Consider the following 57,671-nt stretch of genomic DNA (forward strand, 5'->3'; position numbering starts at 1 on the left):
TTTTTCGCTTTCAACATCTTCTTTTTTAGCACCCCGCAATCTTCATTGCGAGACGCTGAAGCTGTTTCAGCGGAGCCTGCTAGTCTAACACGACTTTTAAAGTCTCATCAAACTATTTTCGCTTTCTTCAACTTCTTCCAGCACCCCGCAACTTTCATCGCAAGACGCTGAAGCTGTTTCAGCGAAGCCTTCGATTATGCACTGCTTTTTCAAGCACCGTCAACTTTCGAGGACTTTTTTCTCAACCCGCATGCAGATCAATCCCTAGAGACCTCACCACCTGCACATCACATCGCTGCAATATCTGTCGAGCCCACGAGTATATGCCACTTTTCGGGCCGCGCAAGACTTCTCTCGACAGAATCGTCTTCAAGGCCTCCTTATATAGAAGCACGCGCCTGCCCCTTGCTTATCCCTGTCTTGTGCCCCCTCCGATAATCCGTGCCACATGGCACTCATCACACTCCTCGACGCACAACTCGCGTTCGGTCACGTCCCGCTGCTCGATCATGCGGACTTCTCTCTTCTCGAATCGGAACGCATCGGCCTGATCGGCCGCAACGGCGCTGGCAAGTCGTCCATGCTCAAGATCCTGGGCGGTCTTGAAAAGACGGACGACGGCATCCTCCAGCTGCAGCAGAACCTCCGCGTGGCCTACGTGGCCCAGGAGCCTGCACTGGATATGGATGCCGACGTCTTCACCGCAGCCAGCCAGGGCCTGGGCCCGGTCATTGCCATCCGTGATCTCTACTTGTCTGGTGCGGATGGCCTGGACCTCGACGCCCTCCAGTCCCAGATCGAAGCCTTCGACGCCTGGAACTGGGAGCAGCGCGTCGAAGAGACGCTGCATCGCCTCCACCTCGACCGCAACGCCCGCGTCGGCTCCCTCTCTGGCGGCACCCGCAAGCGGGTCGCCCTGGCCCAGGCCCTGGTGGCCGCCCCGGACGTCCTTCTATTGGACGAGCCCACCAACCACCTGGACCTGGACTCCATCGAGTGGCTCGAACAACTGCTGATCGACTTCAAGGGCAGCGTCGTCACCATCACCCATGACCGCAGCTTCCTGAACCGCGTCGCCACCCGCATCGTGGAGCTGGACCGGGGCAAGCTGAGTTCCTACCCCGGCAATTTCGAGCAGTACCTCGTACAGAAGGAAGAACAGCTCGCCCAGGAAGCCGTGATCAGCGCCAAGGCCGACAAGCTGCTGGCCCAGGAAGAAATCTGGATCCGCAAGGGCGTCGAGGCCCGCCGCACCCGCAGCCAGAGCCGCATCACCCGCCTGCAGGAACTGCGTGCCAGCCGCGCCTCCCGCCGGGAGGTGCAAGGCAGCGTCAACATGGACGTGGCTTCCGGCCAGTCCAGCGGCAAGATCGTGGCTGAACTCACCGAAGCCACCAAGTCCTTCGGCGAGAAGACCGTCATCCGCAACTTCACCGGCACCATCCTGCGCGGCGACAAGGTCGGCCTGCTCGGCCCCAATGGCGCGGGCAAGACCACCCTGCTCAAGCTGATCCTGGGCGAGCTCGAACCCGACAGCGGCAAGATCCGCCGCGGCACCAACCTGCAAGTGGCGTATTTCGACCAGATGCGCGACAAGCTCGACCTCGACGCCACGCTCGAAGACTTCATCAGCCCCGGCAGCGAGTGGATCGAGATCGGCAGCCAGCGCAAGCACGTCAAGAGCTACCTGTCCGACTTCCTGTTCTCCCCCGCGCGCGCCAACTCCCCCGTGCGCTCGCTCAGCGGCGGCGAGCGCAACCGGCTGCTGCTCGCCCGCCTGTTCGCCCGCCCCGCCAACGTGCTGGTGCTCGACGAGCCGACCAACGACCTGGACATCGACACCCTGGAACTGCTCGAAAACCTGCTGCAGGACTACGACGGCACCGTGTTCCTCGTGAGCCACGACCGGACCTTCCTCGACAACGTGGTCACCAGCACCATCGCGTTCGAGGGCAACGGCCACTGGCGAGAGTACGAAGGCAGCGTGCAGGACTGGCTGACCCAGTCCAAGCGGGCCCGCGAGATCGCCGAGCAGCGCCAGGCCGCCGCGCCCGTCGCAGTACCAGCCCCCGCGCCTGCAGCGCCCAGCGCCGAACCCGCCGCCCGCGCAAACGCGCCCCGCAAGAAGCTCTCATATAAAGAGCAGCGCGAACTCGACGGCCTCCCCGCCCAGATCGAAGCCCTCGAAACGGAGCAGAAGCGCATCACCGAGATGCTCGAACTCGACGGCGGCGCCATCTACGCCAGCGACGCCTCGCGCGCCACCGAGCTGGCCGAGCGCCACGCCAAGATCGACGACGAACTGCTCGCCGCCCTCGAACGGCAGGAAGAACTAAGCACCGCGCGTTAACGCCCGCCCCGGTCGTCCGCCCGTCCGACGCGCGGCGGGCGCCGACTAGGCTATACATGCGGCTCATCCCTTCAAGCTCCGGGAAAGCTGCATGCCCTCATTCCAAGCGTTCTTTCGCCGCACCGCCGCCCTTCTCGCGATCGCGCTCCTGGGCGCCTGCGCGCAACTGCCGCAGAACGTCGACCGCCCGGTATCCACCGCGCTGGCCTCGCCCGACGGCACGGCCCTCGCCACACTGGTCCAGGAGCGCCGACAGGCCGACAAGGCACGCTACGAATCCGGCTTCCTGCTGCTCGGCGGGCCTCAAGCCGCCTACGGAAGCCGGCTCGCATTGATCGAGAACGCGCAGAAAACGCTCGACCTGCAGTACTACGCCATCCACGCCGACGCCAGCACCGGCCGGCTGGTGCGCAGCCTTCGGACCGCCGCCGAGCGCGGCGTGCGCGTGCGTGTGCTGCTCGACGACTTCCACAGCACCGGCCGCGACGCGTTGGTGCTTGGCCTGGCGTTCATCCCGAACATCGAGATGCGGCTGTTCAACCCGCTGGCGGGTTCGCGCGACTCCACCTTCAGCCGCCTCTTCAATTCGATCGGCGACGCTTCGCGCATCCAGCAGCGCATGCACAACAAGCTGTTCCTGGCCGACAACGTGCTCGGCGTCGCCGGCGGCCGCAACCTGGGCGATGCCTACTTCGGCAACGCGACCACCGGCAACTTCATCGACGTGGACGTGCTGGCCGCCGGCCCGATCGTGCAGGACCTCTCGCGCAGCTTCGACAGCTACTGGAACAACGAACGCGCCTACCCCGTGCAGTCGCTGGTCACGCGCGAGGAGCTGCAAGAAATTCGCGAAGACGCGAAGAAGGCCGACCAGGAACTGGCTGACGAAGCTGCCCGACTGCAAGCATCTGAAGGAACACCCGCGCAGCCCGGCGGCGAGCCGCCGCCCGACGTGCCGCCCACCGCGGCGCAGCGCTCGCGCGCCTGGGACGAAAAGGCGCTCGACCTGCGCACCGCCCAGTTCGTCTGGGCGCCCGCCGTGATGCTGGCCGACAAGCCCGGCAAGATCGCGGCCGACTCGGGCCCCGAGGCGGCAAAAGCCCCCGGCCTCGTGGTCAGCCGCCCGGACGACAAGGCCGCCGCCTCACGCGGCGCCGCGGCGCTCACGGCGGCATCGACCCTCGCGGCCAACGGCGACACCGTGGTCGAAGGCCTGCTGCAGCTCATCGGCCAGGCGCGCTCCGACCTCTTGATCATCTCGCCCTACTTCGTGCCGGGCCGGGACATGACGCAGGCCTTTGCCGCCGCCCGCGCCAAGGGCGTGCGCATCCGGGTGCTGACCAACTCGCTGGCCTCGAACGACGCGCCGGCCGCCCACGTCGGCTACGCGCGCCACCGCGAGGAACTGCTGAAGATGGGCCTCGAGCTCTACGAACTGCGCAGCGAGCAGGCCAGCTTCGGCACGGTCTTCGGCGGATCGAGCGGCGGCGGCAGCAACGCCACGGGCGAATCGCGCGCGATGCTGCACTCCAAGGTGCTGGTGCTCGACAACCGGCTGCTGGTGGTCGGCTCGATGAACCTCGATCTGCGCTCGCAACTGCAGAACACCGAGATCGCGCTGCTCATCCGCAGCGACGAACTCTCGCAACTGGCCTCGGCGCAGATCGAACGCGGCCTGCGCGAGCGGACCTGGCACGTCGAGCTGGTGAACGGCTCACTGATCTGGCGCGCGCCCCAAGGCAGCGGCCTGAAGGACACGACCACCGAGCCCGACACCGGCGCCGGGCTGCGGCTGATGCTCAAGCTCTTCGGGCCGCTGGCACCAGACCAGTTGCTTTGACCGTGCTCAGTGCTTGTGCTGATGCATTGAGCCGGCCGCATCGGCGCCTTCGGGCGCACCCACCGGCAGCGTCACGTCGAGCGCGGTCTTCACGCCCTTGGCGTCTTCGAATTTGAGCGTCATCGGCACGGTCGCGCCCTTCGCCAGCGCGCCCTTCAGGTCCATCATCATCACGTGATAGCCGCCCGGCTTGAGCTCGACGGTCTGGCCCGCGGGCAGGTCGAGGCCGCCGGTCAGCTCGCGCATCTTCATGGTGTCGCCTTCCATCTTCATCTCGTGCACTTCGGCGATGCCGGCGGCCGGGGTGGAAATGCTCACCAGCTTCGTGCCGGTGGGCGCGGTCAGCTTCATGAAGGCGCCGGTGCCGCTCTGGCCCGGCACCGACTGGCGCACCCAGCCGTCGCGCACATCGACCGTGGCCACGCCCTGCGCCACCACCTCGACCTTGGCGGCCGGGCTCTTCAGGCCGGCGGTCGAGTTGCCCGATGCGGGCACCTCGGCCCAGTCGACGCTGCCCACATCGCAGGTCTGCAGCACCTTGAACCACAGCGGGCCCGGCGTGCCCGGCACCTTGCCGCGCAGCACGAACTCGGCGCGCTCGCTGCCGGGCAGCGCGTTCTGCGCCGTCTCGGCGGTCCAGCGCACTTCGCCGTCGCCCTTGCTCTTTTGCACGTCGAGCTTCCAGCCCTTGCGTTCCTGGGCGTCGCTCAGCACGAAGCCCTTGGGCAGGCGCACGGCCAGCCCGGTGGTGGCCTTGGCGCCTTCGCAGGCGTGGCCGACGCGGAAGGCCGCGTTGTAGTCGCTGCCGACCGTGGCACCGCCCGGCGGCAAGGTGACGTGAGCGGATGCGGCCGTGACGCCTGCCAGCATGGCGTATGCCGCTGCGGTTCTGAGAGCGATGCGCGGATGGATCATGGAAAGCTCCTTGAAGAATCGGGTGAGTGAAGAAGAAAAAAAGCAGGAAAAGCAGAAAGACGAGAAAAGCTCAAAGGTCGAACTTGAGTTCGGCCACGTAGGTGCGCTGCGGGTACGGGTGGAAGGCCCAGTACTTGTTGTTGTTCAGGTTGTCGATGCCCACGGCCGCGCTCCATTGCCGGTCGATCCGGTAGCGTATGCGCGCATCGACCACGAAGAACTTCGAGAAGCCCATGTACGCGGCGCCATTGGGGTCGCTGTTGTCGAGCGTGCCGTACTGCTTGCCGCTGTAGCGCGCGCCGACGGTGTAGCTCCAGTTGGCGTCGGGCCGGTAGGTGGCGAGCAGCGCGGCGCGCACCTTGGGCACGCGCGGCTGCTGCTGGCCGACGCTGGCCGGAAAGCCGCTGTTGGCGGTGATCTTCGAGTTGGCCAGCGTGAGGCTGCCGCTCAGGTCGAGCCCCTGGATGCCGACGTCGACCGCGTTCAGCGCCACCTCGAGCCCGCGCGTGCGGATCGCATCGACGTTCTGCACCGTGCTCACGAGGTTGGTCAGCGCCTGGGTGTAGAGCGCGTCCTTCGTGTTCTCGAAGAACAGCGTGGTGCGCAGCACGCCGTCGAGCCCCCAGCCCTTGAGGTCGCGCTCGGCGCTCAGCTCGGTGGTCCACGAACGCTCGGGGCGCAGGTTCGGGTTGGTGTTGACGATCTGGTTGCCGCTGATCGAGCCCTGGTACAGCTCGCTCACCGTCGGCATGCGCACCGCGCGGCCGGTCGATGCCTTGAAGAGCCAGGCCGGCGTGGCCTGCCACGCGATGGCGGCCTTGGGCGAGTCGTAGCTGTTCTTGCGCGGCGCGAAATTCAGCAGCGACGTCGCATTGCCGAGCTGGCCGCCGTAGGCTTCCCAGCGCTCGTGCCGCAAGCCCAGCGTGGTCTTCCAGTCGGGGGCAAAACGCCAGGTGTCCTGCACATAGAGCGACTGCAGCCGCGTGTTGCCGTTGAAGGCCGAGAACGGCGACACCATCGGGCCGCCGATCCAGTCGAGCGTGTTGCCGACGCTGGTGCGCAGGCGCGCCGTGTCCTGCTGGAAGCCGAAGTCGACCACGTGCGCGCCCACGCCTTCGGCCGAACCGGTGGGCCGCCAGGTGCCGGCCGCCTTGAAGGTGTTCCAGCCCGAGCCGCCCATGTCGGTGGTGCGGCCCGGGCCGCCGCTGAAGGCGCCGGGCAGCGGCGTGGTCGGCGTGCGCGAGGTGTCGCTCGAGTAGTCGAACAGGCTCGCGGCCACTTCCCAGTCGAACACGCCACCCGTGTGGCTCTTCACCGAAAGGCCGTGCATGTAGTGCGTGAGCGCGGTCTCGGTCGGCGCCAGTGCGGCGCTCGGCGTGTCGAGGTTGTAGCTGCGCCCGCCGATGTTCACCAGCCCGCCGTACACCGGCTGCCCGAGGGCGTTGCGCAGGTAGGTGTCGACGCTGCCGTGCGTGGTGTTGTTCCAGGCGCCCAGCGTGTAGGTGGCGCGCACGGTCGGCGAGAAGTCGTACGCCACCTTGAGCTTGGCCTGCTCCTGCGTGGTGTCGTAGATGGTGGCGCCGCCCACCAGCCACCACGGCTGGTTCGACGGATTCAGCCCGAGCACCGCGCCCGTCACCGGCGTGCCGGCGCTGCCGACCGTGCCGGCACTCACGAGGCGGTTGCCGAACACCAGCGCCTGCCCCTTGCTCTGGGTGCGCGAGGCACTGAGCCACCACGACCAGTCGCCGCTGCGGCTGCCCAGCGACAGGTCGAGCTGCTGGCCGGCCGGCGACGAGTGGCTGTTGTACAGGTCGAAGTTCGACGCAAAGCCGCTGAGCTTGACGTGCGCCTCGAACTGCGTGGGCATGCGCGTCACGTAGTCGACCACCGCGCCCACCGAGTTGCCCGGGTACGCGGCCGAGAACGGCCCGTAGAGCACGTCGACCCGTTCGATTTCTTCCGGCGACACCATGCCCCAGCGCGGCGCGTAGGTGGCGCCGTTGCCCAGCGGGTTCGACAGCATGATGCCGTCGGCATAGACCATCGAGCGCGCGCTGTTGCCCGTGCCCGAGGCGCGGGTGGCGAGCACCGCATGGTTGAAGTCGCCGATGTAGCGCTTGCGCACGACCAGGCTTGGCAGGTACTTGAGCGCGTCTTCGCTGTCGGTGGCGTTGACGGTCTCCACGATCTGCTCGTGCGTCACGCCTTCGATGGTGGTCGGGATCTGCGCCGGCAGCGAGGTCGGACGGCCGCCGCTCACGGTGACGGTGCTCAGGGCGCGGCCGCTGCCGCCGGCTTCAGGCGGATCGGCCGCCTGCTGCTGCTGCGCCAACGCGGGCGCGCCCAGGGGAAATGCCAAGGCGATCGCCAGGGCGCGGGAATGTTTTTTCACTGGAAACCTGCTCCACGAACTTCAAGCCAAACGGGCCGAAAGCGACCGTTGGCCGGCCGCCTGCAGCGATGGTTTTGAAAGTCAGGAGAAGGTCGGGGGCCCGCGCGCCGGCAGCGGTGCGGCGGTGGCCGCGGCAAGGCGCGCGGCGGGAATCGGCTGGACCACGCGGCCCAGCGGCAAGGGAAGATCGAAAGAAGCCACCGCCACGACCGGCGGCGGTGCGCCGGTCAACGCGCACAGCGGGCAGTCCATGTGCGAGGCGCCCATTTCGCGCGCGCCGTCGTCGGTGTGCACCACCACCTTGATGGAGCCTGCACCGGCGCACACCAGCTCCATGGCCTGCGGGTGCACCAGCGGCGACGCCACCGCCACGCCCAGCGACAGCACGAACCACAACAGCACCCAGCGGCCGATCTGGCCGAGGAGGCGGGTGGGGTGGCGCAGCGCGTGCATGGCGGTCGCGATTATCTGCGCACTTTGGTCTTGGCGGCCGTTGTGTGCGCGGCCGGGCGGGCGCTGGCAGCGCCGCGTGGCGCGGCCTTGGCCGGTGCTTTGGCCCCGCCCTTCTGGGCCGGGGCGGCCTTCGTCGACTTGGCGCCCTTGCCGCCCTTGGCAACCGCTGCGCCCTTCTGGCCCCGCTGGCCCTTGACGGCCTTGCCGCCGCGCGCGGACCTCGGGCCCGGCGACGGCGCCGCCAGCGCCGGCATCGGCTGCGCCGTCTGCGCCTGCGCGTCGGTCAGCACCGGCGTCACGGTGAAGCCGCGCGCCGCCATCAACGTGGGCAGGCCCTGCGGGCCGATCATGTGCAGCGCACCGACGGCGGCGAACACGCTCTTGCCGCCCGCATGCAGCCGCTCGATGCCGTCGGCCAGGCCGGGGTTGCGGTCGTCCAGCAGGCGCTTCATGAGGCGCTGCTCGGCCGGCGTGTTCAGGCAGTCGCACCACTCGGCGTAGCGGGTGAGCCTGGCCGCGTCGCTGCGCGCCCAGACGTCGGCCAGCTCCTTCATCTGCCCGCGCAGCTTGCCCGATTCGAGTTCGTCGAGCGCCGCATCGACCTGTTCGGCCTCTTCGACTTCGGTTCCGCCGGTCAGCACCTTCAACTGCTCGGCCGCGCTTTCGAGCGCGACGATGGGCTTGTTGCTGTTGCGCGCGGAAACCGCCAGCGTCTCGTCGACGCCGAATTCCGGGTACAGCCCGTCGGCGCGCGCCACCAGCCCGGCCAGCGCCGTCACCTGCAGGATCGGCGGCAACTTCGACAACGTGCCCGGCGGCACGCAGGCCTCGCTCGTCTGGCGTTCCAGCCGGCGTGCGCGCTCGCCGCTGAGCACGCGCGCGAGCAGGTCGGGGTCGGCCGGCTGCGACATGGTCTTTGCCGTGGCTTCGTCGCGCGAGTCCAGCTCCAGCGCGAGCGTGTCGCTCTGCGCCAGCGCCTTCTGGATGGTCGGGCCGGGGCGTACCCAGTCGCCACGGCCGATATGGATGGTTCCGTACAGCCAGGAGGTACGGCCGTCTTTTTCGATGCGCCACAGCATGCCGCGGTCGATGCCGTTGCGCAGGCCCATGCCGGGCTTTTCGAGGCTGGCGATGGCCGAGGGCGGGCAGGCGGCATGGGCCGCGAATGTAAAGACACAGCAGGCGCCGGCCAGCAACTGGCGTGGCAGGTGCGACAGACGCGGCGCGTTCTGCACGAGGCGCGTCGGGGCCGTGAAATCAAGGCCGCGCAACCACGCCTGCACGTCGATGCCGCGCATCCGCGCGGCGAGGCTTCGGAGTATCCGCAAGGCTTGCTCCAAGATGAAAGAAAGTCCGGCATTCTCACAGCACCGCTGCCCATAATCCGAAACCATGCAGAGCATCTTCCATCTTGCCTTCCACGTTCGCGATCTGGACGGCGCCCGCCGGTTCTATGGCGGCGTCCTCGGTTGCGCCGAGGGCCGCAGCACCGACACCTGGGTCGATTTCGACTTTTTCGGCCACCAGATCTCCCTCCACCTCGGCGAGCCCTTCGCCACCGCGCGCACCGGTCGCGTCGGCGACGTGATGGTGCCGATGCCGCACTTCGGCCTCGCGCTGGCCCTGCCCGACTGGCAGGCGCTGGCCGGGCGCCTCGAAGCCGCCCACACCGACTTCGTGCTGAAGCCCCAGGTGCGCTTCGAAGGCCAGCCCGGTGAGCAGTGGACGATGTTCTTCTGCGACCCCTTCGGCAACCCGATCGAGGTCAAGGGCTTCCGGTCGCTCGACACGCTCTACGACAAGTGAGCCAGCGCCAGGCCGCCCCAAGCAGGCTCGCGGCCCCGTCGAGGCGCCGCGATGGCACAAGACGCCGGGCACGGAGGCGCGCATGAGCTACACCTTCGCATCGGCCACGGTCTTGCTGCTGCTCATCACCGATCCGCTGGGCAACATCCCCATCTTTGCCAATGCCCTGAAAGGCGTGGCGCCCGAGCGCCGCACCCGCGTGATCGTGCGCGAAGTGCTGATCGCCTTCGCGCTGCTGCTGGGCTTCATGTTCGTGGGCGACGGCTTCCTGCGGGTGATGGGGCTGTCGGGCCTGTCGCTGCAGATCGCCGGCGGCGTGGTGATGTTCCTGATCGCGTTGCGCATGATCTTTCCGCCCGAGCACGGCGCCGCGCCTTCCGCCACGCCGGCCGAAGAACCGCTGATCGTGCCGCTCGCCGTGCCCGCCCTGGCCGGCCCCTCGGCGCTGGCCACCGTGATGCTGCTGGTGTCGCAGGCGCCCGAGCGGCGCCTCGAATGGGTCGCCGCGCTCAGCGTCACCATGGCGGTATGCGCCGTGGTGCTGGTGCTGGCCGAGCGCATCCAGCGGCTGGTGGGCGAACGGCTGGTACAGGCCTTCGAGCGGCTCATGGGCCTGATCCTGGTGGCCGTGTCGGTCGAGATGATGATCCGCGGCGTCAAGCTGCTGGCCGCCGAAATGGGAAGGTAGTTCGCGCCATGCCCGTCCTTGCTGCTTTTCCGCGCCTGCTCCGGATCGGCATGGCCGCACTCGTTCCCCTGCTCTGCGCCACGGCGGTCCATGCGCAGCAGGACTGCGAGTTCAACGGCCGCAGCGTCAACCCCGACAACGGCGCCAGCCTCGCGGGCAAGACCGGCCTGCTGCGCTGCAAGGACCGCGCAAGCGGCGAACTGCAGCGCGAAGCGCAGGTGCAGAACGGCGTGACCATGGGCCTCGTGCGCATCTACGAAAAGGGCCGGCTTGCGAAGGAGCACACGCTCAACGCCAAGGGCAACATGCAGGGCCGCGCCCGCGAGTTCTCGCCCACCGGCCGCGTGCTGCGCGACGCCACCTACGACGACGGCCAGGAGCGCGGGCTGGTGCGCAGCTACTACCCCACCGGCCAGTTGCGGCGCGCGATCTTCTACCCGGACACCGGCAGCGAGCGCGCCTCGGTCGAGTTCACCGAGCGCGGCCAGATCTCGGCCCTGCGCTGCGCCGATGCGCCAACACTGGCGCCCGTGGCCGACGACGCCAAGCTGTGCGGCTTCATGGGCACCCCGTCGCAGGTCGAGCTGTTCGACACGCGCGGCACGCTGCGCTCGCGGCTGTCGTTCCTGGCGGGCAAGCGGGTGCGCACGCAGAACCTCTACGACAACGGCAAGACCGCGCTGCTCGACGAAACCACCGGCAGCCAGCGCACCGAACAGAACTTCTCGTCCGAAGGCATCAAGCGCCGCGAGACGGTGTACCTGCTGGTCGAGCGCGCCACGATCCGCCAGCGCGAACAGGCCTTCTCCGAAAGAGGCACGCTGGTGCGCGACCAGCGCTGGAACACCTCGGGCGAGCCGATGGCCGACGACAGCTATTACCTGAACGGCCAGCCGAGCAGCAAGGCGGTGTACAGCGGCAGCGGCGACACGCGCACGGTCGAGGTCACGGAGTTCCACGACAACGGCCAGCGCGCCGCGCAGGGCAGCTACCAGGTCACCAGCCGCGGCCGGCAGATACCCGTCGGCACCCACCAGCGCTTCAGCGAAAAGGGCACGCTGCTGGCCGAGTCGAGCTTCGACGCCAAGGGCCGCGTGACGCGCGAGCGCGCCTGGGACGACAACGGCGACCTGCAGCGCGACGACGAGGTCTTCGAAGACGGCTCCCGAAAAGCGTTCACCCGGTAGGACGAACGCCACGCCGGGCCGCCGGGCGCATCAGTCCAGCTTGATGCCGGCCTGCTTGATGATCGGGCCCCAGCGCTTCGACTCGGCGCGCGACAGCGCGGCAAACTGCGCCGGCGTGCCGGGCATCGCTTCCATGCCGAAGTCTTCGAAGCGCTTTTGCACGGTCGGCGTGCCGAAGGCCTTGTTCAGGTCGCCGTTGAGCTTGTTGACCACGGCGGGCGACAGGCCGGCCGGGCCCAGCAGGCCCTGGAACGCGAACACCTCGGTGTTGGGCACGCCCACTTCGGCCAGCGTCGGCACGTTGGGCAGCAGCTTGCTGCGCGCGCCCGAGCCGATGGCCAGCACGCGCACCTTGTTGCTCTGCATGATCGACAGGCCCGAGGCCAGGTCCAGGAACATGCAGGGCACCTGGCCGCCCATCACGTCGGCCATGGCGGGCGCGGCGCCGCGGTACGGAATGTGGGTGATGAAGGTGCCGGTGCGGACCTTGAACATTTCCATCGCCAGGTGATGCGGCGAACCGTTGCCCGGCGAGGCGTAGTTGACCTTGCCCGGGTTGGCCTTCACGTAGGCCAGGAACTCCTTGAAGTTCTTCGCCGGAAACTCCGGATGCACCACCAGCGCGAGCGGGAACTTGCCGATGGCGCCGATGTAGGTGAAGTCTTTTTCGGGGTTGAAGGGCAGCTTGCTGAACAGGTACTCGTTGAAGGCCAGCACCGCGTTGTCGGCCGAAAGAATCGTGTAGCCGTCGGGCTTGCTCTTGGCCACGATGTCGGCGCCGATGTTGGTCGAGGCGCCGGGGCGGTTGTCGACCACGATCTGCTGGCCCAGCGTCTGGCGCATGGATTCGGCCAGCACGCGCGCGATCACGTCGGTGCCGCCGCCCGCGGGGTACGGCACGACCCAGCGGATGAGTTGCGCGGGGTAGTCCTGTGCCTGGGCGAAGGGCGTGGCGGCCACGGCGGCGCCGGATGCGAGCGTGGCGAGAAGGGTACGGCGATCCATGGATCAGTCTCCAGTCGTTTGTAGTTCGGAAAATCAGAAAACGGACAGCGATGGTACGGGCAGTGCGCGCAGTGCGTCGGCCAGCGCGTCGCGGCAGCGCGCCTCGTCGCCGACCTGCTCGAACAGCAGCAACGCGAGCCGCGCGAGGAACAGCGATTCGCGCTCGGCACCCGCCTCGCTGATGGCGCGCGCGCACTCGGCGTACAACCGGTCGCGGGCGTCGGGGTTGAGCGATGTAGGCGTCGTCATGCGGAAAGCTCCTGTGAAGCGGCGGCGGCGCGTGCCAGCGCAGATTGCAAGGCACCGGCCGGCAAGCGATGCCAGCGCGCGGCCACGTGGCCATCGGGGCGCAGCAGGTACACCGCGCCATCGCCCGCGCCCAGCGCATCGAAGACGGCGGGCGACGCCTGCGCATCGGCGCCATCGACGCCCAGGCCCGCGATGGTGCGAACCGCGAAGGGCAAGGCGCCTTGCTTCGCCTGCGCGATGTCGGCGGCGGGCGGCGAAGCCAGCTCGGGCCGCAGCACCAGCAGCGTGAAGACCGGCGCGATCCAGTCGGTGAGATGGCCTTGCGCGAGCTGCTGCTCCGCCATCACCTCGCCCGGCAGCGGGCCGGCCGGCAACGCATCGCCTTCGCTCGACAGGGCGGACTCCGCATAGCGCACCGCCTGCGTCTGGCGCGGGTTGATCAGTTGCGCAATGCCGCGGTGCGCTTCGGACAACGACAGCGCCGCCTCGCGCAGCAGGTCGAAGCCGCGCGACGGCGGCGACATGAACTCGGTGCTGCGCATCGCGTTCTCGGCGTTCACATGAAAGGCCGCGATGCGCTCCTGCGAGTACGAATCGAGCAGTGCCGCATCCGACACGCCGCGCGCCACCAGCGCCAGCTTCCACGCGAGGTTGTCCGCATCGTCGAAGCCCGAGTTGAGCCCGCGCACGCCGAAGATCGGCATCGCATGCGCCGCATTGCCCGCGAACACGACACGGCCGTGGCGGTAGCTGCCGAGCGTCATCGCGCCGGCGCGGTAGACCGAGGTCCACACCGTCTTCCACGGCAGATGGCCTTCGCCGATGGCGTCGAGGTGGCGCTGCACGAACTCGGCCACGGCCGGCGGCTGCAGCGCCTCTTCGGTGCTCTGGCCGGGGCGCAGCTGGTAGTCGATGCGCCAGATGTCGTCGGGCTGGCGGTGCATCAGCACGGTGGAGCCGGGGTTCCACGGCGGGTCGAACCACGCGCGGCGCTCGGTCGGATGGTCGCTGTGCAGCTCGATGTCGATGATCACGTAGCGGCCTTCGTAGCCCGTGCCTTCGAGCGCGAGCCCCAACGCTTTGCGCACGAAGCTCTGGCCGCCGTCGCAGGCCGCGAGCCATTGGCCGTGCAGGCGGTAGCTGCCTTCGGCATTGCGCACGTCGAGCGTCACGCCGTCGTCGCCTTGCGCAAGGCCGGTGAGCTCGGTGCCCCAGCGGATGTCGATGAGCCCCGGCGTCGCCTCGTTGCGGCGAAAGATTTCTTCGAGCAGGTAGTGCTCGGCGTAGTACTGCTCCAGGTTGATCATCGGCGGCAGCTTTTGCTGCGCGTCGTGCGGCATCTCGAAGCGGAACACCTCGGCCGTCTTGTAGAAGCTGCGCCCGCCGGTCCACGGCAGGCCCTTGGCCATGAAGGCCGGCAGCACGCCGAGCCGCGCCATGATCTCAAGGCTGCGCCGCGAGATGCAGGCCGCGCGGCTGCCCACGCACACCGTGTCGTCGGCCTCGAGGATCACGCAGCGCACGCCGTGGTTGGCCAGCCCCAGCGCGAGCGCCATGCCGACCGGCCCGCCGCCGGCGATCACGACCGGATGGCGGCCGGGCTCGATGCCGCCTTCTTCGAGCGGCGGTGTCCAGGGCCTGTAGCGCGTGTAGTGGAAGGCGCCGACCGAGGGCGGCAGTTCGGTCGTGTGCGCTGGCGGTGGCACGGGGCCGCTCGCGGCATCGGCGACAGCGGCAACGGTGGGGTTCGTCATGCAACGGGATTGTCCCGATGCGCCGCGGCCTTCATCGTCATAACTTCGTACGAGGTACTTACCCTTACCCTTCGCTTTTTTGACGCATGAGACGCTGGCGCATCCACCCCACCACCGACGCCGCGCTGGCCGCCGCCGTGGTCGGCGACGTGCTGGCCGGCATCGGCACGCCGCACCTGGCCACGAGCTACCTGGCGGCCATGCACCGCGTGATGGCCGCAACCTTCTGCACCGTGTTCGTGGTCGACGCCACCGGCCGCATCGAGGCGGTGTCGGCCGCCAGCAGCTACGGCAGCACGGCCGAGCGCACCACCGAGCGCTACGTGGCGCAGCGCTTCGACCTGCTCGACCCCAACATGATCTGGCTGGCGGCCCGCAAGCTGCCCCGGCGCGCGCAGCTGTGGATGGGCCACCAGCGCGCCGACGAGGTGGCCGACCCGGCCTACCGCGCCGCCTGCTACGGCGACGTCGGCATCCGCGAACGTGCCTCGGTGCTGCTGCTCACGCCCACCGGCCAGCGCGTGGCGGTGAGCTTCTACCGCAGCCTGGCGCAGCCCGAGTTCGGCGAGAGCGACTTCACGCTGATCGAGGCGCACGCCACGCTGCTGGCCGACGCCACGATGGCCCACGGCCGCAGCGCGGTCGTCGCGCGGGAAGCGAAAGCGCCGGCCCTGGCCTCGCGCCTTTTGACACTGAGCCTGCGCGAACGCGAAGTCATCGGCCACCTGATGGCCGGCAAGACGGCGAAAGAAGCGGCGCGCGAGATCGGCGTCGAGCTGACCACCGTGCGCACCCACCAGTACCGCGCGTTCAGGCGGCTCGGCATACGCACGCAGAAAGAGCTGCTGCGCGGCGCCCAGCCGGGCTGAAACGCCGCCGGGCTCAGTCTTCGGCGGCTTCCTCTGCCTCGGCGGCCGGCTTGACCAGCGACACGGGCGCCTCCTTCGGGCGGCCGCTGGTGGACACGATCTCCTGGTCGATCGCACCGAACAGCGAGCGGCCGTCCAGGCCCTTCATCTCGATGCGGATGGTGTCGCCGAACTTCATGAAGTCGGTGTAGGGCTGGCCGGTCTGGATGGTCTCGATGCAGCGCTTTTCGGCAATGCACGAGTAGCCCTTGGGCCAGTCCATCTGGCCGTCTTTCTTCTCGACGCCCTTGTTGCTCACGGTGCCGCTGCCGACGATGCTGCCGGCGCGCACGTTGCGCGTCTTGGCGATGTGGGCGATGAGCTGGCCGAAGTGGAAGGTCATTTCGGGGCCGGCGTCGCACAGGCCGACCTTGCGGCCGTTCCAGCTGCTTTGCAGCGCCAGGTGCACGCGGCCGTCCTGCCAGGCCTCGCCGATCTCGTCGAGCGTGACGGCCACGGGGCTGAAGGCGGTAGCGGGCTTGCTCTGGAAGAAGCCGAAGCCCTTGGCCAGCTCGGCCGGGATCAGGTTGCGCAGGCTCACGTCGTTGGCCAGCATCACGAGGCGGATGCCGTCCAGCGCCTGGTCGGGGGTGGCGCCCATCTTCACGTCGCCGGTGATGACGGCGATCTCGGCCTCGAAGTCGATGCCCATGGCTTCGCTGGGCACGATCACGTCGTCGGTCGGGCCGAGGAAGTCATCGCTGCCGCCCTGGTACATCAGCGGGTCGGTGTAGAAGCTCTCGGGCACCTCGGCATTGCGCGCCTTGCGCACCAGCTCGACGTGGTTGATGTAGGCCGAGCCATCGGCCCACTGGTAGGCGCGCGGCAGCGGGGCCATGCACAGCGAAGGGTCGAAGGGGAAGGCGTGGCGCGCGCGGCCGGTGTTGACGGCGTCGTACAGGTCCTGCAGCTGCGGGCTCATGAAGCCCCAGTCGTCCAGCACCTGCTGCATGCGGCTCGCGATGCCGGTGGCGTAGTGGGCGAGCGTGAGGTCGCGCGAGACAACGACGAGCTGGCCGTCGCGCGAGCCGTCCTTCAGGGTGGCGAGTTTCATGATGCGGAGCGTGAAGCGGTGCGTGGCGCGGAAGCGGCGCGAAGGCAGATCGCGATGCCGCTCCCACTTAAACTGGTTGAACGGGCGGCAGTGTACCGAGATGGTCTTCGTGAACCTCGGCACCCGGCCCCCACTCCACACACTGATGTCGACGCTCGTCGCCCCCACTTCGCTGCCTCCTGGCCTGCCCGGTCGTCCGTCCTGGCGGGTGCTGGCCGGGCTGACGCTGGCGGTGGCGCTGGTCCACGTGCTGGTGCTCGGGCTGGCGCCGACGGCCATGGGGCCGGAGCCGTCGCCGCTGGCGAACAAGTTCATCACGCGCACCATCGTGATTGCGCCGCCGACCTCGGACAAGCCCGCTGCGCCGGCCGCCACCGCGCCGGTCGAGGCCAAGCCGCCGGCGGCAGTGAAGCCGAGGCGGCCCCGCGCGCCGTCGGTGCCCCGGCCGAAGCCGGTGCCGCCGCCCGAGGCGACCACGCCGGAGCCGGATGCTCCGACGGCCCCGCCCCCGGAAACGCCCGACCTGACTGCGCAAGCCGCTACCGATTCAGGAGCAAAACCGCCGGAAGCCGCCGCCAGCGCCCCCGCTGGCGCAGCAGCAGCGGCTGCGGGCGACACCGGGGACAGCCCCCCGGGCGCCACGGCCGGTGCCGCCAACCCTGCGTCCGGCAACATCGTCGGCACCCAGTCGCTGCGCATACCGGGCTCGGTCACGCTCGATTTCACCGCCACCGGGCAGGACGGCGCCTCGCCGATGCAGGGCGTGTTCGGCGAGCTGGTCTGGCTGCAGGATGGCAGCCGCTACGACGCGCGGCTGACGCTCAAGCTGCTGTTCAGCACCATCCGCAGCCAGCACAGCACCGGCCGGATCGGCCCCTCGGGCATCGAGCCGGAGCGCTACTCCGAGAGCCGCAAGGCCGAGGTGGCCTCGCATTTCGTGCGCGACCAGGGACAGGTGATCTTCAGCAACAACGCGCCCCCCGTGCCGCTGCTGGCGGGCGCGCAAGACCGGCTGAGCGTGATGATGCAGCTGGGCGGCCTGCTGGCTGGCGACCCGGGCCGCTACCCGGCGGGCAGCAAGATTTCGGTCCAGACGGTGGGGCCGCGCGATGCCGGCGTGTGGGTCTTCGTGGTCGGCGAAGAAGAAAAGCTCAGCCTGCCGGCCGGTGAATACACGGCCCGCAAGCTCACCCGCAGCCCCCGGCAGGAATTCGACAGCAAGCTCGAGCTCTGGCTGGCCCCGGGGTACGGCTACCTGCCGGTGCGGATCAAGCAGACCGAGCCCAACGGCAACTTCGCTGACGCCCAATTGCGCAAATCCCTACCCGAAGGGCTGGCGAATTGAGGCAAAAAGCTCATAAACCAGTTCCCGGAAGAGGCCTTACGACAACTGTTCTTGAAACTGGCGCGTTGATTGCTATCTAACCCTCATGAACGCCATCGACATCCTCACAGGGCCCGCCATGAACATGCTTTACGACTCGGAGTCCTTCGTCGTCGTGCACGTGCAGCCAAATGAAGGCGACGAGCCCGCGAAGCCCAATGTGCCGGCCTTGGAGCGCCACGGCTTCGAGATCGTGGACAAGCGCTCGGGCAAGGAGGTCTACCTCGACGGCTCCTGGGCCGAACTGTTCCAGCAGCAGATCGCCGCCTGGCAGCTCAACACACCGACGCAGGAAGAAGTCGAGGACACGCTCGAAGGCTATGCCGAGCTGGCCCATACGCCGGTGCTGGTGCACTGAGCCGGCCCCGGCCGCTCGATCAGGTAAGCAACAAAGCGCCCCACGGGGCGCTTTTTCTTTGGGCGCCGGAAAACGCCAGGGCACGGACACCGAAAAGCGCGATTGGATGGCACGGCGAGCAGGCGCCGAGGGCATAGGATGGCGCGATGCCTTTCCTTCGACACTGGCCCGCGCGGGCCTCCCGACTCCTGTTTCCGATGCTTGCCGCCACCGCCTTCACGGGTTGCGCGGCGCTTTCCAGCGGCTCGACCGCGACACCCGGTGCCGACGCGCCCGTCGCGCGCCGCATCGCCGCCCTGCTGCCGGCCGACGCCCTCCTGCTGGGCGAGCAGCACGATGCCCCCGAGCACCATGCGATGGAACGCGAAGCCGTGCAGGCGCTGGCCGAGCGCGGCCAGCTCGCCGCGCTGGCGCTGGAGATGGCCGAGGAAGGCCGCGGCACCGCCCACGTGGCCGCCAGCGCGAGCGAGGCCCAGGTGCAGGCCGCCCTCGACTGGAACGACAAGGCCTGGCCCTGGGCCAGCTACGGCCCCGCCGTGATGGCCGCCGTGCGTGCCGGCGTGCCCGTGGTCGGCGCCAACCTGCAGCGCGCGCACATGAAAGACGCGATGGCCGACGTGTCGCTCGATGCGCAACTCAGCCGCGAGGCCTACGCCGCCCAGCAGAACGCCGTGCGCGAAGGCCACTGCAAGATGCTCCCCGAATCGCAGATCGTCCCGATGACGCGCATCCAGGTCGGCCGCGACCGCGCGATGGCGCAAGCCATCGTCAAGGCCCGGCAGCCGGGCAAGACGGTGCTGCTGATTGCCGGTGCCGGCCACGTGGTGCGCACGCTCGGCGTGCCGCAGCACCTGCCGGACGACGTGAAGACCGTCACGGTGCGCATGCTGGCCGCGCCTTCCCTTGCCAACGTGGTGGCGGGCGAATACGACAGCATCTGGCAGACGCCGCCGCTGCCTGAAAAAGACTACTGCGCCGAGCTCAAGCGGCCGAATCGACCGAGCTGAGCTGGCGCAGCAAAGAAGCAAGCAGACAGGAACACAAGAAAAAAACAAGCCGGCTGCGGGCCCACGCCCGGCAGCCGGCTCTTGCGCTTTCTTTCCTCAGCGGCTGGCGATCGACGAGACCGCCGAGTTGCCCGTCGCCGACGCGGTGATCTGGTTGCCCGTCGTGCGCAGCGTGCTGTTGCCCACGCCGCCCGACACACCCACGCCGAAGGTCACGTTGGTCACGCTCGCGGTGACCGCGCCGGTGTTGACCTGGTAGTTGCCGACCGCCGCGCTCGGCGCACCGGTGTTCAGCGCCGTCTGGGTCACGCGGTTGGTCGCGCTGTTGCCGTAGGCCTGCGCGGCCAGCGTGTTGCCCGTCACCCCGACCGTGCTGCCGGTGGTGCCCGGCAGGCTGGTCGCGTTCAGCGCCACCTGGTAGCTCGTACCGACGCTCGAAGCCGTCACCGCGCCCGCGTTGTTCTGGCTGTTCAGGATGGCGGCGCTGGCCCCCGCGTTGAGCGCCAGCGGCGATGCGACCAGGCTGGCCGAGCCGGTGGCGGCGGCCGGGCCGTAGCCACTGCCGGCGCTCGACGTCAACACGTTGGTGGCCGCATTGCCGCGTGCCAGCGCGGAGGTGGTGTTGCCGTCCAGGCTCACGCTGCTGCCGTTGAGCGGCGCCGCGCCCGACAGCCCCACGGTCGCGACCGTGCTGGCCGTCGCCGTCACGCCGGCCGTGCTGCCCTGCGTGTTGACGATGCCCACGCTGGCGCCCTGCACCGCATCGCTGGCCACCGACGCCGTGTTGGTGGCGCGGTTGGCCGCGGCCTCGGCCACGGTGCTGTTGCCCGAGATCGTGAGCGCGCCGCCGGCCAGGCCCGCAGTGCCCGGCACGAGGCGGTCGTCGTTGGACAGCGAGGTGCTGGCCGTGCTGCTGACGGTCGACGCGGCGCTCTGGCGGTTCGACAGCAGGTGGTCGCCGGTGGCCACCACGTTGTCGGCACTGCCGGTTTCGCTCAGCGAGACCGCACCCGTCGCGCCCGGCGGCGTGGTGTTGGTCGCGCCGACGGCCAGCGTGTTGGTCACGTCGTTCATCACGCCGAGCGCCGTGTTGCTGTTGCCCGAGAGCCGGATCGACGACCCGCTGGAGGCCACCGGCGCGAACAGCGTCGATGCCGACGAGGCCGTCACCGCAGCCGTGCCCGACTGCGTCGATTGCAGCGCCGTGCGTGCCGGCACGTTGGCGCCCGCCACGCTCACGCTGTTGAGCGCGGTGTTGCCCACGGCCCGTGCGCTCTGGCTGTTGTTCGAGACGCTCAGGGTCGCGTTCTCGATGGTCGACAGCGCCGCCGTGTGGATGCCCACGCTGCCCGTCACGGTGGACGACACGGCGCCGGTGCCCGTCTGCACGTTCGCCAGCGCATGGTCGGCCGTCACGAGCACGGCGGACGCCGGTCCGGTGGCCACCGTCGCCGGCGCGGGGATGCCGCTGCTGGCCGTGCTGCCCTTGACGTCGATGCTGTTCGTTGCCGCGTTGCCGGTGGCCGCGCCGCCGACGCTGTTGTTGTCCAGCGTGGCGCTGCCGTTCTTCAGCGCGGTGCTGCCCGTCAGCGTGAGCTCGGCCACGCTCTTGGCATTGCCGGTCACCGCCGCGCTGCTGTCCTGTGCGTTCAGCACCGCCGTCTTGGCCGCCTGCGTGGCACCGCCCGACAGCGACACCGCATTGGTCGCGCGGTTGGCCGTCGCCTCGGCGGCGGTGGCATTGCCCGTGATCGCGAACGAACTGTTGACCACGCCCGTGCTGTTGACCGGCGCCACCGCGCGGTCTTCGTTGTAGAGCGCGGTGTCGGCGGTGCTGGTGGCCGAGGTCGTGGCCGACTGGCGGTTCACGATCACCTGGTCGCCCACGGCGCCGGAAAGGCCGGGCACCAGCCCCTGCACCGCAACCGCCGGAATCGCCGAGCCCCCGCTCGTGCCGCCGACCACGGCGACCTTGTTGGCCACGTCGTTGACGACGCTCAGCGCCGAGTTGCTGTTGTTGGCGATGCGCACCGACGAATCCGACACCGACGCGGGCGCAAAAGCCTGCGTGAACGAGCGCGACTCCACCGCCGCCAGGCTCGCCTGCCCCGACTGCAGCGCGGAGCGCGCCGACACATCGGTGGCCGTCAGCGCGATGCTGTTGGTGGCTGTGTTGGCAACCGCCTTGGCGCTCTGCGTGTTGCCCGACACGCTCAGCGTCGCGCCCGAGATCACCGCGCCGGGTGCCGTGTCCACGCCGAAGGCCGCCGCGACCTTGGAAGAGATCGGCGCCGTGCCCGTCACCAGCTGGATGTTCGACAGCGCGTGGTCGGCCACCGTGAGGGCCGTGCCCGGGACGCTGCCCGCGCCGCCCACCGGCAGGCCGTCGCCCACGGCGATGACGTTGCCCTTGACGGCGATGCCGTTGGTGGCCGCATTGCTCGTGGCCGAGCCACCCACCGCGTTGCCGTCGACGGCAACCTGCGAGTTCGTGACGTTGCCGCCCAGCACCACCTGCACGCCGTCCTTGAGGCCGAGCGACGGGCCCTCCTGTCCGGTCAGCGAAGTGACCGACGCACTGGAAAGCTGCAGGTTCTGCACCGCGGTCGTGGTCGAGACGCCGACCGCGTCGATGCTCACGCCGTTGACCGCGCTGTTGCTGGTCGCGCCGGCCATGCTCGTGTTGTCGCTGGCCACCACCTTGGAGCCGCTGACGGCGCCGTCGATGCTCGTGCGCACCGTGGCCCCGCCACTGCGCTGCGCCGACACCGTGCCCTGGCCCGACTGCGCGTTCTGCACGCTGAATGCGGCATTGGTGCTCAGCACGCCGCCCACCAGCGTTGCGCCGGCAATCGTGGGGCCGGCGGTGTCGATGTTGTTGCCCGTCACCTTCACCGTGTTGCCGGTGGCGCGGCTGCCGTACGCGAGCGCTTCCGCCGTGTTGTCCGAACTCGACACCGAGGCCTTGTCCACCGCCCCCGTGATCGCGGTGCGCACCGCCGTGCCGCCGGCGGCAATCGCCGAGATGACCGTGTTCTTGCCCGCCACGGCCTGCGTGCTGGTGACGTTGGCCACCGAGGCGCCCGCACCGTTCACGTTGTTCACGGCCAGCGCCAGGCCGCTGGCTGCGTCGTTGCCGTAGGCGGCCGCAACGAAGGCGTTGCGGTCGTTCGCCACGCTGCCCGACGTGAGGCCGCCGTTGACGTTGACCGACAGCGTGTTGGGGCCGGTCGCGGAGGCATTGACGCCGGCCTGCACCGACTGGTCGTTCAGGATGCCGTAGGCCGCGCGCACGGTCGGCTGCGTTGCCGCCGCGTTGTCGAACGGCAGGCCGCTCGCGACATTCACCGTGACGGTCGAGGCCGCGCCAGCGCCGGGTGCCGCGGCCAGGTTGCCGGCATTCACGCCCAGCGTGTTCGAGGCCGAGTTGCCGTAGCCGATGGCGCGCTGCAGGTTGTCGGTGAGCGCCACCGAGCCGCCCGACACGTCGCCGTTCACCGTGACCCGCGCTTCCGGATTGAACAGGCCCGCGCCCACGAAGGAGGCGTTGTCGCCCATCTGCACGCTCGCGATGCCCGCGCCGGTGCCCACCGAGTTGCCGTTCAACGTGAGCGTGTTGGTGGCGCCGTTGCCGAGTGCCACGGCCTCCTGCCGGTTGCTGGCCAGCGCCAGGGTGCTGTTGGCAACGGGCGCGCCGCCACCGTTGGCCGTCAGCAGGATCTGCGAGCCGGGCGTGAGGCCGAAGGTGCCGTTGATGGCGCCGACCGAGCCGCCGTAGTTGCCCTGCAGGTTGGTCAGCGTGGCCGCGCCGGCGGCCGAGACACGCCCGTCGGAACTGGTGCCGCCGGTCAGCACGACGCCCGCGTTGCCGAGTGCCAGCGTGTTCGCATCGAGCGACAGGCTCTGGCTGATCTGGTTGCCCTGCGCGGTGGCGGCCGCACGGTTGTTCGAGACCGAGACCGAACTGCCATTGGTCTGGCCCGCGCCCGGCAGCGCCTCGCCGGTCTGCGCCGCGATGACGGACGGATTCAGGAAGGCCGTGGCGTTCGCGCCCACGTTCGCCTGCTGGTTGGCCACCGCGCTGGTGCCGCTGAACGACGCCGCGTTCTGGCCGCTGGCGATGGCGCTCGACGCCGTGTTGCCCGTGGCCGCCGCCGTGACGCTGTTGCCCGCGAGCGTGACGCTGCCGCCGTTGATCGACTGCACGCCGGCCCGGATCTGCGCACCCGTCGTCTCGCTGAGGGTATCGACGCCCAGGTTGCCCTGGCTGTTGGTGATGACCAGGTCGGCGTTGACGTTGCTGGCCACGCCGCCGCCGGCGTGGGTGCTGTTGTTGGCGGCCGTCGCGGGGGTGCCGTTGCCGGCCACGCTCACGCCGTCGATCGCGATGCGGTTGCCCGCCGTGCCTGCCGCGGCGCCGAGCGCCTCGTTGCCGGTGGCCGCGCTGGCGATCGAATTGCCCTGCACCGACAGCGAGCCCTGCAGCACGTTGGAGCCGCCCGGCGCGGCGCTGACGACGCCCGAGATCGTCGAGCCGGTGTTGGTCGCGCTGTGCGTCGCCGCAAGAATGCCGTTGCCGTTCACCTGCAGGTTCGACACCACCGCCGAGCCCGCGAACGACGGCGCGCCGCCCGCCAGGATCTCGGCCGCGTTCGATGCGCTGTTGCCCTTGAGCACCGCGGAGATCGAGTTGCGCTCCAGGGCTGCCGCCGTGGTCAGCGCGATGCCCGTGTTCGTCGTCAGCTGCAGGTCGATCATGTTGCCCTGCACCAGCGCGCTGGAACTCTTGCCGGTGGCCGACTGCAGCGTCGTCACCACCAGGTTGCCCTTCGCGTCGAACAGCGGTGCGCCCGCCGGGTAGGTCAGCACCGAGGTGCCGGTGACCGGCGCCGCGCTGGCCGAGGCCGTGCCCGACACCTTCGAGCTGCCGCTGTTGAGCGTGGTCGCGGCCGAGATCGTGTTGTCCGCGTTGACCACGCTGCCGGTCTGCAAGGTGCTGGATTCGAGCACCAGCTTGCTGTTGGAGACCGTGCTGGAGATCACGCCGGTGTTGGTCGACACGCCGAGCGAGGCCGCGTCGCTCACGGGCGTGGCCGGCAGCGTGCCGATGGTGTTCGAGAAGGCGTCGCCGGTGGCGGAGGCCCCGATCAGGTTGCCGGTGGTGCCGACGCTCACCGGGTTCGGATTGATCGGCGTGCCGGTGGCCGTGGTGCCGCCTGTGACGTTGTTGATCGTCGCGGTGACGTTGCCCGAATTCGGCTGGCCCGAGTTCTGCACCGCGGCCCCGTTGGCCGTGCCGTTGTAGGCCGGGCCGACCGCCGTGACCGAGGTCTCGGCCGCATGCGCCCCACCAGTGGCGATCAATGCCATCGCCACGGCCGCGCCGATGCTGCTGAGGCTGAACATGGGCGCGCTTGCGGCCCGGCTTTGGATCTTGCGTGCTTTCATGGCGTGACTCCTCGGATGTTGGAAACGGTCGGGTCGGGTCTGGGTCGAAAAACGGATGCGCGATCTGCGCGGAACAGGGGGCTCAGTCGCCCTTCACGGCGCTGTCGGAAGAAGAGGCCGGCACGGCCCCGCTGACCACCGGGCTGCCGACGCGCAGCTTGGCGATCTCCTGCAGGCCGGGGCCGTCGCGATGGATCGACGTGTCGGCCGCATCGGGCCGCCACGTGAGGCTGATGGCGCCCGGCGCCACGCCGCGGTTGGCCAGCGCCGAGGTGACGGCGGCGATGCGCTGGTCGGTCAGTTCGTCGCGCTTGCGGGCGTCCCAGTTCTCGGTGTCGCGCGCCACCAGCACGATGTCGGTCGCGCCCTTCTTCGCGGCGCCCGCGATCTGGTCGATCAGCGCGAGCGTGCTGCCGCCGAGCGTGGTCGCGCCGAAGTCGAAGGGCACCTGCGTGGCCGTGCCGGTCAGGCGCGCGCCGCCGGGGCCCGCGGCGTTGACGGCCACGCCGCCCTGCACCACCGGCGAGGTGACGGCCCCGCCGCCCACCGCGGCATCGCCCGGGTTGTCGACCTTGCGCAGGTCGGCGGCGGGCACCAGCGGGATCTGCTCGCCGCCGCCGGGGCGCATCGTCATGCAAGGCCGGTGGTCGACCTGCGTGACGGCGGCCATGAGCCGCACCACGCCTTCTTCGAGCGCGGCGCGCACACCCATCTGCACCGGCTCCTGGCCCTTGGCGCCGATGTCCACGTCGTACAGCTTGCTGCCGAAGAAGCGGAACACGTTCAGCCCCACCTCGTAGCCGTTGAACTGCTTGGTCAGGCTCACCGTGCGCACCACCATCAGCGACTTGGTGTCGACGATGCGCAGGTCCACGCTCACCGACTGGCTGAAGGTGCGCGCCTTTACGCCGACCTGGTTCACCGCGAACTCGGCGCCGCCGGAGTTGATGTTGTAGTTCAGCTCGGTGATGCCGCCGACGATGAAGTAGTCGGACTTGTTGATGGTGCCGCCGAAGTACGGCATCCACGGCACGGTCTGCCCGCCGTTGGGTCCGCCGAGCTGGTGCGTGCGCCCGTCGCCGAGCTGGCGGCGGTCGGCATAGGCCAGCTCGCGCTCGGCGATCACCGGGTCGAAGCGTTCGGCGATGCTCACCGCGCCGCCCAACTTGCCTAGCGCCGAATAGACCATCAGCGCGCCGCCCTGCGTGATGGCATTGCCTTCGTTGATGCTGTACTTGCCGGTGTAGTCCTTCACGTCGCCCACGCCGATGACGATGGGCGGGCGCCGCGTGGCCGCGATGTGGTCGGCGTAGCAGGCGAGCACCGCCTCCATCGGCGTCACGTTGTCGCGCACCGAGGGGCCGAGCACGACCGGTGCCTCGCTGGGTGCAAAGCGCTGCTGCGGCGCCGAAACGCAACCGGCCAGCGCGAGCGTTGCAGCGGCAACGAGCGAGAGGGTTTGTGTGATGTGCATGGCGCGTGCCTCGTTCAATTGAGCACGCCGAATGCGCACGCCGAGCTGCCGCCGACACTGGCGGTCTGCGCGCCGGTGTTGCCCTGGTTCGAGTTCAGTGCCTGCGTGGCCGCGCCCTGCACCTGCGTGCTGGTGCCGCCCACGATCGCCGAGCCCACTGCACCGGCGTTGGCCTGCGAAGTGCCCACCGTGGCGCCGCCGAGCGTGCCCACCGCCGTGCGGCTGTCGTTGCCCGAGGCATCCGAACGGGCACCGGCATTCGATGGCGAATTGGCGACCGTGCTGTTGTTGCCGTCATTGCCGGTGGAGCTGGCCGATACGCTGCAGTTGTACTGGCGGCCGATGGTCGTGTTGTAGACCGGCGCCGCGTAGTAGCCGCTCTTCTGCTTGCGGATCATGTCCTGGATGGCCGCCTGGTTGACCTTGTCGGTGCTCGACTGGAACTGCCATGCGGCGTTTTCGCCGACGTTGTTGGCCAGCGCCGGCGACGCGGCGCACGCGGCCGCCAGCAACAGGAAGACCATCGGCCGCGCATGGCGCAGGCGGAGGCGACCGGGCACACCGGTGCCGGTGGGATGAAGTACGCGTTGCATGACAGCTCCTCTCGGAAAGCGCACTCGCAGAATTCATGAGTGCTACGTTTCGCGAGGCGATGCTAGGCATTGCATGCATGCGCAGGTATCCCGAGAACCGGTAGAAATTTCCGGTGCCTGAAGGGAGGCGATGCGGTGCGCGGACCGGCGATGCGCGGTCCGCGCAGATGAAAGATGCGTGGGTCGCGAGCGTCTTGTGCGCAGCGGCGTTTCAGCCGCCGCGCATGCCGCTCGCCCGGCTCAGGCGTGCTTCTTGATCGAATCCGCCAGCGTGTTGACCAGCGTGTCGATGTGCGACTTCTCCACGATGTACGGCGGTGCGATCACCAGCACGTCGCCCGCGGGCCGCACCAGCGCGCCCTTGTGGAAGCAGTCCAGGAAGATGTCGTAGGCGCGCTTGCCCGGCGTGCCGGCGATGGGTGCCAGCTCGACCGCCGCGGCCAGGCCGAGGCTGCGGATGCTGACCACGTTGGGCAGGCCCTTGAAGGTGCTGTGGAAGGCATCGCCGAGCACCTTGCCCATTTCGCCCGCGCGGGCGAACAGGTTCTCTTGCTTGAAGAGGTCGAGCGTGGCGATGGCCGCCGCGCAGGCCACCGGATGGCCCGAGTAGGTGTAGCCGTGGAAAAACTCGACCACGTGCTCGGGCGCGTCGGTCTTCATCATCGCGTCATAGAGCTTGTCGCGGCAGATCACGCCACCGAGCGGAATCACGCCGTTGGTCACGCACTTGGCGAAGTTCAGCATGTCGGGCACCACGCCGAAATAGTCCGACGCGAAGTTGGTGCCCATGCGGCCGAAGCCGGTGATGACCTCGTCGAAGATCAAGAGGATGCCGTGCTTGTCGCAAATTTCGCGCAGGCGCTTGAGGTAGCCCTTGGGCGGCAGGTACCAGCCGGCCGAACCGGCGACGGGCTCCACGATGATCGCGGCCACGTTGCTCGGATCGTGCAGCGGCAGGATGCGCGTTTCGAGCTCGACCAGCGGGTCTTCGGCCCACACCGGTTCCTCGTTGTGGATGTAGGCGTGGTTCACCGGATCGTGGATGAAGCGCATGTGGTCCACGCGCGGCAGGAAGGCCGAGCCGAACACCTTGCGGTTGCCCGGAATGCCGCCCACCGACATGCCGCCGAAGCCCACGCCGTGGTAGCCCTTCTCGCGGCCGATGAACACGTTGCGATGGCCTTCGCCGCGCGCGCGGTGGTAGGCCAGCGCCACCTTCATCGAGGTGTCGGCGGCCTCGCTGCCCGAATTGCAGAACAGCACCTTGTTGAGGTCGCCGGGCGCGAGCGAGGCGATCATCTCGGCCGCCTTGAAGGCGCGGTCGTTGCTGACCTGGAAGGCGGTGGCGTAGTCGAGCGTGTCGAGCTGCTTCTTGATCGCCTCGTTGATGGGCTTGCGGTTGTGGCCCGCGCCGACGCACCACAGCGACGAGATGCCGTCGATCACCTTCTTGCCGTCATGGGTGGTGAACTCCATGCCGTCGGCCGCCACGAAGACGCGCGGGTCTTTCCTGAAATGGCGGTTGGGGGTGAAGGGCAACCACTGGTTGTCCATGTTGAAGTCCTGGAAGGCCATGTGCGTCTCCTGCGGTTATATCAACGAGGGAAAATCGCGATTCTGGCACCCCTGCCACAATTACGCCCCTGATGACGACCCAAACGCCCACCTCGCCCGCCTACATCCTGAACCTCTCCTGCCCCGACCGTACGGGCATCGTGCACGCCGTCTCGGGCTTCCTGCTCGAGCGGGGCGCCAACATCGAAGAGGCCGCCCAGTACAACGACCACGACACGGGTCTTTTCTTCATGCGGGTGCGCTTTGCCTGCGGCGACCACAGCGAGACCGCGCTGCGCGAGGAACTGAAGGGCTTTGCCGCCGGGTTCGGCATGAACCTGCAGCTGCACGCCGCTGCCCAGCCGATGAAGACGGTGATCCTGGTCAGCAAGGAAGGCCACTGCCTGAACGACCTGCTGTTCCGCTGGAAGAGCGGCCTGCTGTCGATCGACGTGCGCGCCATCATCTCGAACCACCGCGATTTCTACCAGTTGGCGGCGAGCTACAACGTGCCCTTCCACCACCTGCCGATGACCGCCGCGACCAAGCCGCAGGTCGAGGCCAGGCAGCTGGAAATCATCGAGGCCGAAGGCGCCGAACTGGTGGTGCTCGCACGCTACATGCAGATCCTGAGCAACGACCTGTGCCGCAACCTGGCCGGCCGCGCGATCAACATCCACCACTCGTTCCTGCCCAGCTTCAAGGGCGCCAAGCCCTACTACCAGGCGCATGACCGCGGCGTGAAGCTGATCGGCGCCACCGCCCACTACGTGACGGCCGACCTCGACGAAGGCCCGATCATCGAGCAGGACGTGGCCCGCGCCGACCACACCGACACCGTCGAAGACCTCACGGCCCGCGGCCGCGACACCGAGAGCCAGGTCTTGGCCCGCGCGGTGAAGTGGCACAGCGAACACCGCGTGCTGCTGAACGGCCACCGCACCGTCGTCTTCCGTTAATCCTGCTCAGTTCCGATAGGGGTTGTTGGGGCGGCGGTCGTAGCGGTCGGGCACGCCGTCGCCGTCACGGTCCCAACGGCCCGCGCTGTACACCCAGCGGCCGCCATCCTGGCGCCACACCGGCGGACGGTAGGCATAGCCCGGACGCGCACGCACCCAGACGCCGCCGACCCACACGTGGCGCCCACCGCGCCACTCGTAGTGGCCCGGCGCCCACACGAAGCCGCGTCGCGGCGGCGGCACGCGCTCGAAGCGCGGCGGTGGCGGCGCCACCTGGATGTTGATGATGGGCTGCGCCTGCGCGGCCGTGGGAACGGTCAATGCGCCCACGGACAGCAGCGAGGCAGCGCCGACGGAAAGAGCCAATGCGAGTTTTTTCATGAAGTACGCCCCATGAGTTGTTGGAGGAGCCTTCATGCTGACGGGGCCGTGTGAAGCGGCTGTAAGCGGCGCGCGAAATCTTGTGTAGAGCTGTGTCGCGCCTCAACCGTCGGATCGCACCAAGTTGCGCGACCTGCCGCTTCGGCAAGCGCTCACTCACCCAACCTTTGCACATCGATCGCCGCGGCCATCGCGGCGCGGCCGGCCTTGCCCGGATGCAGGTGGTCGCCGCTGTCGTACTTCGGGTCCATGGCTTGCGGGTCCGTGGGGCTGCGCAGGGCGGCGTCGAAATCGACCACGCCATCCACGTCCAGGCGCCCGCGAATCCAGCGGTTGACCTCGTCGCGCATGGCCTCGGTGTCCTTGGCCCAGTACACGCCGTTCTTGAAGGGCGGCACGGTGCCGATCAGCACCTTCACGCCCTTGGCGCGGGCCTGCGCGATGAGCTGCGCGAGCCCGGCGGTGATGCGCTGGGCCGTCGGCATTTCGCCGGGCGGCATGACAAGGCCCGCCTTGCTGATGAGGGCCTTGCGGCCGATGTCGTTGGTGCCGAGCAGCACGATCACGTGCGTCACGCCGCTTTGCCCCAGCGCATCGCGCGCAAAGCGCGACAGGCCGCTGGGCCCCGAGCCATCGAGCAGCAACCGGTTGCCGCCGATGCCCGCGTTGAGCACCGACACCGCCTTGGGTGCCCGCGGGCTGTCGCGCAACCGCGTGGCCAGCAGGTCGGGGTAGGCGCCCTCGCCGGCCTCGCCACCGCCGGCCGTGATCGAGTCGCCGAAGGCGACCACGGTCAGCGCCGGCTCGCGACTCCACACGTCCAGGCCCGTCACGATGTGATTGATCGCCATCGGTGTCGCGGCTTCCAGCTTGGGCTTCAGCACGCTGTTGCCCGCCACCACCCAGCTCGTCCGCAGGTCTTGCACGCTGATGGTCGCGAAGGGCGTGAGCTGATCCAGGAAGGTGCTCACCACCACGTCCTGCCCGGCCTCGACCTTCAGATCGATGCCATCGCTCCAGGCCTCGGCGCCGGGTGGCACGGTGACGTCGCCACGGCCACTGAAGCGCAGCTCGCGCAACGAGGCCGGTGACGCCGAACTCGCACCCGTGCCGAGCCCCACGCTTGCGGCCGCGATGTGCATCGGCGCCTTGCCGAAGGCGTTCGAAAAGCGGATGCGCACGCGCTCGCCGTCCAGCGTGGGCCGCACCAGCTGGCGCAGTGTCTGGCCACGGAAGGCCTGCATGCCAGCCACGCCGAGCGATGCGGCGGCGGCAGCGTTGACCGCCACTTCCTGGAAGTCGTAGGGCGCCACCGCCCAGCTCCCGACCCAGTGGGCCTGGGTCCGGGCCTGGGCTTCAACCGGTGGACGCGGCTTGCCGGCAACCGGCTGCACCTGTGCTTGCGCTTGCGCACCCACCACGAACGCCACGAGAAGAATCCCGAGCACCCCTTGCATCGCGGTCATCCCGCGAACACGAGCCAGCCAGCGTGAAATCTGTTCCATGCGCGCAAAGCGACCCAGTTTAAGGAGCCGCCTTGCCCCCTTGGGTTACGAGGTCTAGCGCAGGGTTACCAGGTGTCGACGTAGGGCGAGACAGGTTGCACTGCGCGCGTGGCGGAATTCAGCCCACGCACCAGCCACGCGCGCGTCTCGGCGGGGTCGATCACCGCATCGATCTCCAGCGTCTGCGCCATGTGGATCGCCTCGCCGTTGGTGTACTGCTGCGCCACGAGCTTCTTGAACAGCGCATCGCGCTCGGCGCCTTCGGGCACCGCCGCCAGCTCCTTGCGAAAGCCCAGCCGCACCGCGCCTTCGAGCCCCATCGCACCGAACTCGCCGGTGGGCCATGCCACCGTGAACACCGGCGCGTCGAAGCCGCCCGCCGTCATCGCCTGCGCGCCCAGGCCGTAGCCCTTGCGCAGCACCACCGCGAAGAAAGGCACGCGCAGGTGCGACGCCACCATGAACATGCGGCACACGTGGCGCACCTGCGCCTGTGCCTCGACCTCGGGGCCGACCATGAAGCCCGGCGTGTCGCACAGCGACACCAGCGGCAGCCCGTGCGCGTTGCACAGCTGCATGAAGCGCGCGGACTTGTCGGCCGCCTCCACGTCGATCGCACCGCCCAGGTGGTGCGGGTTGTTCGCCATCAGGCCGACTGGCTTGCCTTCGATGCGCGCAAGCGCGGTGACGATGCCGGCACCGAAGCCCGCACGCAACTCGAGCAGCGAGCCGGTGTCGGCCACGCCGCGCATCGCGGCGCGCACGTCGTACACGCGCAGGCGGTTCTCGGGCACCACGTGGCGCAGCGTGCGCTGGTCGGCGCATTGCCAGTCGGTGGTCGCGCCCTGGAAGTACGACAGGTACTGCTTCGCGGCCGCAACGGCCGCGGCCTCGTCGTCCACCAGGATGTCGATCACGCCATTGCGCGACTGCACGCTGCTCGGCCCGATCTGCTCCGGTGCGAAAGTGCCGAGCCCGCCGCCTTCGATCATCGCGGGGCCGCTCATGCCGATGTTGCTGCCCTTGGTCGCGATGATCACGTCGGCGCAGCCCAGCAGCGCCGCATTGCCCGCGAAGCAGCGGCCATGCACGATGCCGACCACCGGCACCTTGCCCGACAGCGCCGCGAACTGGCTGAAGGTGTGGTTGTTCAGGCCTGCGACGATGGGCATGTCGGTGTCGCCCGGCCGGCCGCCGCCGCCTTCGGCGAACAGCACTACCGGCAGCTTCAGTTGATGCGCCACCGCCAGCAGGCGGTCGGTCTTGTGGTGGTTGCGCATGCCTTGCGTACCGGCCAGCACGGTGTAGTCGTAGGCCAGCACGGCGCAGCGCGATGCCTCGGGGCCGAACTGTTTTGCGTTAACGCTGCCCAGGCCCGTGACCATGCCGTCAGCCGGCGTGTTGGCGATCAGGTCTTCGAGCGTGCGGCGGCGCGTCTGCGCGGCGATGGCGAGCGCGCCGTACTCGATGAAGTTGCCAGGGTCGCCGGCGGTGTCGCACAGGTCGGCGATGTTCTCGCGCGCGGTGCGGCCGCCCTGCGCATGGCGTTTTTCGACGGCCGCCTTGCGGTTGATGTCGAGCGTGGGCGCGTGGCGGTCGATCACCTTCTGCAGGTCGGGACGAACCGCGTCGAGATCGTGCTCGGCGCGCGCCTCGGCCTCGACGGCCTGCGCATCGACCGCCTCCAGCCGCACCAGCGACTGGCCTTCGACGAGGTAGTCGCCGGGTGCCGCCAGCAGCGCGACCACGCGGCCGGCCACCGGTGCGTGCAGCAGGTGTTCCATCTTCATGGCTTCGAGCACGCCGAGCTGTGCGCCAGCGGGCAACACGTCGCCCACCGCGACTTCGAACTGCACGAGCTTCGCGGGCATCGGGGCCTTGACCGTGAGCTCGTCGGCGTCGTCGTCCACGACGGCCGAAGCGCCTTCCGCAGCAACCACGGGCATGCCCTTCTTCGCATGCTTTTCCAGCGAAGCCGCAGCCGCGAGCAGGTCGCCCAGGTGCGCCTCCACGAAGCGCGTGTGCACCGCTTGCGTGGCGAACTCGGGCCGCGCCGCAATCGCGCGCAACAACGACAGGTTGGTGGCGATGCCGTCGATGTGGAATTCGTCCAGCGCGCGCAACGAGCGCCGCAGCGCATCCGCAAAACGCGGCGAAGGCGATTGCACGATGAGCTTGGCCAGCAGCGTGTCGTAGTGCGGCGAAGGCGCCAGGCCCGCATAGCCGTGCGTATCGACGCGGACGCCCGGCCCCGCAGGCAGGTCGAAGCGCGCGAGCGTTCCGCCCGAAGGCCGCGCGTTGCCCTGCGCGTCGAGCGTCTCGGCGTTGATGCGCCACTGGATCGCAAAGCCGCGTTGCGGTGCCGTGCGATCGGCTTCCACGCCCAACGCGCCCAAAGCCTCGCCCGCTGCCACCGCGATCTGCAGTTGCACCAGGTCCAGCCCCGTGACCGCTTCGGTCACCGTGTGCTCCACCTGCAGGCGCGGATTGGCCTCGATGAAGACAAAGGGCAAGCTCGACGATTCCGCATCGACCAGAAATTCAAACGTGCCCAGGCCGCGATAGCCCACCGTCTTCGCCATGCGCAGCGCAGCCTGCGTCACCTGCGCGCGCAAGGCCTCGGGCAGCGACGGGCTGGGTGCGATTTCCACCAGCTTCTGAAAGCGCCGCTGCAGGGTGCATTCGCGCTCGCCGAGGCTGGCCACGGACTGGCCGTCGCCCAGCACCTGCACTTCGATGTGCCGCGCGTTGCGCATCAGGCGCTCGACATACACGCCGTCGATGCCGAAGGCGGCCTTGGCTTCGGACATGCAGCGTGCGTGCGCTTCGGGCAGCTCTTCGGCCTTCAGCACCGCGCGCATGCCGCGCCCGCCGCCGCCGCCGATGGCCTTCACCATCACGCCCGCGCCCTGCGCATGCTGTTCGGCAAAGAAGGCCTGCGCCTGTGCAAGCGTGACCGCGCCGGTGCTGCCGGGCATCACCGGCACATCGCATTGCGTGGCCAGCGCGCGTGCACGCGCCTTGTCGCCAAACAGGCCCAGTTGCTCGGGCGTCGGGCCGATGAAGACCAGCCCCGCATCGGCGCAGGCCTGCGCGAAATCGGCGCGCTCGCTCAGGAAGCCGTAGCCGGGGTGCACCGCATCGCAACCCTGCGCGCGCGCCACGGCGATCAGCGCGGCGATGTCGAGGTAGGCCGAAGGCCCCGTCGCATCGAGCGCCACGGCCACGTCGGCCAGTTGCACATGCAGCGCCGCTGCATCGTCGCGCGCATGCACCGCCACGCTGGCGATGCCGAGGTCACGCAATGCGCGCACCAGCCGGACCGCGATCTCGCCGCGGTTGGCAATCAGAACTTTGGAGAACAGCAAACGAAACCTCTCAGGTGGGGTCTTTGAGCAAGCGACGCAGCACCTTGCCGGCGCCGGTGGTCGGCAATGCATCGATGAAACTCACGGCGCGCGGCGCCTTGTAGCTGGCCATGTTGTCGCGGGCCCAGGCCACGAGCGCGTCAGCCTCGAGCGCGGCGCCGGGCTTGCGCACGATGAAGGCCTTCACGACCTCGCCTTTTTCCGCATCGGGCTGCGCGATCACCGCCGCCTGCGCCACGGCGGGGTGCTTGATGAGGATGGTCTCGACCTCTTCAGGGAACACGCTGTAGCCCGAGACCTTGATCATTTCCTTGAAGCGGCCGATGAAGGTGAGGTACCCATCGGCGTCGAGCTTGCCCATGTCGCCGGTGTGCACCCAGCCATTGCGCAACGTGGCGGCCGTGGCTTCGGGCTTGTTCCAGTAGCCCTTGAAGGTGCCGGGGCTGGTGAGCACGATCTCGCCGACTTCGCCGGTGGGCATGTCGGCGCCCGTGTCGGCATCGAGGATGCGGATGGTCACGCCCGGCACCGGAATGCCCTGCGTGCCCCAGCGCGGCGCGTGGTGCGGCGTGTAGGTGTCGCAGGTGTGGGTTTCGCTCAGGCCGTAGGCGGCCTCGAAGGACGTGCAGTTGCGCGCGTGCGAACGCCACTGCGCGGCCAGCGGCTCGGTGAAGGTGATGCCGAAGCTGGTCACCGGGTTCATCTTCAGGCTGCCCAGGTCGAAGCTCGCGATGTCGGGCACCTGCATGCACGCGACGTTCATCGGCGCGATGCTGTACCACCAGCTCACCTTGTAGGCCGCGATGGCCTGCAGCACGGCGCGCGGGTCGAAGCGGTGCAGCAGCACCGAGGCGGCGCCGCTGAGCACTGGCACGTTGACGCCCATCAGCATGCCGGCGATGTGATACAGCGGCGCGATGGACAGCAGCACGTCGCCCGGCCCCACGCCGTTGCAGTCGGCGGCGGCGCGCGTCTTGAAGAGCGCGTTGCCATAGCTCAGCATCGCGCCCTTGGGCAGGCCGGTGGTGCCCGAGGTGTAGGTCATGAGCGCCACGTCATCGAGGTCGATGGCCACGGGCTGCGGCTTGGCGTCCGCGCGCATGACGGCCAGGAAGTCTTCGCAGCCTTCAGGCACGCTGCGCGTGGCCTTCTGCTCGGCGGCCAGTTCGGCCGGCAGGTCGAGCGAGGCTGGCGTGGGCAACAGGTCGGCGTAGTGCACCACGAACACATGCGCCAGGGCGCTCTCGGCCTGCACCTTGCGCACCACCGGCAGCAGCGGCGCGGCCGCGACGATCACGCGCGCCTTCAGGTCGTTGACCTGGTACGAGAGCTCGTGCTCCTTGTTGAGCGGACCGCTCGGGCAGACGATGGCGCCGATCTTCTGGATGCCGAAGTGCGCGACCAGGTACTGCGGGCAGTTGTTGAGAAAGAGCACCACCGGCTCGCCCTTCTTCACGCCGATGGCCTGCAGGCGGGCCGCGAAGGCGTCGCTGGCGCGGTCGAGTTCGGCCCAGCTCATCGCATGGCCGTACCAGATGCAGGCGGGGCTGTCGCCACGCTCGCGCGCATGGGTGCGCAGGTACTCGTGCAGGGGCTGCTGGGGGCGGTCGGGCAATGTCTCCATGGCGTCACTTTCTCAGGGTTATCGATAGCCGCCTGCGCATGGCGGGCGCTTGCCAATGCCGCATGGTGCACGAACAATCCTACCCATGGGTATAACTTCCGCGACACGGCACAAACCCTCTGGGGACGACGAAACCACGACGCAGCCGCACTTGCCCCAGGGCACGGGGCGCCAGCGCGCGGCCACGCAGGGCACCGACCTGCAGCGCGAACGCATCCTGCAGGCGGCGGCGCAGCTCTTCGCGGCCCAGGGCTACGCCAACACCACGATGGCGCAGATCGTGCGCGCGCTGGGCGTGACCAAGCCCTTCGTGTACTACTACTTCCGCGACAAGCAGGAGATCTTCGAGACGCTCTCCTGGCGCCCCGCGGTCGATTGCTTCACCGCGCTCGACTTCGCGGCCACCGACCCGCGCCGCGCCAGCGAGAAGGTGATCGACGGCATCGAGCGGCTGATCCGCGCGACCATCACGCACCACCCGGTGGCCTTCTTTCCGTACCGCGAGCCGCAGGTGTACCGCCCCGAATACATCGCGGCGCAAAAGAAGCTCGCACATCACTTCTACGACCTGCTGTGCCCGCTGCTCGAAGAAGCACGGCGCGATGGCGACCTCGACTTTGCCGAGACCAAGATCACCGCACTTGCGGCCTGCAGCCTGCCGGGCTTCCTGTACAGCTGGTATCGCCCCGGCGGGCGTCTCTCGATCGACGAGGTGGTGGCCGAGCTCACGAAGCTGGCCGGCCGCGTGATCGGGCTGCAGGCGAAGAACTGACCGACAACCATCCCCGGAGACACACCATGAAGTTCAACCGTGCGCCCTTGGCGCGGATCGCCCTTGCCTGCCTGCTGGCCACCGCCGGCGCGGCCCACGCGCAGCAGCAACAGACCTACAAGATCGCCTACATCGATCCGCTCTCCGGCCCCTTTGCCAACGTCGGCGAGCTGATGCTGATGCACACGCAGTACGCCGTCGACGACATCAACGCCAAGGGCGGCGTGCTCGGCGGCACCAAGCTGCAGCTGCTGCAGTTCGACAGCAAGCTCTCGGCGCAGGAAAGCCAGAGCGCATTGCAGGCGGCCATCGACCAGGGCGCCAAAGCCATCGTGACGGGCGGCTCGGGCTCGTCGGTGGTCACGGCGCTCGTGCAATCGGTCGCGCGCTGGAACCAACGCAACCCGGGCAAGGAGCTGATCGTGCTGAACCACTCCTCCATCGACCCCGAGATGACCGGCAAGGCCTGCAGCTTCTGGCACTTCCAGACCGAGGCCAACACGGCGATGAAGATGAAGGCGCTGGCCAACTACATCAAGAAGACGCCGGACGTGAAGAAGGTCTACCTGCTCAACCAGGACTACGCGCACGGCAAGCAGTGGGCCAGCTACGGCAAGCAGTTGGTGGGCCTCGCGCGGCCCGACATCCAGTTCGTGGGCGAGGCGCTGCACCCCATCGGCCGCGTGAAAGACTTCGCGCCCTATGTGGCGAACATCCGCCAGAGCGGGGCCGACTCGGTCATCACCGGCAACTGGGGGCAGGATATGACGCTGCTGCTGAAGGCCGCGGGCGACGCGGGCTACAACCTGCGCTACTTCAACCACAGCGCAGGGTCGGTGCCGGGCACGGTCACGGCGGTGTCGCAGGCGAAGACGGGGCAGCTGACCTGGGTGGCCGAATGGCATCCGGGCGAAGCCGACACGCCGAAGGTGGACGCGCTGGCCAAGGCCTACAAGGCCAAGACCGGCAAAGACTTCCTGGCACCGCGCATCGACATGACGCCGCGCCTGCTGGCGGCTGCCATCAACAAGGCGGGTTCGACCGATACGGTGAAGGTGGCGCACGCGCTCGAAGACCTGAGCTTCGACTCGGTGGTCGGGCCGGTGCGCATGCGCGCCGAAGACCACCAGCTGCTGTTGCCGCAGGTGGTCAACACCATCGCGCCGGTGGATGGCAAGACGGTGAAGACGGGCTGGGAAGGCACCAACTACGGCTTTCGCACCGATGCGGTCTACACGGGCAACGAACTGGCACAGGGCACCGACTGCAAGATGGTCCGGCCCTGAGGCCCGACGACCGCACGGGGCGGGCGTGACAAGTCACACGGCCTCGTCGCGCAGCTTCGCCTTGTGGATCTTGCCGGCCGGCGTCAGCGGCAATTGCTCGCGCAGCACGATCTGCCGGGGCATCTTGTAGTCGGCGATGCGCCCGGCGCAATGCGCGAGCAACGCATCCACCGACAGGCTGATGCCTTCCCTGGGCACGACGAAGTAGCGGCCGACCTCGCCCAGCACCGGGTCGGGCACGCCGATGCCGGCCACCATCAGCACGCCCGGGTGGCTCGCGATCAGCGCCTCCACCTCGGCCGGGTAGACGTTGAAGCCACCCTGGATGTACATGTCCTTCATGCGGCCCTTGAGCGTGATGAAGCCCCGGGCGTCCACCATCCCGAGGTCGCCTGTGTGCAGCCATCCGTCGGCGAAGGCACCGCTCGCCGCGGCCGCGCCGATGTAGCCGCGCACCACGCCCAGGCCGCGAAAGCACAGCTCGCCGATCTCGCCATGCGGCAGCACGGTACCGCCGGGGGCAAGCACCTGCACCTCCACGCCCTGCAAGGGCTGGCCGATGGCCTGCATGAGGTCGTCGTCGGCGCAGTCCGCGGGCGACATCACCAGCGCGCCCGATGACTCGGACAGCCCGTAGAGGTTCATGACCGTCGCTGTCGGCATGCGCGCCTTCAGTTGCCCGAGCAAGGTGGCGTCGGCGTTCGAGCCACCGGTGACGATGAGCCGCACGCTGTCCAGGTCGACCGATGCCGACGACGGATGCATCAGCAGCAGCGTCAGCATGGTCGGCACGCCCACCAGCAAGGCGGGTGGATGGCGCCGGATCATGTCGAGCACGGTCTGCGCCTTGAAGGTGCCGACCAGTTCGCAACTGCCCCCGGCCAGCAGCTGCGCCAGCACGCCGCAGGTGATGCCGCCCACATGGTTGAGCGGATTGCCCAGCTGCAGCAGCTCGCCGGGCCGCACGCCCGTGTGCTGCGACTGTCCCCACGCCGAGGCCAGCATGCTGGCATGCGTGAGCGCGCAGCCCTTGGGCCGGCCCGTGGTGCCGGAGGTGTAGATCACCATCGCGAGGTCATCCGCCTGCACCTGGGCGGACGCATCGTCGAGCAGCGGACGCCGCACCGGCGTGGCCGCCATTTCGGCGAAGCGCGCGCCATCGAACGTCACCACCTGGCGCAGCGCCGGCAATTGCGGCGCCGGCAATTGCGGCGCCAGGCGTTCGAACATCGACGCGCAATCGAAGTCGTCCACCTGCTCGACCGTGAACACCGCCTGGCAGGCACTGTCGGCCAGCATGAACGCGAGTTCGCTGTCGCGGTAGCGCGGGCTCAGCGCCACCACGGCCACGCCGATGCGTGCCGCCGCAAAGAACAGCTGCAGCCATTCGATCCGGTTCGGCGACAGCAGCGCGATGCGCCCGCCCCGGCGCAGGCCCATGTCCAGCAGGGCGACGGCGAGGTGTTCGCTGGCCTGCGCGGCCTGGCCGAAGCTGAACCCGCGTTCGCCGTCGATGTAGGCCGTGACCTGGGGATGCCGCCGTGCGGCGCGGTCCAGCGCTTCGAAGAGTTTCAGGTCGTTCTCGGGTCCGGCAAAAGACATGGCGTGGCGGGATGAAAGCAAGGGGTGGGCGGAGCGTAGGCCGTGGCCCCGGCGTTGGCTTGCGTCAACAGGCTGGCGATGCCGAAGGACCGCAGGAGCTAAGGGAATCCCCGCCCTGCCCGCCCCCCGTGCCGTCGGGATACTCCGGTTGTTACACCCCGGACATCCGAAGCGGGTCCATTCCAAAGGCACAACAACCCATGGCAGGCAAAAACTCGCTCCACCCGATCCCGCATCCGGCGAAGAAACCCTTCGTCGGGAACCTGCTGTCGATCGGCTCCGACTCTCCCGTGCTCGACATGTGGAAGATCGCGCAAGACCTCGGTGGCATCTACTGGCTCGACATGCCGGGCATGCCGGTGATCGTGGTGTCGTCGCCCGCGCTGGTCGACGAACTCTGCGAAGAAGCACGCTTCGACAAAAGTACACGCGGTGCATTGCGGCGGCTGCGTGCCGCGTCGCACGGGCTCTTCACTTCAGACACGCACGAGGAGACCTGGTCGAAGCCGCACAACATCCTCTTGGCCAACTTCAGCCAGCGCGCGATGCAGGCCTACCACCCGATGATGCTGGACATCGCGAGCCAGCTGGTCACCAAGTGGGAGCGCCTGAACTTCGACGAAGAGGTGGACGTGGTGCGCGACATGACCGCGCTCACGCTCGACACCATCGGCCTGTGCGGCTTCGGCTACCGCTTCAATTCGTTCTACCGCGAAGGCTTCCATCCTTTTGTCGATGCCATGGTGCGCACGCTGGAGACGGTGCAGAACCGCCGCGGCCTGCCGCTCGAAGAACTGATGCTGAAGAAGGAGCTGGCGCAGCAGCGCAAGGACATCCGCTTCATGCACAAGATGGTGGAAGACATCATCGAGGAGCGCCGTGCGAGCGGCGCCGACATCGCCACCAAGCCCGACCTCCTGAGCTACATGATCGCTGGCGTGGACAAGAAGAGCGGCGAGAAGCTCGACGACAAGATGATCCGCGACGAGTGCATCGAATTCCTCATCGCGGGGCACGAGACCACCAGCGGCCTGCTGTCCTTTGCCACCTACTTCCTGCTGAAGAACCCCGAGGCGCTGGCCAAGGCGCAGGCCGAGGTCGACAGCGTGTTCGGCCCCGACACCACGCAGAAGCCCACCTATGCGCAGGTCAATCGACTGCAGTACGTGATGCAGGTGCTGAAGGAGGCGCTGCGCCTGTACCCGACGGCGCCGGCCATCGCGATGCGCGCGAAGGAAGACACGACCATCGGCGGCCAGTACACGATCAAGAAGAAGAACATGGTCATCATGCATGCGCTGGCGCTGCACCGTGACAAGGGCATCTGGGGCGAGGACGCCGACGAGTTCAACCCCGACCACTTCAGCCGCGAAGCCGAGCGCGAGCGGCCGGTGAATGCCTTCAAGCCCTTCGGCAATGGGCAGCGCGCGTGCATCGGGCGGCAGTTCGCGCTGCAGGAGGCGGTGCTCACGCTGGGCATGATCCTGCAGCGCTTCAACCTCGTGGACCACACGAACTACAAGCTGAAGATCAAGGAAGCGCTGACGATCAAGCCCGAGGGCTTCAAGATCAAGGCGCTGCTGCGCGACCCGGCCACGCGCCCGCGCGGCCACATGGCCGATGCGGTGGCCGCGCCCGCCCAGCCCACGCAGCCGGCCGCGCGCAAACCGCAGGCGGCACGCCACGGCACCTCGCTGCTGGTGCTGCAGGGCTCCAACCTCGGCACGGCCGAAGACCTGGCGCGGCAACTGGCCGAAGCCGGCGAAATGCGCGGCTTCTCGACCCAACTGGCCTCGCTCGACGACTACGCCGAGCGCCTGCCGGCCAATGGCGCGGTGGCGATCGTCTGCGCCTCGTACAACGGCGTGGCGCCCGACAACGCGGCCGAGTTCCACCGCTGGCTCGACAAGGCCGACGATTCGCTCAACGGCGTGCGCTTCAGCGTCTTCGGCTGCGGCAACACCGACTGGGCCGCCACCTACCAGGCCGTGCCGCGCCGCATCGACGAACGGCTCGAAGCATTGGGCGCCGACCGCGTGCATCCACGCGGCGAAGGCGATGCGCGCGAGGACATGGACGGCGCCTTTCAAGACTGGAGCGACGCGCTCTGGCCCGAACTGGTGAAGGCCTTCGGCATCAAGACCGGTGCCGACACGCCCGTGCAGAGCGAGCCGCTCTACACGCTCGAAGAACTGCCGCCGCCACAGAAGAACGCGCTGGTCGATGCGCTCGGCGCGGTGGCGTTGCGCGTGATCGAAAACCGCGAGCTGCAAAGCGGCGGCGGTGGCAACGGCGAGGCCGGGCGCTCCACGCGCCACGTCGAGCTGACGCTGCCCGAAGGCGTGATCTACCGCGCCGGCGACCACCTGAGCGTGGTGCCGCGCAACAGCCCTTCGCAGGTCGAACGCGCGATGGCACGCTTCGGTTTCGACCGCTCGGCCCATGTGCGGCTGCATGCCGGTGCGGGGCGCAAGGCGGCACTGCCGGTGGACCAGGTGATTGCCGTCGACCGCCTGCTGGGCGACTACGTCGAGCTGCAGGACGTGGCCACGCGCAAGCAGATCGCCACGCTCGCGGCCTACACCGAGTGCCCCTTCACCAAGCCGAAGCTGGTGGCGCTGTCGGGCAGCGACGAAGCCTCGCAGGCCGCGTACAAGGCCGAGGTACTGCACAAGCGCAAGTCGCTGCTCGAACTGCTGGAAGAACACCGCGCCTGCCAGGTGCCGTTCGCGGTGTTCCTCGAAATGCTGTCGCCGCTCTCGCCGCGCTACTACTCGATCTCGTCGTCGCCGACGATGACGCCGGGCCGCTGCAGCGTGACCGTGGGCGTGGTGAGCGCGCCGGCGCTGTCGGGCAACGGCACCTTCGAGGGCGTGTGTTCCAACTACCTGGCGCGCGCCGAGGCGGGTGACACGGTGCACGGCGTGATCCGCGAGACCACGGCCGAAGGCTTCCGGCTGCCGGAGGACAAGGGCCGCCCGCTCATCATGGTCGGGCCCGGCACCGGCCTCGCGCCGTTTCGCGGTTTCCTGCAGGAGCGGGCCGCGCAGGTCGAGGCGGGCGAGGCGCTGGGCGATGCCCTGCTCTTCTTCGGCTGCAGGCACCCGGCGCAGGACTTCATCTACGCCGAAGAGCTGAAGGCCTGGGCCCATCGCGGCGTGATGAAGCTGCACACCGCGTTTTCGCGCTCGGGCGAGCGCAAGGTCTACGTGCAGGACCTGATCCGCGAGCAGGCGGCGCACGTCTGGAAGCTGCTGGAAGCGGGCGCCGTGGTCTACGTGTGCGGCGACGGTTCGCGCATGGAGCCCGACGTGCGGCGCACACTGAGCGACCTGGCGCGCGAGCACGGGCACGACAGCACGGCGTGGATGGACAAGATGATTGCGGACCAGCGCTATGTGCTGGATGTGTGGGCTGGGACGTAGCGTTCTCAGTGGGGCAAGGAGTGGGTAGCCGGTGGAGTTGAGTCAACCGCACTCAAGCTACATCGGCTTTGTGCCAGGGGAGCAACGCTGGCCGTCACGCACCAGGACCAGTCCACCGCTGTCGAGCCAAAAGCATGAAATCTTTCAAGCTAAGGTTGCTTGCCGCTAGATCCTCGAGGTACAGGACCTGCCCCGATTGTTCGGCCGCCAGACGGAGAGGCCCGCTCTTGGTCTTCTTCTCATTCGTCAGCACGATCGCCCCAAACGAACGCACCCCAAGCGACGCGTCAGCTTGATTGTGACCAAGACCTGATTTGCGGATTGGTTTCCCATCGAGGTGGGCTCGAACTCCTGACTTTGCGTACCAATCGCGGTCGGCGGTTGGCTGGAAGCCACCTTGATTGAAGCCGAGATTGACCTGGGTCTTCGAAGGCGTGCCGTCCTTTTCAAACGTTCTAAACCCAAAGAAACCAGTGGTGCAAACGGAGTTTTGAGCAATGCTCTCTTGGATGAACTGCTTTAGCGGTCGCTTATCAGAGTCGCCATGCCCGACATCTGGAATTTCCTGCAGTTCAATCTCGACCTCCCGAGTGATGAAGAGGCTGAATTCATCGGAAGGAAACGTCTCACTCATCACCACCTGCGTCTCAAACAAGTAGTTCCAAGCACAGCTATCGATGTACACCGGGGTTTTCATAGTCTTCGAAGTATCCCGAGACCATGTTCCAACGCAAGGAAAATTTGGACACAGGTGTCTGTCTCTCGGCAATCCTGTTTTCAATGCGCTCGCCAGAGCAAAAACGATCTAACGTGGCTCGCTTCCGTGGGGAGCACTGCTGTTTCGGGCGTGCACAAGCAGCGCTACTTGTGCGGATGACACCGGGTGGTTCCCGCAGCGAAATAAAGGAGGAGGCCGCAGGCCGGGGGACATTCGCGGAGGGAACCATCCGGTGTCATCCGCACGCGCCCCGGAAAACTCAGCCCTCGCGATCCGGGTCCGGATAGACCAGCGGCCCCAGCAACCCGCGATTGAAGGGCTTCCACTGCCCTTCGGGCTGTGCCAGCCGATCAGCCACCGCATACAGCACGGCAGGATGCCCACCCAGCCCCAGGTGGCTGGCCAGCACTTCGATGTTCTCCGACTGCGGCCCGGTCTTCTCGATGCTGCAGCGCCAGGCGACGACGCCATCGGTGCGGCTGAAGATCGACGTGGTCGGCACCGGCGGCGTGGGCTGCACGAACTTCATGCGGCGCGGGTCGTGCGAGCTCTGGCCGCTCACGCCTTCGTACACGCGCCAGGCGTTGGTGGCGCGCGGGCTGCCCGAGAACGGGCTGCCCAGCGTGATGACGTTGCGGATCATCGGCGCATAGGACGACGCCAGCAGCCGCGCATAGACACCGCCCAGGCTCCAGCCGATCACGCTGACCTTCTGGCCGCTCTGCTCGTACAGGGTCTTCAGCAGCTCGACCATGCCGTCCTCGACGCCCTCGCGCGGGCCGAAGTTGCGGCCCTGGCCCCAGCCGTGCGCGTCGTAGCCACGGCTGCTCAGGTAGCGGCGCAGCAGCAGGGTCGATCCATCGCCGGCCACCAGGCCGGGCAGCACGAGCACGGGGTGTCCGTCGCCGCGCGGCGTGAGCTGCAGCAGCGGCCACATGGCGATGCCGGCGCCGGTTTCCCAGAGGGCGCGGGCCTCGGCCAGCAGGAGCAGGCGCGAGGGCGGTGCGATGTGGTCGTGGGTGGCGGTGGTCATGATGGATGTTTCCTTTTTGGTTTTTATCTTCTTCAAGACGAACTTGAGGCTGCTGGAGCCAATGCCCCGTCGGACAACAGCGACATTTATCCGAGGTATTTGCCCCTCAGGTAATCAAGGTAAGCCCTCGATTCGCTCGAAACATACGGAGAAACCAGCGTGAGTGTGTAGAAAGCCGCCAATCCGGGGTCGGCCTGCGCCAGCGCATCGCGCCCCGGCACGAGCCGCTCGAACGACAGCCAGCAGGTGGTGGTGAAGACCATCTGCAACGCCAGGATGCGGGCCTGCTCGGCGCTGGTCTCGATCACGCCCGAGGCCACCAGCCCTTCGCACAGCGCCTGGGCCGCGAGCAGGTTCTGCGCGGTGAGCGCCTGCGCGCGCTGCCCGAGCGCCGGGTATTCGCTGGCCAGGAAGGCCATGTCGCGGTAGATGAATCGGTATTCGTCGATGGCCTCGAAGCGCAGGTGCAGCGCGAGCCAGAGGTCGTCGATGGCGGCGATGGAGGCCGACGAGCCGTTGAGCGCTTCCATGCGCTGCTCGAAGCGCCGGAACAGCCATTCGACGATGAGCTGCTTGGCCTTGAAGTGGTAGTGCAGGTTGCCCGGGCTCATGCCGAGCTCGGCTGCGATCTTGTGGGTCGACACGGCGGCGAGGCCTTCCGCATTGAACAGCGCAAGGCTGGTCTGCAGGATGCGATCGCGCGTGGTGTTGGAACTGGCCACAACCGGCGGGCTTGTGCTGCGGGCGGTTCAGCGCTTGCCGCTGTTGCTGCTGCGGCTGCTGCCGCGCGGGCCGGCGGCGGGCTTCTCCAGCTTTGCGAGGCGTTCGCGCAGTTGCGCGACCTCGTCGCGCAGCGCCTGCACCTCCTGCACGCTGGGCATGCCCAAGCGCTGCATGGCGGTGGCGACGCGCTGGTCGAACACGTCCTCGAACTTGCGGATGCCGAAGCTGTCGAGGCTGGGAAAGCCCCGCGTGAGCGCGGCCTTGGCGCCGGCGCCGAGGGTGGCGTCGACCTTGCCGTGCCCGATGCCGAGCAGGCCTTCGATCACGTTGGCCTGGCGCTTGGCGACGTCGTTGCGCACGTTGTCCAGTGCCTTGAGGCCGGCACGCAGCAGGCCTTCGGCCTTGCCGGGCGCATCGGCTTTTTTGGCAGCAGGTGCCGCCTTGCGGGGCGCCGCTTTCTTCTTCGCGGCAGGTGTCTTCCTGGCAGGCGCCGCCTTCTTCTTCAACTTTGCAGTTTCGTCAGGAAGGGTCGCCATGCAGTGCTCCAGATACCGGAAAAAAGGAAAAGGGCGCCATCAGGCGCCCCGGGGTCAGGCTGCCTTGCGGGCAGCAGCGCGGCGAACCGGCTTCTTGGCCACGGCGGCCTTGGCCTTGACGGTGCGCACCGGCTTGGCTTCTTCGGTGCCGCTCACGCGGGCTTCGATCTGCTTGGTGCCGGCGACGATGCGGTCGGCGATCTGCACCGAGACGGTGGCGATCGGCTGGTGGATGGCGCTCAGGGTGTTGATGACCGAGGTGGCCACCGGCGATTCGACGCGGGCCACGCGGCCAGCCACGGTTTCGATGCCGCTGGTGGTGCCGGCGGCAACGCGGTCCATCACGTTCACGATGCGGCTGGTGTCGATGTCCAGGCGGTTGGCCAGGAAACCGTTGATCTTTTCCTGCGCGCCGATCAGGTTGGCCTTGACCTGCTCGCTCACCAGCGGAATCTGGCGGTTGCCCAGGAAGTTGCTGTAGCGCGAAGCGGCGCCGCCGAGCAGGCGATGCACGCCGGTGCGGTAGGCGCCGACGAGGGTCTTGCCAGCGTCGTTGTACTGACCGACGACGTGGATGGCTGCGGAAGCGATGGTGGTTTGCGTGGACATGGTGATTTCCTTGAAGTTGATGGGCTCGTTCGCGGTGAATCGCGATGGGCCCATCTTCTTCCGCGGGGCCTAGGCCTGGAAAACTAGAACGGTTGGAAATCTAGTCCAACTGCCCCAATTTTTGCCAGGCCGGGCCAGCCGATCATGCCGCAGCAGCCCTGGGCGCCCCGGCGCGCTTGGCCGGTGCGGCGGCCTTGCGGGCCACGGGCTTGGGCGCGGCCTTTTTCGCCACGGTCTTGATGGCTGTCTTGGCAGCCGTCTTTGCGGGCGCCTTCCGGGCCACGGCCTTGACCGGCGCGGCGGCCTTGCGGCTGGCGCTCACGGGAGCCTTCTTGCGCGCGGCGGGCTTCTTTGCAGCGGGCGCGGCCTTGGCGGCTGGCGCGGGTTCGTCGGCGGGCGCCGGGGCTGCCGCCTTCGCAGGCGCGGCAGTGGCCCCCGCGGCGGCCGGATGCTTGTGCGTGAGGTCCATCAGCAGCTTGTGCTCGGCCAGCATGTAGTCGCCGATCTCGGTGATGTCGGGCACGGCGCGACGGCAGGCGATCAGGCCGTAGTCCATGCGGCCGTTGTAGCTCTGCACCGTCACGTTCAGGGCCGTGCCGTGGCTGGCGATCGACACCGGGTAGTAGCAGGTGACCAGCGCCCCCGCGAAGTACATCGGAAACGGCGCGCCCGCCACGTTGGAGATAGCCACGTTGGCCGCCGGCGGCAACAGGTTGACGATGCCCGAGCGTCCCACCATCGAAGCGATGCCCGACACCAGCCAGGGCGCGGCGAAGGTTGGGAAGTCGTCGAGGATGACGGCCTTGAAGCGGTTCATCGTCGACTTCGAGCTGGTCGACGAGGCGTTGATGGCCTTCAGCCGCTGGATCGGGTCGGTGATGTCGGTCGCCAGGCTCACGAGGATCATGCTGGCCTGGTTGTTGGCCGTCTGGTCGCCCGCTTCGCGCAGGCTCACCGGCACGCCGGCCACCAGCGGCTTGGCCGGCAGCTCGTTGTTGTCGGCCAGGTAGTGGCGCAGCGCGCCGGCCACGGTGGCCATGACCACGTCGTTGAGCGACACGCCGAAATGCTTGGCGATGTACTTGGTCTCGGCCAGCGAGATGGTGCGGCCGGCAAAGGTGCGCTGGTTGGTGATCGACACGTTGAGCGAGGTGCGCGGCGCGAAGAGGTTGAACTTCTTCGGCGCGGCGGCGGCGTCTTTCTCGGCCGCCTTCTCGTCGGGCCTGGCCAGGCCGCCGAGCGCGCGCGCAATGGCGGGCGCCATCTTGAAGAGCTTCACGTACTGCTGCGCGGTGTTGCGCAGCGCGGCGGTGGCAAGCTCGGCCATGCCCAGCTGGTAGCCGCTGGCACGCGGACGCGAACGCGGCGGCTTCACCACGCGGCCCGTGGGCTCCAGGTCGAAGATGGCCTTGCCGACTTCCACGCCGGCCTGCCCGTCGATGCCCGCGTGGTGCACCTTGGTGTAGAGCGCCACCTGCCCGCTCTTGAGGCCATCGATGATGAAGAACTCCCACATCGGCCGGCTGCGGTCGATGAGCGTGGAATGCAGCCGCGCCACGTATTGCTGCAACTGCCGGTTGGTTCCGGGCTTGGGCAGCGTGATGTGGCGCACGTGGTAGTCGAGGTCGATGTCGTCGTCCTCCACCCACACCGGGTTGGTCATATCGAAGGGCATCAGCGCGAGCTTGCGCGTGAACACGTCGGCCAGGTGGATGCGGCTGGCCATGAACTTCTTGGCGTCTTCGTAGAAGTCGCCCTTGTAGCCCTTGGGCAAGTCCAGCACGTTGAGCGAGCCCACGTGCATCGGCATCTCGGGGGTCTCCAGGTGCAGGAAGGTGGCATCAAGACCGCTCAGGTGTTTCATGTGTTGTGTCTCCTTGGTGGGGCATGCGCCGATTGGCAGGATACCGTGCACATCGCGTTTAGGGGCCTCGCCTTCTTCAGTGTTTCCACCGGGGGGAAGGCACCGGCGGGACAGGGGTTTGCCCCAAGTAATGCCAAAGTGCCCGTGGTGCGTTGGCACAAACAAAGGGTGCCAACAAACCGGTCTGCGGCATGGGCCCGAACAAAGGCTCACAGACCTTTCTTTCACGGGGGCTTCGTACACTGGCCCCATGACACAAAGCCTTTCTCCGCAGCAGCAGCAGCAACCACAGCCGCCAGACGACGCACACCTCTGGCTCGAAGACATCGACGGCGATGCGCAACTGGCCTGGGCACGGCAGGAGAACGCGAAGACCGTGCAGGCCCATGCGCAGTCGCCCGCGTTCAAGGCGCTCGAGCAGGGCATCCTCGAGGTGCTCGACTCCGACGAGCGCATTCCCATGGTCCGCAAGATCGGCCCGGGCTACTACAACTTCTGGCGCGACAAGACGCATCCGAAGGGCCTCTGGCGCCGCACCACGCTGGCCGAGTACCGCAAGCCGCAGCCCGCATGGGAGACCGTGCTCGACCTCGACGCGCTGGCCGCGGCCGACGGCGAGAACTGGGTGTGGCACGGCGCCGACTGCCTCGACCCCGACTACAAGCGCTGCCTGATCTCGCTGTCGCGCGGCGGTGCCGATGCCGACGTGGTGCGCGAGTTCGATCTTGATGCCAAGCAGTTCGTCGAAGGCGGCTTCACGCTGCCCGAGGCCAAGAACCACGTGGGCTGGAAAGACATCGACCACCTCTACGTGGCCACCGACTTCGGCCCCGGCTCGATGACCAGCTCCAGCTACCCGCGCATCGTGAAGGAATGGAAGCGCGGCACGCCGCTGGCCAGCGCCGTCACGGTGTACGAAGGCGCCCACGAAGACATGTCGGTCAGCGCCTACCGCGACAACACGCCCGGCTTCGAGCGCGACTTCGTGTCGCGCCAGATCGACTTCTATGAAAGCGAGACCTGGCTGCGCCACGCCGACGGGCAGCTCGTCAAGATCGACGTGCCCGACGACTCCAACATGGAGGTCACGCGCGAGTGGATGCTGATCGAGCCGCGCGAAGACTGGACCGTGGGCGGCACGACCTACGTCTCGGGCTCGCTGCTGGCCACGAAGTTCGACGACTTCATGGCGGGCAAGCGCGAGATCACCGTGCTGTTCGAGCCCGACGACACCACCGCGCTGGACGGCCATTCGTGGACGCGCCACCACCTGATCCTGAACGTGATGCACGACGTGGTGAACCGCCTCGAAGTGCTCACGCCACCCGCCGGCGGCACCGGCGCGTGGACGCGCGAAAGCCTGGGCGGCGCGCCGGCGCTCTCGACCATCGACGCCGGCGGCATCGACGAGGACGAGAACGACGACTACTTCCTGACGGTGAGCGGCTTCCTGCAGCCGACCACGCTCTACATCGGCACCATCGGCCAGGGCGAGCCCCAGGTGCTGAAGGACAGCCCCGCCTTCTTCGATGCCTCGCGCTACCGGGTGAGCCAGCATTTCACGGCCTCGAAAGACGGCACGCGCGTGCCCTACTTCGAGATCGCCGCCAAAGACCTAGTCGCCAACGGCAAGAACCCGACGCTGCAATACGCCTACGGCGGCTTCGAGATTTCGCTGCAGCCCAGCTACAGCGGCAGCATCGGCCGCGCATGGCTCGACCAGGGCGGCGTGTACGTCATCGCCAACATCCGCGGCGGCGGCGAATACGGCCCGCGCTGGCACCAGGCGGCACTGCAAGAGAACCGGCTGCGCACCTGCGAAGACTTCGCGGCCGTGTCCGAAGACCTGTTCGCGCGTCACATCACATCGCCCGCGCACCTGGGCGCGATGGGCGGCAGCAACGGCGGCCTGCTGATGGGCAACATGCTCACGCTGTACCCGCAGCTCTACGGCGCCATCGTGAGCGAGGTGGCGCTGCTCGACATGAAGCGCTACACGCACCTGTCGGCCGGCGCTTCATGGATCGCCGAGTACGGCGACCCGGACCAGCCCGAGGAGTGGGCCTGGATCAAGGCCTTCTCGCCCTACGAGAACGCGAAGCCGGGCCAGGCGTATCCGCCCGCCCTCTTCACCACCTCGACGCGCGACGACCGCGTGGGCCCGGTGCACGCGCGCAAGATGCACGCGAAGATGGTCGGGCTCGGCCACGACAGCAGCTTCTACGAGAACATGGAAGGCGGCCATAGCGCGGCGGCGGACAACAAGGAATCGGCCTTCATGGATGCGCTGGGCTACGCGTACCTGTGGCATCACATCCGGTAGCCCCTTAGAGCGGTCAAGCGACAAAGCGCCCTGGTCTACTTCATGAAGACCGGCTCGACGACCTGCCCGCTGCCGTAGCCGTCGTCGTCTTCGTAGCGCTGGTAGCGGCGCCGCTCCTGCCGGTCCAGCCGCTCGCGCAGTTCCCCGCAGGTCATGGGGCGGCCGGTGCTGTAGCGGCCGTCCTGGCAGGGGTCGACGGGCCGGCGCCCGGCGTCGTCGAAGCGATGGCGGCGCGCCCAGGCTTCGTCGCGGTCCAGCTGCCGAAGGACCTCGGCGCAATCCATGGGCCTGCCCTGGCTGTAGCGGCCATCGCGGCAAGGGTCGTAGGCGGGAGGCTCGCGGTCGAAGACCGACACCACCTCGGCCATCGCCGCGGAGGCGAACCACAACGCCGCCGCCAGGACAACGACCTCCAGAAGCTCGACCGTATAGAAGCTGCGCATGCTGTCTGTTCTCCGCGCCCGGCGGGCGTCGTTCGTTGGCAATGCGGCGGATCTTGTTCCACGAACATGGTGTGAACATGACGTCGGCATCCGGTCGGCAGGGGTCGGTGGACGCAATACTGATGCAATGCGGCCTGCCTAAAGTGCGGCACGCCGGGGCTCCGGCGACGCAGCTCTTTTGTTTGGAAGGACATGCACGGTGCGCATCCTGCTGGTGGAAGACGAACCCGAAATGGCGTCGGTGCTGCGCATTGCGCTGCACAAGCGCGGCATCCTCGTGGACCATGCCGACACGCTGGCCAGCGGCGCGCGCCATGTCGACTCCACGCCCTACAACGCGCTGGTGCTCGACCGCCGGCTGCCCGACGGCGACGGCCTGGCGCTGGTGTCGGAGCTGCGCGCCGCGGGCAACCCCGTGCCGGTGCTGATGCTCACGGCCCGCGATGCGCTGGACGACCGCGTGGCCGGGCTCGATGCGGGCGCCGACGACTACCTCGGCAAGCCCTTCGCGGTCGAGGAGCTGCTGGCCCGCATCCGCGCCCTGCTCCGAAGGCCGGCCGCCACGCAGGCTGACGCGCTGCAGATCGCGGCGTTGTCTTTCGACTTCACGCATTGCGAAGCCAGCGTCGCCGGCCAGCGGATGGAACTGCCGCGCCGCGAACTGCTGGCGCTCGAAGCGCTGGTGCGGCGCGCCGGCCGCACCGTGCTGCGCGCCGCACTGGAGCGCGCGGTGTTCGGCTTCGATGCGGAGATCCAGTCGAACGCCCTCGAAACGCACGTGTCGCGCCTGCGCAAGAAGCTCGCGGACAGCAACGCCGGCATCGAGATCTGCAGCATCCGCGGCGTCGGCTACCTGTTGCGGCCGCTGCCATGACGCCACCGGCACCGCCCACGCTCAAGCGCCGGCTGATCCGCCAGCTGGTGCTGCTGCAGGTGGCCATTCAATTGGTGGTGATCGGCGCGCTGGTGGCGTCGGGGCACCTGGTCAACTTCAGCTCGCCCGAGAACACCATCGAGATCCTGCAGGAGGCCGTGGCGCGCGATGCGGGCGGCACGCTTTCCATGCGGCCGACGCAGCGCCTGATCGCGCTGCGCAAGACCGTGCCGCATCTCTGGTTCTCGATCCGCGACCACCAGGGCCGCCAGGTGGTGGAAGGCCAGATACCGCCCGAGTTCGCGCGCATCGGCGACACGCTCGACGCGGTGCGCCAGGCACGGCTGGGCTGGAACGCGGGCGACCCGCCACGGCAGGCCGCGCGCATGCGCTGGGTCGACTCGGCGGCGGGCGACGTTCAGATCCTGACAGGGCCGGACAGCCCCGTCACCTGGCGCAACCTGGGCCTTGCGCTGTTGCTGCTGGTGGTCGAGCTGGTGTTGCCGATCATGGCGATCACCGTCACGGCAACGCTGCTGGCCACGCACTTCGTGGTGAAGCGGACCTTGACCGGGCTGAACGCGGCAGCGGCACGCGCGGGCCAGATCGACGCCGACCAGCGCGGCGTGCGCCTGCCGCTGTCCGATGTGCCGGGCGAGGTGGCCACGCTGGTGGGCGCCTTCAACGACGCGCTGCAGCGGCTCGACGACGGGCACGCGCGCCACGAGCGTTTTCTGGCCGATGCCGCGCACGAGCTGCGCACGCCGCTGGCCATCCTGAACACCCGGCTCGAGAACCTGCCGGACAGCGCCGAGAAGCACCGCCTGCTGGCCGATGCCGCGCGCCTGTCGGTGCTGGCGGGCCAACTGCTGGACCTGCAACGCATGAAGGGCCATGCCGGCCGGCTGCAGCGCATCGACCTGGTGGAGATGGCACGCGACGTGGTCGCCGAGATGGCGCCGCTGGCGCTGGCCGCGGGCTACGAGATTTCGCTTGAGGCACAGGCGGCATCCGTCGAGACGGAAGGCGACCGCGATGCGCTGGCGCGCGCGCTGACCAACCTCGTGCAGAACGCCATCGACCACGCCGGCGGCCATGGCAGCGTGGTGGTGCGGGTCGATGCCGCAGGCCATGTCGATGTGATCGACGATGGGCCGGGCATTCCGCAGGCGCAGCGCGCGGATGTCTTCAAGCCCTTCTACCGTGCGCACGCCACCGGGCCCGGTGCCGGGCTCGGGCTGAGCCTGGTGCGGGAGATCGTGCGCCAGCATGGCGGCGATGTCTCTCTGCACGACGGCCCTCAGGGCGGTGCGCTGTTCCGCATGCGCCTGCCGCTGGCCGGGGCGGGCCGCCCCACTTCCCTTCACCCCTGAGAACACCCGAATGAAAACACCGGCTGGCAACAACCGGCGGCCGCGGCTGCGCGCCGCGCTGTCATGGATGCTGTGGCCCGCCCTGTACGGGCTGGGCCTGCTCGGCGCGGGGATGGCCTTCGCAAGCCATGCGCCGCTGCTGTGGTTCAACCTCGTGTACCTGTCGCTGGCGCTGGTGATCGCGGTGTTCGAGCGCTGGATGCCGCACGAACCGCGCTGGCTGGCGGACGATGGCGAGACGCCCTGCAACCTGGCCCACACCCTGCTCACCAAGGGTTCGGCGCAGATCGCGGCGGCGCTGGCGGCGAGTTTTCCGATGGCCGTGGCGGCGGTCGCGCAGCCCGCACTGCGCGTGTCGCTCGGTGTGTGGCCCACGCACTGGCCGCTGGTGGCGCAGGTGGTGCTGGCGCTGGTGATCGCCGAGCTTGGCCTCTACGTGGCGCACCGGTCGGCACACGAGTTGCCGCTGCTGTGGCGCTTTCATGCGCTGCACCACAGCGTGCGGCGGCTGTGGGTGCTGAACACCGGGCGCTTTCACGTGATCGACAGCGCCTTCAAGGCCACGCTCGGCCAGATCCCGTTGTACCTGCTCGGTGCGCCATTCGCGGTGTTCGCGTGGGTCGGCGCGGTCACTGCCGTGACCGGCCTGCTGACCCACTGCAACATCGAGCTGCGCACCGGCTGGCTCGACCGCGTCTTCAGCACGCCCGCGCTGCATCGCTGGCACCACTCCCGGGTGCTGGCGGAAGGCAACCGCAACTACGGCGAGAACATCGTGCTGTGGGACCTGCTGTTCGGCACTTACCTGCGGCCCGAGCGCCGGCCGCCGGCGGACATCGGTATCGACGGCCATGTCGCAACGGGCTTCCTGGCGCAGCTGATGCAGCCGCTGACGGCCACGGGCGTGCGGCAGATCATGGGCATGCCGCCGGTTCATCGGCACAATCGGCCATCCCGTTCCCCGCAGGCGGGGGACTCCACCGGCAGCACCTGAGAGCCCGCCCATGAACACCACCCTCGAACTGATTGGCGCGCCGACCGACATCGGCGCCAGCGTGCGCGGCGCCGGCATGGGGCCCGACGCCCTGCGCGTGGCAGGCCTGCCGGAAGCGCTGGCCCGGCAGGGCTTCGAGATCATCGACCGCGGCAACCTCGCGGGCCCGGCCACGCCGTGGGCGCCACCGGCGAACGGGCTGCGCCACCTCGACGAAGTGATCGCCTGGAACCGCTCGGTCTACGCGGCGGTCGATGCCGCACTGGGCGCCGGCAACGTGCCGCTGATGATGGGCGGCGACCATTGCCTGGCCATCGGCTCCATCAGCGCGGTGGCGTGGCACGCACGCAAGCGCGGCAAGAAGCTGCGCGTGCTGTGGCTCGATGCGCACTCCGACGTCAACACCGAAACCACCAGCCCCAGCGGCAACCTGCACGGCATGCCGGTGTCGTGCCTGCTGGGCCACGGGCCCGCGGTGCTCACGGGCTGGAGCGGCGAGCGCGCGGCGCTGGAGCACGACGCCATCCGCTTCATCGGCATCCGCAGCGTGGACAGCGACGAGAAGGAAGCCATTCGCACGCTGGGCCTGAGCGTGTTCGACATGCGCCACATCGATGAGCACGGCATGCGCACCACCATGATCGAGGCGCTGCAGGACGTGGACGAAGACACGCACCTGCACGTGAGCTTCGACCTGGATTGCCTCGACCCCGGCATCGCGCCCGGCGTGGGCACCGGGGTGCGCGGCGGCCCGACCTACCGCGAGATGCAGCTGTGCATGGAGATGATTTCCGACACCGGGCGGCTCTGCTCGCTCGACGTGGTCGAGCTCAACCCGGCGCTGGATGTGCGCAACCAGACGGCCGAAGTGGCGGTCGAGCTGATCGAAAGCCTGTTCGGCAAATCGACGCTGGTGCGCTGAAGGCTCAGGCGGCGATGCAGCGCTGCATGCGCTGCAGGTCGTCGTGCAGGAGGCACAGGGGCGCGGCCAGCAGTGCGTTCGAGGCGGTGGCGCCCGCCCGTTGCAGATGGCCCTGGTGCCGCGTGGCCACGCGGTCGAGTACCGAGAGGTCTGCCGTGCCCTTGCCCTGCAAGGCATTCGCCATGCTGGCCACCGCGGCGCTCGCGGCCTCCGAGGCTTCGTGCCAGACCGGATCGGCGCCTGGGTCCGGCACGCGGCGGAACAGACGGTCCAGCACGACCGCATCCTGGAAGATCCGCGCCGCGAGCCGCGCCTTGTTGCGGTAGGCACGCGATTCGCCGGCCGTGGCAGCGCGTCGCCACCATCGCGCCTCCAGGTCCGCGCTGCCGGCCAGGATCGTCAGCCGCACCAGTGCCGCACGGATGGCGGCGTTGGCGCGCTCGGTCTCGGCTTCGGCGGGCCGGGCCGCACCGGCCAGCGCGGCGGTGCGCCGTGCAATGCCGTGCAGCAACGCCGCGCAACCTTCGTCGAAGCGCGGGCCCGCGTGGTACTCGGACGCCACGGTCGAGATCGCCAGCGCCACGCCGACGCCAATGCCGATCTGCACCATGCGCAGCAACGCCACCTGCAATGCCGAATGGCCTGGAATGCCGCCGGCCGACAGGATGATCAACGCCGCCACGGGCGCGCTGCGCAAGCCCGGCGCGGCGGCACTGGCGAAAGCCAGAAGAATGACGACGCCGAGCGTGGTCGGCAGCACCGACGCACCGTGGTGCTGCAGATAAACGCCCGCGATACCGCACAAGGCACCGATGGCGGTGCCGCGCACGCGGTCCCAGCCGGCGTCCAGCGTCGAGCCGGCGCTGGGGCGCATGACGATCAGCACGCTCATCACCGCCCAGAAGCTTTCGGGCAGATGCAGGGCCATGGACACCAGCCATGCGACAGCCACCGCGACGGCCAGCTGCACGCCGGGGCGCCATCGTCCATGGCGCCAGAAGCTGGTCATGCGTTGCAGCGCGGGTGCGGTGGTGCCGGTGGTGCTCATGAGGACGAAGCGGTGGGCGCCCGGCTACCGAGCGCGGCGGTAAGGCCGTCGAGCAGTTCGCAAGCCTGCAGCAGCAAGACGCGCTGGTCGGCGTCTAGCGTGGCGCCGATCGCATCGGCCAAGGCCGCCTCGCGCGAACGCATCAACGCCTTGAGCCGCCGCGTGCCATCGGCCGTGAGCGACAGCATCCATTGGCGCCCGTCGGTGGGATGCGGCGCGCGTTCGATCCAGCCCTCGGCCTCCAGCTCGGCCAGCAGTCGCGTCAGCGACTGGAGCTTGACCCGCTCATGCGCCGCCAGCGTGGTGGGCGAGCAAGGCCCACGCCGGTACAACTGGCCGAGCACGCTGAGCTTGGCAATGCTCGGGCCCTCGGGCGTGGCGCTGCCACTGCGCAACTGGCGCGCCAGTTCAGCGACCGAATTGCGAAGGCGCGAGGCGCATTGCGCCGGGTTGGGTGATGTTGAAGCCACGCCCAGATCATAAGACGTGTCTTGGTATCTGGCGACCGGATTTTCAGCCGCGGTTCGGCGACGAGTTCACGGGAAAGGTGGTGGCAGGTGCCGCGGCGGGCGCGGTGGCCGGCGATGACGCGGCCGGCGTTTCGGTTTCGACGGGCGCTTCGGCCTCGCCCTCCGGGCCTTCGAGGAACCGGTCGAGCAGCGCGAAGAAGCGGTCGTAGAAGCGCTCGTCGGTCAGGGTCTCGCTGGCCACCTTCACCATCGCGTCGTCGCTGCCCGAGAACGGCAGCGAGAGCGATCCGATCGCGCCGACGCCCAGGCTCGCCGAGTTGTTGACCTTCTTGATGCCGTAGCGGTCTTGCAGCGCGGTCGCGAAGGCCACGGTGCTTTGCTGCTTGCTGGCCTTGCC

At 68.5% G+C, this 57,671-nt stretch carries 45 protein-coding genes (1 of these 45 running past the window's edge); 18 read left to right on the top strand and 27 right to left on the bottom strand.

Annotation, left to right across the window (positions count from 1 at the left end):
- The first annotated feature begins 448 nt into the window (after window positions 1-448).
- Together BLQ28_RS30900 and BLQ28_RS30905 are read left to right on the top strand one after the other, a co-directional pair.
- Window positions 449-2,350 carry an ATP-binding cassette domain-containing protein gene (locus BLQ28_RS30900; protein ID WP_093247166.1) on the top strand — a complete coding sequence of 634 codons (1,902 nt, stop codon included), beginning with the start codon at window positions 449-451 and terminating at the stop codon, window positions 2,348-2,350.
- A 91-nt stretch (window positions 2,351-2,441) separates the two neighbouring features.
- Window positions 2,442-4,190, top strand: coding sequence for a phospholipase D family protein (locus BLQ28_RS30905; protein WP_093247167.1), 1,749 nt, complete (start codon window positions 2,442-2,444; stop codon window positions 4,188-4,190).
- Between the two features lie 6 nt (window positions 4,191-4,196).
- Here the strand turns inward: BLQ28_RS30905 and BLQ28_RS33555 are convergent, their stop codons facing one another.
- From BLQ28_RS33555 to BLQ28_RS30925, 4 genes are all read right to left on the bottom strand, one after another.
- The gene (locus BLQ28_RS33555; RefSeq protein WP_093247168.1) at window positions 4,197-5,105 is read right to left on the bottom strand and encodes a copper chaperone PCu(A)C domain-containing protein; all 909 of its coding nucleotides are present in this window, start codon (window positions 5,103-5,105) and stop codon (window positions 4,197-4,199) included.
- Between the two features lie 70 nt (window positions 5,106-5,175).
- On the bottom strand, window positions 5,176-7,467 hold the full coding sequence (locus BLQ28_RS30915; RefSeq protein ID WP_256327521.1) for a TonB-dependent receptor: 2,292 nt from the start codon (window positions 7,465-7,467) through the stop codon (window positions 5,176-5,178).
- 114 nt (window positions 7,468-7,581) lie between these two features.
- Window positions 7,582-7,953: a DUF2946 family protein gene (locus BLQ28_RS30920; RefSeq protein WP_093247170.1), complete on the bottom strand. Its 372-nt coding sequence runs from the start codon at window positions 7,951-7,953 to the stop codon at window positions 7,582-7,584.
- Between the two features lie 11 nt (window positions 7,954-7,964).
- Window positions 7,965-9,281 (bottom strand): TraB/GumN family protein, encoded by a 1,317-nt coding sequence (locus BLQ28_RS30925; RefSeq protein ID WP_256327523.1) that lies wholly within the window; start codon window positions 9,279-9,281, stop codon window positions 7,965-7,967.
- 64 nt (window positions 9,282-9,345) lie between these two features.
- Between BLQ28_RS30925 and BLQ28_RS30930 the strand changes: the two genes are divergently transcribed.
- The 3 genes from BLQ28_RS30930 to BLQ28_RS30940 all read left to right on the top strand — a co-directional run bounded on the left by BLQ28_RS30930 (window position 9,346) and on the right by BLQ28_RS30940 (window position 11,634).
- Entirely contained in the window at window positions 9,346-9,759 is a 414-nt protein-coding gene (locus tag BLQ28_RS30930) for a VOC family protein (RefSeq protein WP_093247172.1), read from the top strand.
- A gap of 82 nt (window positions 9,760-9,841) precedes the next feature.
- Window positions 9,842-10,447 carry a MarC family protein gene (locus BLQ28_RS30935; protein ID WP_093247173.1) on the top strand — a complete coding sequence of 202 codons (606 nt, stop codon included), beginning with the start codon at window positions 9,842-9,844 and terminating at the stop codon, window positions 10,445-10,447.
- 8 nt (window positions 10,448-10,455) lie between these two features.
- Window positions 10,456-11,634: a toxin-antitoxin system YwqK family antitoxin gene (locus BLQ28_RS30940; protein WP_093247174.1), complete on the top strand. Its 1,179-nt coding sequence runs from the start codon at window positions 10,456-10,458 to the stop codon at window positions 11,632-11,634.
- Window positions 11,635-11,664: 30 nt separating this feature from the next.
- On the opposite strand, the gene BLQ28_RS30945 is transcribed toward BLQ28_RS30940, so the two are convergent.
- The 3 genes from BLQ28_RS30945 to BLQ28_RS30955 are packed head-to-tail and all read right to left on the bottom strand — an operon-like array spanning window position 11,665 to window position 14,642.
- Window positions 11,665-12,639 carry a Bug family tripartite tricarboxylate transporter substrate binding protein gene (locus BLQ28_RS30945; protein ID WP_093247175.1) on the bottom strand — a complete coding sequence of 325 codons (975 nt, stop codon included), beginning with the start codon at window positions 12,637-12,639 and terminating at the stop codon, window positions 11,665-11,667.
- Between the two features lie 33 nt (window positions 12,640-12,672).
- Window positions 12,673-12,888, bottom strand: a complete 216-nt coding sequence (locus BLQ28_RS30950) for a DUF2783 domain-containing protein (RefSeq protein ID WP_093247176.1) — start codon at window positions 12,886-12,888, stop codon at window positions 12,673-12,675.
- Window positions 12,885-14,642, bottom strand: a complete 1,758-nt coding sequence (locus tag BLQ28_RS30955) for an FAD-dependent monooxygenase (protein ID WP_093247177.1) — start codon at window positions 14,640-14,642, stop codon at window positions 12,885-12,887. Before BLQ28_RS30955 ends, BLQ28_RS30950 begins: the two co-directional genes overlap by 4 nt.
- A gap of 86 nt (window positions 14,643-14,728) precedes the next feature.
- Here BLQ28_RS30955 and BLQ28_RS30960 point away from each other — a divergent pair, with 86 nt between their 5' ends.
- Window positions 14,729-15,511, top strand: a complete 783-nt coding sequence (locus BLQ28_RS30960; RefSeq protein WP_093247178.1) for a helix-turn-helix transcriptional regulator — start codon at window positions 14,729-14,731, stop codon at window positions 15,509-15,511.
- A 13-nt stretch (window positions 15,512-15,524) separates the two neighbouring features.
- Here BLQ28_RS30960 and BLQ28_RS30965 read toward each other — a convergent pair whose 3' ends face one another.
- Window positions 15,525-16,604: a fumarylacetoacetate hydrolase family protein gene (locus BLQ28_RS30965; RefSeq protein WP_093247298.1), complete on the bottom strand. Its 1,080-nt coding sequence runs from the start codon at window positions 16,602-16,604 to the stop codon at window positions 15,525-15,527.
- A gap of 145 nt (window positions 16,605-16,749) precedes the next feature.
- On the opposite strand from BLQ28_RS30965, the gene BLQ28_RS30970 reads away from it, so the two are divergent.
- The 3 genes from BLQ28_RS30970 to BLQ28_RS30980 all read left to right on the top strand — a co-directional run bounded on the left by BLQ28_RS30970 (window position 16,750) and on the right by BLQ28_RS30980 (window position 19,353).
- Window positions 16,750-17,949, top strand: coding sequence for a DUF3108 domain-containing protein (locus BLQ28_RS30970; RefSeq protein WP_093247179.1), 1,200 nt, complete (start codon window positions 16,750-16,752; stop codon window positions 17,947-17,949).
- 118 nt (window positions 17,950-18,067) lie between these two features.
- Window positions 18,068-18,346, top strand: coding sequence for a BTH_I0359 family protein (locus BLQ28_RS30975; protein ID WP_176801284.1), 279 nt, complete (start codon window positions 18,068-18,070; stop codon window positions 18,344-18,346).
- Between the two features lie 197 nt (window positions 18,347-18,543).
- Window positions 18,544-19,353, top strand: a complete 810-nt coding sequence (locus tag BLQ28_RS30980) for a ChaN family lipoprotein (RefSeq protein WP_256327525.1) — start codon at window positions 18,544-18,546, stop codon at window positions 19,351-19,353.
- A gap of 96 nt (window positions 19,354-19,449) precedes the next feature.
- Here the strand turns inward: BLQ28_RS30980 and BLQ28_RS30985 are convergent, their stop codons facing one another.
- From BLQ28_RS30985 to BLQ28_RS31000, 4 genes are all read right to left on the bottom strand, one after another.
- Window positions 19,450-24,801 (bottom strand): beta strand repeat-containing protein, encoded by a 5,352-nt coding sequence (locus tag BLQ28_RS30985; protein WP_093247182.1) that lies wholly within the window; start codon window positions 24,799-24,801, stop codon window positions 19,450-19,452.
- Window positions 24,802-24,883: 82 nt separating this feature from the next.
- A complete protein-coding gene (locus tag BLQ28_RS30990) occupies window positions 24,884-26,275 on the bottom strand; it encodes a CsgG/HfaB family protein (protein ID WP_093247183.1) in 1,392 nt (463 codons plus the stop codon).
- A 14-nt stretch (window positions 26,276-26,289) separates the two neighbouring features.
- Complete coding sequence (locus tag BLQ28_RS30995; RefSeq protein ID WP_256327526.1) at window positions 26,290-26,868, bottom strand: hypothetical protein; 579 nt, start codon at window positions 26,866-26,868, stop codon at window positions 26,290-26,292.
- A gap of 240 nt (window positions 26,869-27,108) precedes the next feature.
- The gene (locus tag BLQ28_RS31000; protein ID WP_093247184.1) at window positions 27,109-28,443 is read right to left on the bottom strand and encodes an omega-aminotransferase AptA; all 1,335 of its coding nucleotides are present in this window, start codon (window positions 28,441-28,443) and stop codon (window positions 27,109-27,111) included.
- A gap of 71 nt (window positions 28,444-28,514) precedes the next feature.
- Between BLQ28_RS31000 and purU the strand changes: the two genes are divergently transcribed.
- Window positions 28,515-29,381, top strand: a complete 867-nt coding sequence (purU, locus tag BLQ28_RS31005) for a formyltetrahydrofolate deformylase (protein WP_093247185.1) — start codon at window positions 28,515-28,517, stop codon at window positions 29,379-29,381.
- A gap of 6 nt (window positions 29,382-29,387) precedes the next feature.
- On the opposite strand, the gene BLQ28_RS31010 is transcribed toward purU, so the two are convergent.
- From BLQ28_RS31010 to BLQ28_RS31025, 4 genes are all read right to left on the bottom strand, one after another.
- Window positions 29,388-29,762, bottom strand: coding sequence for a YXWGXW repeat-containing protein (locus BLQ28_RS31010; protein ID WP_093247186.1), 375 nt, complete (start codon window positions 29,760-29,762; stop codon window positions 29,388-29,390).
- 152 nt (window positions 29,763-29,914) lie between these two features.
- Window positions 29,915-31,228, bottom strand: coding sequence for a GDSL-type esterase/lipase family protein (locus BLQ28_RS31015; RefSeq protein ID WP_256327527.1), 1,314 nt, complete (start codon window positions 31,226-31,228; stop codon window positions 29,915-29,917).
- A gap of 104 nt (window positions 31,229-31,332) precedes the next feature.
- Window positions 31,333-34,632, bottom strand: coding sequence for a carboxyl transferase domain-containing protein (locus tag BLQ28_RS31020; protein WP_093247300.1), 3,300 nt, complete (start codon window positions 34,630-34,632; stop codon window positions 31,333-31,335).
- A 13-nt stretch (window positions 34,633-34,645) separates the two neighbouring features.
- Window positions 34,646-36,259: an AMP-binding protein gene (locus BLQ28_RS31025; protein ID WP_093247188.1), complete on the bottom strand. Its 1,614-nt coding sequence runs from the start codon at window positions 36,257-36,259 to the stop codon at window positions 34,646-34,648.
- Between the two features lie 85 nt (window positions 36,260-36,344).
- Between BLQ28_RS31025 and BLQ28_RS31030 the strand changes: the two genes are divergently transcribed.
- Window positions 36,345-37,031, top strand: a complete 687-nt coding sequence (locus BLQ28_RS31030; RefSeq protein WP_093247189.1) for a TetR/AcrR family transcriptional regulator — start codon at window positions 36,345-36,347, stop codon at window positions 37,029-37,031.
- Between the two features lie 26 nt (window positions 37,032-37,057).
- A complete protein-coding gene (locus tag BLQ28_RS31035; protein ID WP_093247190.1) occupies window positions 37,058-38,317 on the top strand; it encodes a branched-chain amino acid ABC transporter substrate-binding protein in 1,260 nt (419 codons plus the stop codon).
- Between the two features lie 33 nt (window positions 38,318-38,350).
- Here BLQ28_RS31035 and BLQ28_RS31040 read toward each other — a convergent pair whose 3' ends face one another.
- Window positions 38,351-39,919 (bottom strand): class I adenylate-forming enzyme family protein, encoded by a 1,569-nt coding sequence (locus tag BLQ28_RS31040; protein WP_093247191.1) that lies wholly within the window; start codon window positions 39,917-39,919, stop codon window positions 38,351-38,353.
- Between the two features lie 200 nt (window positions 39,920-40,119).
- Here BLQ28_RS31040 and BLQ28_RS31045 point away from each other — a divergent pair, with 200 nt between their 5' ends.
- Window positions 40,120-43,344: a bifunctional cytochrome P450/NADPH--P450 reductase gene (locus BLQ28_RS31045; RefSeq protein ID WP_093247192.1), complete on the top strand. Its 3,225-nt coding sequence runs from the start codon at window positions 40,120-40,122 to the stop codon at window positions 43,342-43,344.
- A gap of 94 nt (window positions 43,345-43,438) precedes the next feature.
- On the opposite strand, the gene BLQ28_RS31050 is transcribed toward BLQ28_RS31045, so the two are convergent.
- The 6 genes from BLQ28_RS31050 to BLQ28_RS31075 all read right to left on the bottom strand — a co-directional run bounded on the left by BLQ28_RS31050 (window position 43,439) and on the right by BLQ28_RS31075 (window position 48,827).
- The gene (locus BLQ28_RS31050; RefSeq protein ID WP_093247193.1) at window positions 43,439-44,041 is read right to left on the bottom strand and encodes a hypothetical protein; all 603 of its coding nucleotides are present in this window, start codon (window positions 44,039-44,041) and stop codon (window positions 43,439-43,441) included.
- Window positions 44,042-44,321: 280 nt separating this feature from the next.
- Complete coding sequence (locus BLQ28_RS31055; protein ID WP_093247194.1) at window positions 44,322-45,095, bottom strand: esterase/lipase family protein; 774 nt, start codon at window positions 45,093-45,095, stop codon at window positions 44,322-44,324.
- A gap of 86 nt (window positions 45,096-45,181) precedes the next feature.
- On the bottom strand, window positions 45,182-45,817 hold the full coding sequence (locus BLQ28_RS31060) for a TetR/AcrR family transcriptional regulator (protein WP_093247195.1): 636 nt from the start codon (window positions 45,815-45,817) through the stop codon (window positions 45,182-45,184).
- A 27-nt stretch (window positions 45,818-45,844) separates the two neighbouring features.
- The gene (locus BLQ28_RS31065; protein WP_093247196.1) at window positions 45,845-46,354 is read right to left on the bottom strand and encodes a phasin family protein; all 510 of its coding nucleotides are present in this window, start codon (window positions 46,352-46,354) and stop codon (window positions 45,845-45,847) included.
- 54 nt (window positions 46,355-46,408) lie between these two features.
- Window positions 46,409-46,963 carry a hypothetical protein gene (locus BLQ28_RS31070; protein WP_093247301.1) on the bottom strand — a complete coding sequence of 185 codons (555 nt, stop codon included), beginning with the start codon at window positions 46,961-46,963 and terminating at the stop codon, window positions 46,409-46,411.
- A 142-nt stretch (window positions 46,964-47,105) separates the two neighbouring features.
- Complete coding sequence (locus BLQ28_RS31075; protein WP_093247197.1) at window positions 47,106-48,827, bottom strand: WS/DGAT/MGAT family O-acyltransferase; 1,722 nt, start codon at window positions 48,825-48,827, stop codon at window positions 47,106-47,108.
- 250 nt (window positions 48,828-49,077) lie between these two features.
- Here BLQ28_RS31075 and BLQ28_RS31080 point away from each other — a divergent pair, with 250 nt between their 5' ends.
- Complete coding sequence (locus BLQ28_RS31080) at window positions 49,078-51,150, top strand: prolyl oligopeptidase family serine peptidase (protein WP_093247198.1); 2,073 nt, start codon at window positions 49,078-49,080, stop codon at window positions 51,148-51,150.
- 35 nt (window positions 51,151-51,185) lie between these two features.
- On the opposite strand, the gene BLQ28_RS31085 is transcribed toward BLQ28_RS31080, so the two are convergent.
- Window positions 51,186-51,593 carry a hypothetical protein gene (locus BLQ28_RS31085; RefSeq protein ID WP_093247199.1) on the bottom strand — a complete coding sequence of 136 codons (408 nt, stop codon included), beginning with the start codon at window positions 51,591-51,593 and terminating at the stop codon, window positions 51,186-51,188.
- 199 nt (window positions 51,594-51,792) lie between these two features.
- Between BLQ28_RS31085 and BLQ28_RS31090 the strand changes: the two genes are divergently transcribed.
- The 4 genes from BLQ28_RS31090 to rocF are packed head-to-tail and all read left to right on the top strand — an operon-like array spanning window position 51,793 to window position 55,756.
- Window positions 51,793-52,467, top strand: a complete 675-nt coding sequence (locus tag BLQ28_RS31090) for a response regulator transcription factor (protein WP_093247200.1) — start codon at window positions 51,793-51,795, stop codon at window positions 52,465-52,467.
- Window positions 52,464-53,840 carry a sensor histidine kinase gene (locus tag BLQ28_RS31095; RefSeq protein ID WP_093247201.1) on the top strand — a complete coding sequence of 459 codons (1,377 nt, stop codon included), beginning with the start codon at window positions 52,464-52,466 and terminating at the stop codon, window positions 53,838-53,840. The genes BLQ28_RS31090 and BLQ28_RS31095 overlap by 4 nt, the downstream gene beginning before the upstream one ends.
- Before the next feature lie 10 nt (window positions 53,841-53,850).
- The gene (locus BLQ28_RS31100; RefSeq protein WP_093247202.1) at window positions 53,851-54,834 is read left to right on the top strand and encodes an ornithine lipid hydroxylase OlsE; all 984 of its coding nucleotides are present in this window, start codon (window positions 53,851-53,853) and stop codon (window positions 54,832-54,834) included.
- 10 nt (window positions 54,835-54,844) lie between these two features.
- Window positions 54,845-55,756, top strand: coding sequence for an arginase (rocF, locus tag BLQ28_RS31105; protein ID WP_093247203.1), 912 nt, complete (start codon window positions 54,845-54,847; stop codon window positions 55,754-55,756).
- Window positions 55,757-55,760: 4 nt separating this feature from the next.
- Here rocF and BLQ28_RS31110 read toward each other — a convergent pair whose 3' ends face one another.
- The 3 genes in view from BLQ28_RS31110 to BLQ28_RS31120 are tightly spaced (at most 43 nt apart) and all read right to left on the bottom strand, a layout consistent with a single transcriptional unit that may run on beyond the window.
- Window positions 55,761-56,804 (bottom strand): FUSC family protein, encoded by a 1,044-nt coding sequence (locus BLQ28_RS31110; RefSeq protein ID WP_093247204.1) that lies wholly within the window; start codon window positions 56,802-56,804, stop codon window positions 55,761-55,763.
- Window positions 56,801-57,274, bottom strand: coding sequence for a MarR family winged helix-turn-helix transcriptional regulator (locus BLQ28_RS31115; RefSeq protein WP_093247205.1), 474 nt, complete (start codon window positions 57,272-57,274; stop codon window positions 56,801-56,803). Before BLQ28_RS31115 ends, BLQ28_RS31110 begins: the two co-directional genes overlap by 4 nt.
- A gap of 43 nt (window positions 57,275-57,317) precedes the next feature.
- A protein-coding gene (locus BLQ28_RS31120) for a DUF2242 domain-containing protein (protein WP_371126723.1) crosses the window boundary here: on the bottom strand, window positions 57,318-57,671 show its 3' portion. 312 nt of this gene lie beyond the right edge of the window; 354 of the gene's 666 nt are visible here — the last part of the coding sequence; its start codon lies beyond the right edge, outside the window; the stop codon is at window positions 57,318-57,320.

Source organism: Variovorax sp. EL159 (assembly GCF_900100965.1).
In the GTDB taxonomy this organism is placed as follows: Bacteria; Pseudomonadota; Gammaproteobacteria; order Burkholderiales; family Burkholderiaceae_C; genus Variovorax.

Coding starts and splice junctions, on each gene's coding strand:
- BLQ28_RS30900 (WP_093247166.1), top strand. CDS start 449: ATGGCACTCATCACACTCCTCGACGCACAACTCGCGTTCGGTCACGTC.
- BLQ28_RS30905 (WP_093247167.1), top strand. CDS start 2,442: ATGCCCTCATTCCAAGCGTTCTTTCGCCGCACCGCCGCCCTTCTCGCG.
- BLQ28_RS33555 (WP_093247168.1), bottom strand. CDS start 5,105: ATGATCCATCCGCGCATCGCTCTCAGAACCGCAGCGGCATACGCCATG.
- BLQ28_RS30920 (WP_093247170.1), bottom strand. CDS start 7,953: ATGCACGCGCTGCGCCACCCCACCCGCCTCCTCGGCCAGATCGGCCGC.
- BLQ28_RS30930 (WP_093247172.1), top strand. CDS start 9,346: ATGCAGAGCATCTTCCATCTTGCCTTCCACGTTCGCGATCTGGACGGC.
- BLQ28_RS30935 (WP_093247173.1), top strand. CDS start 9,842: ATGAGCTACACCTTCGCATCGGCCACGGTCTTGCTGCTGCTCATCACC.
- BLQ28_RS30940 (WP_093247174.1), top strand. CDS start 10,456: ATGCCCGTCCTTGCTGCTTTTCCGCGCCTGCTCCGGATCGGCATGGCC.
- BLQ28_RS30945 (WP_093247175.1), bottom strand. CDS start 12,639: ATGGATCGCCGTACCCTTCTCGCCACGCTCGCATCCGGCGCCGCCGTG.
- BLQ28_RS30950 (WP_093247176.1), bottom strand. CDS start 12,888: ATGACGACGCCTACATCGCTCAACCCCGACGCCCGCGACCGGTTGTAC.
- BLQ28_RS30955 (WP_093247177.1), bottom strand. CDS start 14,642: ATGACGAACCCCACCGTTGCCGCTGTCGCCGATGCCGCGAGCGGCCCC.
- BLQ28_RS30960 (WP_093247178.1), top strand. CDS start 14,729: ATGAGACGCTGGCGCATCCACCCCACCACCGACGCCGCGCTGGCCGCC.
- BLQ28_RS30965 (WP_093247298.1), bottom strand. CDS start 16,604: ATGAAACTCGCCACCCTGAAGGACGGCTCGCGCGACGGCCAGCTCGTC.
- BLQ28_RS30970 (WP_093247179.1), top strand. CDS start 16,750: ATGTCGACGCTCGTCGCCCCCACTTCGCTGCCTCCTGGCCTGCCCGGT.
- BLQ28_RS30975 (WP_176801284.1), top strand. CDS start 18,068: ATGAACATGCTTTACGACTCGGAGTCCTTCGTCGTCGTGCACGTGCAG.
- BLQ28_RS30980 (WP_256327525.1), top strand. CDS start 18,544: ATGCTTGCCGCCACCGCCTTCACGGGTTGCGCGGCGCTTTCCAGCGGC.
- BLQ28_RS30985 (WP_093247182.1), bottom strand. CDS start 24,801: ATGAAAGCACGCAAGATCCAAAGCCGGGCCGCAAGCGCGCCCATGTTC.
- BLQ28_RS30990 (WP_093247183.1), bottom strand. CDS start 26,275: ATGCACATCACACAAACCCTCTCGCTCGTTGCCGCTGCAACGCTCGCG.
- BLQ28_RS30995 (WP_256327526.1), bottom strand. CDS start 26,868: ATGCAACGCGTACTTCATCCCACCGGCACCGGTGTGCCCGGTCGCCTC.
- BLQ28_RS31000 (WP_093247184.1), bottom strand. CDS start 28,443: ATGGCCTTCCAGGACTTCAACATGGACAACCAGTGGTTGCCCTTCACC.
- purU (WP_093247185.1), top strand. CDS start 28,515: ATGACGACCCAAACGCCCACCTCGCCCGCCTACATCCTGAACCTCTCC.
- BLQ28_RS31010 (WP_093247186.1), bottom strand. CDS start 29,762: ATGAAAAAACTCGCATTGGCTCTTTCCGTCGGCGCTGCCTCGCTGCTG.
- BLQ28_RS31015 (WP_256327527.1), bottom strand. CDS start 31,228: ATGACCGCGATGCAAGGGGTGCTCGGGATTCTTCTCGTGGCGTTCGTG.
- BLQ28_RS31025 (WP_093247188.1), bottom strand. CDS start 36,259: ATGGAGACATTGCCCGACCGCCCCCAGCAGCCCCTGCACGAGTACCTG.
- BLQ28_RS31030 (WP_093247189.1), top strand. CDS start 36,345: ATGGGTATAACTTCCGCGACACGGCACAAACCCTCTGGGGACGACGAA.
- BLQ28_RS31035 (WP_093247190.1), top strand. CDS start 37,058: ATGAAGTTCAACCGTGCGCCCTTGGCGCGGATCGCCCTTGCCTGCCTG.
- BLQ28_RS31040 (WP_093247191.1), bottom strand. CDS start 39,919: ATGTCTTTTGCCGGACCCGAGAACGACCTGAAACTCTTCGAAGCGCTG.
- BLQ28_RS31045 (WP_093247192.1), top strand. CDS start 40,120: ATGGCAGGCAAAAACTCGCTCCACCCGATCCCGCATCCGGCGAAGAAA.
- BLQ28_RS31050 (WP_093247193.1), bottom strand. CDS start 44,041: ATGAAAACCCCGGTGTACATCGATAGCTGTGCTTGGAACTACTTGTTT.
- BLQ28_RS31055 (WP_093247194.1), bottom strand. CDS start 45,095: ATGACCACCGCCACCCACGACCACATCGCACCGCCCTCGCGCCTGCTC.
- BLQ28_RS31065 (WP_093247196.1), bottom strand. CDS start 46,354: ATGGCGACCCTTCCTGACGAAACTGCAAAGTTGAAGAAGAAGGCGGCG.
- BLQ28_RS31070 (WP_093247301.1), bottom strand. CDS start 46,963: ATGTCCACGCAAACCACCATCGCTTCCGCAGCCATCCACGTCGTCGGT.
- BLQ28_RS31075 (WP_093247197.1), bottom strand. CDS start 48,827: ATGAAACACCTGAGCGGTCTTGATGCCACCTTCCTGCACCTGGAGACC.
- BLQ28_RS31080 (WP_093247198.1), top strand. CDS start 49,078: ATGACACAAAGCCTTTCTCCGCAGCAGCAGCAGCAACCACAGCCGCCA.
- BLQ28_RS31085 (WP_093247199.1), bottom strand. CDS start 51,593: ATGCGCAGCTTCTATACGGTCGAGCTTCTGGAGGTCGTTGTCCTGGCG.
- BLQ28_RS31095 (WP_093247201.1), top strand. CDS start 52,464: ATGACGCCACCGGCACCGCCCACGCTCAAGCGCCGGCTGATCCGCCAG.
- BLQ28_RS31100 (WP_093247202.1), top strand. CDS start 53,851: ATGAAAACACCGGCTGGCAACAACCGGCGGCCGCGGCTGCGCGCCGCG.
- rocF (WP_093247203.1), top strand. CDS start 54,845: ATGAACACCACCCTCGAACTGATTGGCGCGCCGACCGACATCGGCGCC.
- BLQ28_RS31110 (WP_093247204.1), bottom strand. CDS start 56,804: ATGAGCACCACCGGCACCACCGCACCCGCGCTGCAACGCATGACCAGC.